Genomic DNA, 57,671 nt, shown 5'->3' with positions numbered 1-57,671 from the left:
TTGGGCTCCAGGATCAGCGCCCGGGCGATGCCGATACGCTGGCACTGACCGCCGGAAAACTCGTGCGGGTAGCGGTTCACCAGGTTGGGCAAGAGGCCCACCTTGGTCATCATGGTGCGCACCTTCTCCTTCACCTGCTCTTTGGAGAGGTTCGGATAGAAGGTGATGAGCGGCTCGGCGATGATGTCGCCTATGGTCATGCGCGGGTTCAGGGAGGCCAGCGGATCCTGGAAGATCATCTGGATCTCCTTGCGTTTCTCCCGCAGCGCCTTCTGGTCGAGCTTGGTCAGATCGTTGCCAAGCCACACCACCTTGCCGTCGGTGGCCGGCACCAGGCCGATCAGGGCACGGGCGAAGGTGGACTTGCCACAGCCGGACTCCCCCACCACACCCAGGGTCTCCCCTTCATACAGACGCAGGGTCACACCGTCTACCGCCTTCAACGCCGAGGGCTTGGCCCAGGGCCAGGCCCTGTCACTCTTGATGCTGAAGTGGACCTTGAGGTCGGACACTTCCAGCAGCAGTTTCTTGTCAGTACCCATTTAATTCGCCCCCTTAATCATGGCATCCGATACCCAATGACAGGCACGCTCACGGCCGTCGTTGAACGGTGTAAGGATCGGCGATTGCTGGCCGCAAATCTCGTGTACCCGGTGGCAGCGCTCCTGGAAGGGGCAGCCGGTGGGCAGACGCAGCAGGTTGGGCGGATTGCCCGGAATGGTGGGCAGCTCTTCCCCTTCGGTGTCGAGGCGGGGAATGGCGCGCAGCAAGCCTTCGGTATAGGGATGGCTCGGGCGATAGAAGATGTCGTTCACCCGGCCGTACTCCATGGTCCGACCGGCGTACATCACCAGCACCTTGTCACAGATGCCAGCCACCACGCCCAAGTCGTGGGTGATCATGATGATGGAGGTGTTGAACTCGCGCTTGAGCTCGTTCATCAGCGTCATGATCTGGGCCTGCACCGTCACGTCCAGCGCAGTGGTCGGCTCATCGGCGATGAGCAGCTGTGGCCGGCACAAGAGGGCCATGGCGATCATCACCCGCTGACGCATGCCACCGGAGAACTCGTGGGGGTACATGTTCATCCGCTTGCGCGACTCGGGGATCTTGACTGCATCCAGCATGCGTACCGACTCTTCGAACGCCTCGGCCTTGCTCACTCCCTTGTGCAGCATCAGCACTTCCATCAGCTGATCCTTCACCTTCATGTAGGGGTTCAGCGACGTCATGGGGTCCTGGAAGATCATGGCGATCTTCTCGGAGCGGATCTTGTTGAGCTTGTGCTCCGGCAGATTCAGGATCTCGTCGCCCTGAAACTTGGCCGAGCCCGTGATGATGCCGTTCTTGGCCAGCAGGCCCATGATGGCAAAGGCCGTCTGGGACTTGCCGGAGCCGGACTCGCCGACGATCCCCAGGGTCTCGCCCGCAGCGAGAGAGAAGTTGAGGTCGTTGACCGCCACCACATTGCCGTCCGGGGTCTTGAACTCGACCCGCAGATCTTTTACATCCAGTAATTTCATAAAAACTCCTTATCGATCCTTAGCCGCTCTTGTTATCGATCCTTCGGATCGAGTGCGTCACGCAGACCATCCCCGAGGAAGTTGAAGCAAAACAGGGTCACCACCATGAAACCGGCGGGGAACAAGAGTTGCCAGATGGCCACTTCCATCGACTTGGAGCCTTCATCCAGCAGGGCACCCCAGCTGGTCATGGGTTCCTGGACGCCGAGGCCCAGAAAACTCAGGAAGGATTCAAACATGATCATGCCCGGCACCAGCAAGGTGGCGTAGACGGCCACGATACCGAGCACGTTCGGTACTATGTGACGGGTGATGATCTTCCACTTGGAGACGCCACAGACGTGGGCCGCCTCGATAAACTCCTTGCTCTTGAGGCTCAGGGTCTGGCCTCGCACGATCCGCGCCATGTCGAGCCAGCTCACCGCACCGATGGCGATGAAGATGAGCGCCAGATTGCGGCCGAAGAAGGTCACCAGCATGATCACGAAGAACATGAAGGGGAAGGCGTTGAGGATCTCCAGCACGCGCATCATCAGGCTGTCGATCCGCCCGCCGATAAAGCCGGAGGCTGCGCCGTAGAGGGTGCCGATGACCACGGCCACCATGGCGCCCATGATGCCGACCATCAGCGAGATGCGGCCCCCCAGCAGGGTGCGCACGAACAGATCGCGCCCCAGACTGTCGGTGCCGAACCAGTGACCGGTCTCCATATCAGGCGCGGCCTGCATGGCACCCCAGTCCGGATCGTCGAAGGTGTATTGGGACAGGTGCGGCCCCACTATCACCGCCAGACCGATAATGGTCAGTATGATGAGGCTGGTCAGCGCCGCCTTGTTGCGCAGGAAACGGCGACGGGCATCCTTCCACAGGGAGCGCCCTTCCACCACTTCCACTTGCTGTGCGAACGCCGCTATGGCTTCGCGCTTTTCAGTTGTGACAACCATGATGTACTCCCGACTTAGTAACGGATCTTGGGATCGATAAAGGCATAGAGAATATCGACCACGGCGTTAAAGGTGATGGTGAGGGCGCCGACCAGAATGGTCAGCCCGAGCACCATGGAGTAATCACGGTTGAGTGCACCGTTGACGAACAGCTGGCCTATCCCCGGCAGGCCGAAGATGGTCTCGATCACCACGGACCCCGTGATGATGCCGACGAAGGCCGGGCCCAGATAGGAGACCACCGGCAGCATGGCCGGGCGCAGCGCGTGCTTGAGAATGATGTGACGCAGCGGCAGGCCCTTGGCGCGGGCGGTACGGATGAAGTTGGAGTTCATGGTCTCGATCATGCTGCCGCGCATGATGCGCGAGATGGCGGAGATGTAGTACATCATCATGCCAAATACCGGCAGTACCATGAATTGCACCCCGCCCCCCTGCCAGCCACCGGCCGGGAACCAGCCCAGATAGATGCTGAAGAAGAGCACCAGCAAGGGTGCCAGCACAAAGCCCGGGATCACCACCCCGGCCATGGCCGACGACATCAAGAGATAGTCGATGAGGGTGTTCTGTTTCAAGGCCGCTATGGTGCCAAAGGTCACCCCCAGCAAGACGGCAAAGACGAAAGCCGCGCTCCCGATCTTGGCGGAAACAGGCAACGCCTGGCTCACCAGATCATTGACGCTGAAGTCCTTGTATTTGAAGGAAGGCCCCAGATCGCCCTGCACCAGGTTGCCAAGATAGGTGAGGTATTGCACGCCTATGGGCTTGTCCAGGCCGTACTTGGCCTCGATGTTGGCCAACACTTCCGGCGGCAGGGAACGTTCGCTGGTGAAGGGGTTACCCGGTGCGAAACGCATCATGAAGAAGGAGACGGTGATCAAGACCAGCAGAGTCGGGATCGCTTCCAGTAGACGTTTAAGAATGAATTTCAACATAGACAATTCCTGTCCTGTACTGCTTCCAAAGGGTCGCGGTTGTAATAAAGGCCCGCCGTCCGGCGGGCCTGCTTGTTATGCGACTTGTTATTTTACTCAGTGAGCAATGATATACATGTCTTTGCTGTAGAGGTTGTCCAGCGGGTTGGCCGGGTAGCCGCCCACGTAGGACTTGACCATGCGGGAGGTCACGTACTGGTAAATGGGGGCAATCGGCATGTCCTTGGCCAGGATCTCTTCGGCCTGGACATAGAGCTTGTTGCGGGAGGCTTCATCCACCTGGTCGCGAGACTCCGTCATCAGCTTGTCAAACACCGGGTTGGAGTACTTGCCGTCGTTGTTGCCGTGAGTGGTCTGCATCAGATCCAGCATGGAAGAGGCTTCGTTGTAGTCGGCGATCCAGCCGGCACGGCCCACGTCAAACTGACCCTGCTTCTTGGTCTCCAGGTAGGTTTTCCACTCCTGGTTCACCAGGCTCACCTGCACGCCCAGCTTCTTCCACATGGAGGCAACGGCGACCGCCACCTTCTTGTGGTTGTCGTCGGTGTTGTAGAGCAGCTCGAATTTCAGCGGCTTGCTGGCATCGAAACCGGCCTCTTCCAGCAGGGCTTTGGCCTTGGTGTCGCGCTCCGCCTGGGTCATCTTGGACCACTCGGGGGCAACCGGCTTGAAACCGTCCACGAAGTCAGGCACGAGCGTGTAGCCCGGGGTCTCACCCTTGCCCATCACCTTCTCGGCGATCACGTTGCGATCGATGGCGTAGGAGAGTGCGGTCCGCACGCGCACGTCATCAAACGGCTTCTTCTTGAAGTTGTACTGGTAGTAGTAGGTACCGACGTAACCACTCACCTTCAGCTCATCGGGCTTCTCTTTCTTCATCTGCTTGAAGCGTTCGATGGGCATGTTGTAGGTGAGATCCACTTCGCCCGCCAGATAGCGGTTCAGCTCGGCGTTGGTTGACTGGATCGGCAGGTAGGTGACGGTATTGATCACCGTCTTGGCGTTGTTCCAGTAGTTGGGGTTGCGCTCGACGTCGACGCGCTCGTTCACCACCCAGTCTTTCAGCTGATAGGCACCGTTGGATACCATGTTGCCGGGCTGGGTCCACTTGTCACCAAACTTCTCTACCACTTTCTTGGGCACAGGGTAGGTGGTGGTGTGGGAGAGCATGCTGACGAAGTAAGGGATCGCTTTTTCCAGCTGCACTTCGAAGGTGTAGTCGTCGACCGCCTTCACACCCAGGGTGTCAGACGGCTTCTTGCCGGCGATGATTTCGCTGGCGTTGACTATGGTCGGTATCTCCAGATACCAGGAGTAGGGCGACGCAGTCTTGGGATCCACGGCCCGCTTGAAGGCGAACTCGAAATCGTGGGCTGTCACGGGATCCCCGTTGGACCACTTGGCATCTTTGCGCAGGTGGAACACGAAGTGTTTGTTGTCCTTGGTTTCCCAGGACTCGGCCACGGCAGGGAGCACTTCCCCCTTGGGACCTGAACTCACGAGACCTTCGAACAGGTCACGCAGAATATTGGATTCAACCGTTCCTTCGGTTTTGTGGGGATCGAGCGTTGCCGGCTCGGAGCCATTGCCTTTCACCAACTGCTGAACATCAGCCAGCTTGGTGCCTGCGGGAACATCAGCGGCTTGCGCCACATTGACACCGCCAAACAGAGCTGCCACCAAGAGGGTATTAATCATTGTTTTTTTATGAGTCATTTCCATACTCCAACAAGAACATTCCATGCATTTGTCCATCAACGAGATAAGTACCCCGCTGCCAGCATAATTCCCTGACATTTCTGATAATGCAATAGATATTGTCAGGCTAGCCTGGGCTTCATGGTTAAAAAAACAGCTTTTAGCCAATTATTCAGCATTTAAATATAGCGTTGCGGACGTTTTTTATACAAACCCGCTCGATTCTAGGAAATGACCAACAAAAAAGAAACAATAAAAAGCCGGTCACGAGGACCGGCTCCGACAAAACAGACCTGAATCACATCAATCCGGGGAAGACCCCCTTGATCCCCGCCACCATGATCTCGATGCCGAGCGACATCATGATGAGACCCATGATCCGGGTGACCACGTTGATGCCGGTGTTGCCCATCAGCTTGAACAGCAAGGGGGCAGCGCGGAAGATGAGCCAGGAGCAGAAGGCAAACACCATCACCACCAGCGACATGCCCAGCATCTGGGACCAGGTGCTCTGGCTGGCGTAGACAATAGAAGAAGAGATGGCTCCCGGGCCGGCCATCAGCGGCAGTGCCAGCGGCACCACAGCGACAGATTCCCGTGCGGCCAGTTCCCCTTTCTCCTGCTTGTTATGCTTCACCTCCCCCAGCTTGCCCTGCAGCATGGACCAGGCGATCAGGGTGATGAGCGAGCCGCCAGCGATGCGAAACGACGCCAGCGAGATGCCAAAACCGTCCAGGATCAGCTGCCCCATGTACATGGAGACCAGCAGGATGATCATCACCGCAATATTGGCTGTGGTGTTGGTCTTCATCCGCTCTTCCGGCGTTTGATGGCCGGTCAGACTGACAAAAACCGGCAGCAATCCCAACGGATTGATGATCGCGAACAAACCGATGAAAAACTTCAGATATAAAGAGACGTCAATTGCTGCCATAGGCGCCATCCAGAAGTAAGCAAGGCCACACGGGCCACCCCGATAAACCGAGCGTAAATTTACACCATGCCCTCAACCTTCACCAATCAAATAATCTCACCCTTTCCGTGGCTTTTCAGTTAGTTCCTCTAATGTATCGCCAAAATTCAACACATTGATTTGTTAATAAACATTGTCGCGATTTAACACTCTGGTAAAATCGATTCGAGTTTTATGCGGCCACGGAGTTTGGGCGCAACATTTCCTCTCAGCAAACAAGGATTTTGTAATGATTGATACGGACATCAAGTTGCAATGGCACCTGGATTCGCTGCCGGCAGGCACGGTCGACCCCCTGCTCGGCTTTTTTGACCGGCTGCCGCTCGATCCCTACATCCAGGGCACCTTTCGGGAGCGTCGCTATGGCCGCGTCGAGAAAGAGGGTTCACGCTTCTTCCCTCTCGACAATGGCGTCTTCTTTCAGGCCGCCGCCATCAACAAGTTCCTCGGGGATGTGCCCAGAACCTATGCCGAGCTGGACCCCGCCTTCGTCGCCCACCCCGCCTTCCAGCTGATGCTGACCCGCTTTGCCCGCCATATCCGGCTGGCGGATGGCAAGGCGATCGGCATTCACCAGATGCGGATCACCACGGGCCAGGGCGAGAGCGTGCCCCCCGCACCGGAAGGCGTCCATCAGGATGGTTTCGACTTCATCGGCGTGTTCTTTTGCGGCAGCGAGGGCGTCAGTGGCGGCGCACTTCAGCTCTATCATGGATTAAAAGAACAACCATTTTTTCAACAAGAATTAAACGCTGGTGGGTATCTGATCCTGGATGATCGCCGTTTCTATCACAATGCGGCCCCCATACTGCCCCTGGCCCCGACCCGGGGACACTGGGACGTGATAGTGCTAACTGCTTGAAAAATGGTGCGTGGCGCCCTGTTCACGCACTATTCAGCCCGCTTTTGCTCCACTCTACATTCGTGTAACATCCGGAAAACATGTATTGTGAAACAAAATTTCTTTTGTTCTTTTGTTACACATGATCCAGATCAAGTTTTTCTGAGTCAGCCCCGCTCTATAATCGACTCAGAAAGCAATTTAGTAAGGCATGTAAATACCCCCTTGTAGTGATTCTCGCCTTGACAGGGCGACTATAATTGCCGGGCATTGCCAAACTCTTACTAAACAGTTTTCAAATCATCAGGAGATAAACATGGCAGTAACCAATTTGGCTGAACTGGATGCACTGGTCGCCCGCGTCAAAGAAGCACAGCGTGAATTCGCCAGCTTCTCGCAAGAGCAGGTAGACAAGGTTTTCCGTGCCGCCGCCCTGGCCGCCAGCAATGCCCGTATCCCCCTGGCCCAGATGGCCGTGGAAGAGTCAGGCATGGGTATCATCGAAGACAAGGTTATCAAGAACCACTTCGCCTCCGAATACATCTACAACGCATACAAAGACGAGAAGACCTGCGGCGTCCTGAGCCAGGATGACGAGATGGGCACCATGATCATCGCCGAGCCGGTTGGTATCATTTGCGGTATCGTTCCGACCACCAACCCGACCGCTACCGCGATCTTCAAATCGTTGATCTCCCTGAAGACCCGCAACGCCATCATCTTCTCCCCGCACCCCCGCGCTAAGAACTCCACCAATACCGCTGCCAAGCTGGTACTGGATGCAGCCGTTGCCGCCGGTGCACCGAAAGACATCATCGGCTGGATCGATCAACCGTCCGTTGAGCTGTCCAACGCGCTGATGAAGCACAACGACATCAACCTGATCCTGGCCACAGGTGGCCCGGGCATGGTGAAAGCCGCTTACTCCTCCGGCAAGCCTGCTATCGGTGTAGGTGCCGGTAACGTGCCTATCGTCATCGACGAAACCGCCGATGTGAAACGTGCCGTTGCCTCCATTCTGATGTCCAAGACCTTCGACAACGGTGTGGTCTGTGCTTCCGAGCAAGCCGTCATCGTCGTTGACGCCATCTACAACCAGGTGAAAGAGCGTTTCTCCAACCACGATGGCTACATCCTGTCCAAAGATGAAGCGGACAAGGTACGTAAAGTGCTGCTGATCAACGGCGCGCTGAATGCAGATATCGTTGGCCAGCCGGCCACCAAGATCGCCGCCATGGCTGGCGTGACTGTGCCTGCCACCACCAAGATCCTGATCGGTGAAGGTCTGGAACTGTGCGCTGAAGATGAGTTCGCTCACGAGAAGCTCTCTCCGACTCTGGGTATGTTCCGCGCCAAGAACTTCGAAGAAGCCGTCGAGATGGCCTGCACCATGGTCAACATCGGTGGTATCGGTCACACCTCTGGTCTGTACACCGACCAGGATCGCAACCAGGACCGTATCAGATACTTCGGCGACAAGATGAAGACCGCCCGTATCCTGATCAACACCCCCTCCACCCAGGGTGGTATCGGTGACCTGTACAACTTCGCTCTTGCTCCTTCCCTGACCCTGGGTTGCGGCTCCTGGAGTGGTAACTCCATCTCCGAGAACGTCGGTCCCAAGCACCTGATCAACAAGAAGACAGTCGCAAAACGGGCAGAAAATATGCTGTGGCACAAACTTCCGAAATCCATCTATTTCCGTCGTGGCTCCCTGCCGATCGCCCTCGGTGATCTGGAAGGCAAAAAGCGTGCAATGGTCGTCACCGACCGCTTCCTGTTCAACAACGGCTATGCCGACGACGTGGTTCGTCTGCTCAAGAAGCTGAACATGGAAGTGGAAGTATTCTACGAAGTAGAAGCTGACCCGACTCTGTCCATCGTCCGCAAGGGCGCCGAGATGGCGAACTCCTTCAAGCCTGATGTCATCATCGCGCTGGGTGGCGGTTCACCCATGGATGCGGCCAAGATCATGTGGGTCATGTACGAGCACCCGGATACTGCGTTCGAAGACCTGGCCATGCGCTTCATGGATATCCGCAAGCGTATCTACAAGTTCCCGAAAATGGGTGTGAAGGCCGAACTGGTCTGTATCACCACCACGTCCGGTACCGGTTCTGAAGTCACCCCGTTTGCGGTCGTGACCGACGATGCCACCGGCATGAAGTACCCGCTGGCCGACTACGAGCTGACCCCGAACATGGCCATCGTCGATGCCAACCTGGTCATGAACATGCCCAAGTCCCTGTGCGCCTTCGGTGGTGTGGATGCGGTCACTCACGCCATGGAAGCCTACGTTTCCGTACTGGCCAACGAGTACTCCGACGGTCAGGCGCTGCAAGCCCTGAAACTGCTGAAAGAGTACCTGCCGTCCAGCTACCAGAACGGTGCCAACGACCCGGTTGCTCGTGAGAAAGTACACAACGCGGCCACCATCGCCGGTATCGCGTTCGCCAACGCCTTCCTGGGTGTGTGCCACTCCATGGCGCACAAACTGGGTGCTGAATTCCACATTCCGCACGGTCTGGCCAACGCCCTGCTGATCAGCAACGTGATCCGCTACAACGCCAACGACAACCCGACCAAGCAGACTGCGTTCTCCCAGTACGACCGTCCGCAAGCTCGCCGTCGTTATGCCGAAGTGGCTGACCACCTGGGCCTGAGCGCTGCCGGTGACCGTACCGCAGCCAAGATCGAGAAGCTGCTGACCTGGCTGGACGAGCTGAAAGCCACTCTGGGCATCCCGGCCTCCATCCGTGAAGCCGGCGTGAACGAAGCCGACTTCCTGGCCAAGGTTGACCAGCTGGCGCTGGAAGCCTTCGATGACCAGTGCACCGGTGCCAACCCGCGCTACCCGCTGATCACCGAGCTCAAAGCCATACTGATGGACACCTACTACGGCCGCCCCTTTACCGAGGAAGCCCGAGTAGCAACCAAGGTGGAAGCCCAGGTTGAGACCAAGGTGGACAACAAGAAAAAATCCAAGGCCTGATAATCGGACTTGAAGTAGAGAGCCCGCGCACATGCGCGGGCTTTTTTGTTTGTCTATCTCTCTAATTTTGCTAGCTTGTTGGTAGGCATTCATGAAATGCGAGTTAGCACATGGCGCTGATACAAGCCTCGATAGAGCAGTTACGGATCGGCCACTACATCCATCTCCCCACGGGATGGACCAGTCACCCTTTTATGTTCAATGCCTTCAAGATCAAGGATCAGCAGCAACTCGACATCATTCGCCATCTCGACCTCAATCTGTTGATGGTGGATCCGGACAAGAGTGATCTGCCCATAGAGCCCATCTTGCGCGGCGATATTCCCTCCGCCGGCCCCGATCTGTCGATCATCGACGAGGTCATAGACACGGGCCCGCCCCCCTTCGACGAGAAAGCCTTCCGCCGCTCCCTACGCGCCGCCGACAAGGCCTTTGGTCAATCCATGTCCGAGCTGCGCGATGCGCTGGGGGCCCTCAACCTCAAGCCTGACGAGGGGCTGGCCAACACAGCGCAGATAGTGCGCAACGCCGCCGCCCGCATCAGTGAACACGAGGGGCCGCTCGGCCTGCATCTTATTCGCAGCCCGCACACCGACATCCTGCTGCAGCACAGCCTGAACGTGGCCTTCATCGCCATGCTGATGGCCCGGGAACTCGGCATGAACCCCATCGAGATCGAGGAGACGGGACTGGCGGGCCTGGTACACGATATCGGAGAGTTGAAGATCCCGAGCCAGATCACCCAGAAACGGGGGGATCTCAACAAGTCAGAGCAGAACTTTCTCAAAATGCATCCCCAGTACGGGCTGGAGATGCTGACCCAGTTGCAGGCATTTGAGCCCAAGATCCGCCAGGTGGCCCATCTGCACCACGAGCGGCTCGATGGCAGCGGTTTTCCCCTCGGCATCAAGGGTGGCGAGATCCCGCCACTGGCACGGATCATCGGACTGGTGGACTACTATGACGAGCTGCTGCACCCGCGCAGCAGCGCCACTCCGGCCGCCCCGAGCCAGGCCATCAGCCAGCTCTACAAGCTGTCCCAGAAGAAGTTCGATCAGGATCTGGTCAAGCTGCTGATCAAGGTCCTGGGTGTCTATCCCCCCGGTTCCCTGGTGCAGCTCTCCGACGATTCCGTGGCGCTGGTGCTCTCCACCGAGCCCACCATGCCCCTCAAACCCAAGGTACTGCCCTACATCAAGGCGCAGCGACCGGAAGGGGTGGCCATGCTGGATCTGCGGGAGGATGAGCGCACCATCAAGTCATTTATCAAGCAAGAAGACCTGGATGAGGGACAAAGGCTGTTTTTCAACCTGACCCGGCGCTTCTGTTACTATTTTGCCTTCTGAGTTATCCCCAGAAGCTGGGGATAACTCATTGGACAAACCTGAATAATTGTCCAATTACCCTCAAAACGGTCCACTGCCGACCATGGATAAAAAACGCCCAGCCAGGGGGCTGGGCGGAGCATGCCACCTCCGTGTGGCGTATCCAGCGGATACATTCATGCTCCATCCAGCAATACCAACCCTTGGGCGATTACACAAATATCAATTTAACATGCTGATTTGATATGGTTTTATGGCGCATTTCTGGCAAACTTCGCCCGCAATCGAGCGCACGTCGCTCACAGAACAAGATCCTGATCACACTTATTCATGCCTGCCGCTTTTTTCGGCTCGGACTCTGAGGAACGTTTTTTATGCAGTTGGTCCTCTCCCTGCTTCAACAGATGAGCGTCAGTCTGGTGATCGCCTATCTCTTCTCCAAGAGTCCGCTGCTGCGCCCCCTGGCCAACTATTCCGTCAGACTTCCTCACAAGATACTGATATACATCATCTTTTCTTGTTTTTGCATCCTGGGTACCTATGTGGGGCTGGATATCGACGATGCCATCGCCAACACCCGGGCCGTCGGGGCCGTGCTGGGGGGACTGCTGGGGGGCCCGCTGGTAGGATTTCTGGTGGGACTGACCGGTGGCGTGCACCGCTACAGCCTGGGGGGATTTACCGATCTGGCCTGCGCCATCTCGACCACCTGCGAGGGGCTGCTGGGGGGGGTGGTGCACTGGCGCCTGATGCGCTCTGGCAGGATGAATGCCCTGTTCGAACCCAGGATCGCCTTCTTCACCACCCTCTACGCCGAGATATTGCAGATGATCATCATACTGCTGGTGGCGACCCCCTTCGATCAGTCCCTGCTGCTGGTGCGCACCATAGCCACCCCCATGATCCTGGCCAACTCCTGCGGCGCGGCCCTGTTCATCAGCATGATCCGCGATCAGCAGCAGATGTATGAGAAGTTCTCCCGGGTCTTCTCCGCCAAGGCGCTCACCATCGCCAATCGCACCGTCGGCATCATGAGCCAGGGCTTCACCCCCGAGGCCAGCAACAAGATTGCCCACATCATTCAGGAAGAGACGGGGGTCGGTGCCGTCGCCATCACGGATACCGACAAGATCCTCGCCTTCATCGGCACCGGAGAAGATCACCACAAGCCGGGTACCCCCATCACCTCGGCCATCACCTTGCAAGCCATCGCCCGCAACAAGGTGCTGTTTGCCGATGGCAACAGCCAGCCCTATCGCTGCAGCATCTCGCCCCAGTGCCAGCTGGGCTCGGTGCTGGTGATCCCGCTGCACGGCGACGAGGGGGTGATCGGCACCATCAAGCTGTATGAACCCAAGAAGCGCTTGTTCCTCAAGATCAACCATACCCTGGGGGAAGGGATAGCCAACCTGCTGTCACAGCAGCTGCTGACCGGCCGGCTGGAACAGCAGCAGCGCCTGCTGGTGCAATCCGAGCTCAAACTCATCCAGGCCCAGATCAACCCCCATTTCCTGTTCAATACCCTCAACACCATCAGCGCCATCACCCGACGGGAGCCCGAGCGGGCACGTCAGCTGCTGCTGCACCTCTCCTTGTTCTTTCGCAAGAACCTCAAGCGCCAGAGCGGGTTGGCCAGCCTGCAGGAGGAGCAGGAGCACTGCCAATCCTATCTCGAGATAGAGCTGGCCCGCTTTGGCGATCGGCTGACCGTGATAAACGAGATCCCGCCCCATCTGGCTGGCCTGACACTGCCGAGTTTTACCCTGCAACCCCTCATCGAGAATGCCATCAAGCACGGCATCTCCACCCTGCTGGAGCAGGGCCGTATCCGTCTTTATGCCGAAGAGGGCCAGGAGAGCGTGACCATCTGCGTGGAGGACAATGCCGGCACCTGGCAAGAGGGACCGGCGGGGGATGGGCTCGGCATGACCATAGTGGATCGGCGCCTCAAGAGCGCCTTCGGCAGCCGGTATGGCATCCACGTCAGCTGCGAGCCCGAGTGCTGGACCCGGGTCACGTTCACCCTGCCCAGGGAGGCGTCATGACCAGAAGCGACCCCTCGCCCCGGATGATCCGCCCGGCCAACCCCTTGCATTCCCATTCCACGCCGTTCACGCACCATCACGATGTTCAGGAGAGCGCATGATCCGCACACTCATAGTCGATGACGAACCCTATGCCCGCGAGGAGCTGGCCCAGCACCTGGCGGGCGATCCCGACATCGAGATCCTGGGGTTGGCGGCCAACGCCATCGAGGCGCTGCCTCTGATCCAGCGGCTCAAACCGGACGTGGTGTTCCTCGATATCCAGATGCCCAAGCTGAGCGGCATGGAACTGGTGGCCATGCTCGATCCCCTGCCCCGCATCGTGTTTGTCACCGCCTTCGACGACTACGCCATTCAGGCATTCGAGGAGAACGCCTTCGACTACCTGCTCAAACCGGTGGAGCCGGCACGCCTCGCCAAGACACTGGCTCGCCTCAAGCAGGATCTCACCCCGCAGCCCATCGCCTCGCTGGCGCCGGCCATCCGCCACATTCCCGGCTATCTGCACAACCGGGTGCGGCTGCTGCCCATCGAGCAGGTGGAGTACGCCTTCTCCGATCTCGGCGGGGTGCACGTTGCCTGCCAGGGCGAGCTGTTTCACACCCAGCTCACCCTGAAATCATTGGAGGAGAAGACGCCCCTGCTGCGCTGCCACCGCCAATATCTGGTGGCGCCGGGGGCCATCTTCGAGATCCAGCTGCTGGAAAACCAGCTGGCGGAGATAGTGACGCCAAGCGATGCCCGGTTGCCGGTCAGCCGCCGCTACCTCAAGGAGCTCAAAGACGAACTGGGGCTCGAATAACGGCGCGGGATTGTGCGCGGGATCACAGCCGGCGACCGCTCGGGTCGCCATGGCGCCGCTCACCACGTTTCACCTACCCTTCGGGGACGCCCCCTCTAGACTCGCTACGCACACCATAAAATAACAATGATGGAGCGTAACAATGATCTGGTTCTTCCTCTGTGTCGGCTTGCTGATCGCCGGCTACTTTATCTACGGCAAGTTCATCGAGCGGATATTCGGCCCGAAACCCGAGCGCGCCACCCCCGCCATCACCATGGCTGACGGGGTGGACTATGTGCCCATGTCGGACAAGAAAGTCTACCTGGTACAACTGCTCAACATCGCCGGCGTCGGCCCCATCTTCGGCCCCATACTGGGTGCCCTCTACGGCCCGGTCGCCATGCTCTGGATCGTGTTCGGCTGCATCTTCGCCGGCGCGGTACACGACTACTTCTCCGGCATGCTGTCGGTGCGCGCCAAGGGCACCTCGGTGCCGACCGTGGTCGGCGAGCACCTGGGCACAGCCGCCAAACACTTCATGAACCTGTTCGCCGTGGTGCTCTTGATGCTGGTGGGCGTGGTGTTCGTGCTGAGCCCGGCGGGCCTCTTGGCTAACCTCACCTCCATCGATCTGGTCTACTGGATAGTGGCCATCTTTGCCTACTACATACTCGCCACCATAGTCCCCATCGACAAGATCATCGGCCGTTTCTACCCCATCTTCGGCGCCCTGCTGGTATTCATGTCGGTCGGCCTCATCATAGGGCTCATCGTCTCCGGCAAGGGCTTCTACAACACGGGGATGGATTTCTCCAACCTGCACCCGACCGAGCTGCCGCTCTGGCCGCTCTTGTTCATCACCATCGCCTGTGGCGCCGTGTCGGGTTTTCACGCCACCCAGTCCCCGCTGATGGCGCGCTGCATGCAAAACGAGAAGTCCGGCCGCTTCATCTTCTACGGCGCCATGATAGGTGAAGGTGTCATCGCCCTCATCTGGTGCACCCTGGGGCTCTCCTTCTACGACAGCACGGAAGCGCTCAACGCCACCATGGCCAACGGTGGGCCGGCGGCCGTGGTGCACGAAGTCTCCACCAGCCTGCTCGGCACGGTCGGCGGCATACTGGCCATTCTCGGCGTGGTGATCCTGCCCATCACCTCCGGTGATACGGCGTTTCGCAGTGCCCGCCTGATCGTGGCCGACTTCCTGCACCTGACCCAGAAACCCATGGCCAAGCGCCTGCTGATTGCCGTGCCCATGTTCATCCTCGGCTTCCTCATCTCCAAGGCGGAATTTGGCATCATCTGGCGCTACTTTGGCTGGGCCAACCAGACCACGGCCGTCATCATGCTGTGGACTGCGGCGGCCTATCTGGCCAAAGAGGGCAAGCTGCACTGGGTCTGCACCATTCCCGCCATCTTCATGACGGCCGTGGTGTTCACCTATCTCGCCAACGCCCCCATAGGTTTCGGGCTGGAGATGGGCATCTCCACCATAATAGGCCTCACCTGCACCCTGGTGACGACGGTGGCCTTCCTGGTGAAATTCAGACCGGCACTGGTGAGCAGCACCAGCGAGAGTTGATCTGCTCAAGAAATTGAAAAAGGGAGCCTCATCGGCTCCCTTTTCTCTGCTCATTTCACGCCAGTGATGCCATACTTCCCCCGTAAGTCCTTGTCATCGATACGACTTTTCGGACTGGTGACGAATGGCATACCATCATTTTTGACGACTTCAGGCTGACTTAAGCTCCGGTACAAGAATATCGCTTAAGATGCCGTGCTAAAAAACGATAAATGTGTGATTCCCAATTGCTTTATAGAAAATTGAACTCAATGATTGGTTGTACATCAAACCGCTGGAGACCCCCATGTTCCTTGATTATTTTGCCCTTGGCCTGCTCTTCTTCGTCGGGCTGGTCATGTTCTACGGGATCATAGTGATCCACGACATTCCTTATGAAATAGCCAAGCACCGCCAGCACCCCCATCAGGACGCCATTCACGTGGCGGGATGGGTCAGTCTGTTTACCCTGCACGTGCTCTGGCCCTTCCTCTGGATCTGGGCCACCCTCTATCGCCCCGAGCGGGGATGGGGCTTCAACCAGCGCCTGCAGCAGGATGAGGACGAGATACAACTGCTCAAGCAGGAACTCGCCGATCTCAAGACGCGCATCAATACCATCGAACAGACTGAACAACAGGGATAACTCATGGACCTGCTACTGATCCTGACCTACACGGCACTGTGCGTGGCCGTGTTCAAGATTTTCCGCATTCCTCTCAACAAATGGACAGTGCCCACGGCGGCACTGGGCGGCGTGCTCATCATAGGTACCCTGATCATATTGATGAACTACAACCACCCCTACTCTGAGATGGCGCGCAACTACTATATCTCCACCCCGATAGTGCCGCTGGTGAAGGGTCGCGTGGTCGAGGTGCCGGTCAAGCCGAACCAGAAGGTGAAACAGGGGGATGTGCTGTTTCGTATCGAGGCAGACCCCTTCGAACAACAGGTTGCCAGCCTGCAGGCACGGCTCCAGTCCAATCAGGATCACGTCAAATCCATCCAGGCCAGGCTGAGATCCGCCAAGCTGGATCTCGGCCGCTCCCAGGAGCTGGTGCGCCGTGGCGTCGGCAAGCAGCGGGATCTCGACGTGAGCCAGGCCAATGTCGACGATCTGGTCTCCCAGCTGGATCAGCAGCAAGCCCTGTTCAACGATGTGCAGGCCCAGCTGAAGAAGGCCCAGTATGACCTGGAGCAGACAGTGGTGCGCGCCCCCTCGGACGGCTTCGTGCTGCAACTGGCGCTGCGTCCCGGCATGATTGCCACCCCCTACCTCTACCGTCCCGTCATGACCTTCGTGCACCAGAGCGAGAACTACTATGTGGGCTGGTTCTGGCAAAACAGCATGCAGCGTCTGGCCATCGGCGATGAGGCCGAGGTGGTGATAGACGGCATTCCGGGCAAGATCTTCAAGGGAGAAGTGACCATAGTGGTGCCCGCCATCGCCGCCGGGAACGTGCAGGCCAACATGGGGCTTCTGGATCAGAGCACGGCCCAGCGCCCGGGCCGCCTGCCGGTCACCATCAAGATCACAGATCCCGAGTGGCCCAAGTATCAGGTGATCGCCGGTGCCAGCGGCCAGGCTGCCATCTATACCCAGCATTTCCACCACGTCTCAGTGATGCGTAAAGTGCTGCTGCGCATGGCGAGCTGGATGAACTACGTCTTCCCCTTCCATTAAGCAACGCAAGAGTCCCAGCGGGCCGGCATCATGCCGGCCCGCTGTTTTTGTAGCCCCAAGATCCCTATAATGGCGCCATCCCGCACCACAGCCGTTCCCCATGTTCGTTCTCAGACCCTATCAAACCGACGCCGTCAATGCCGTGATCAGCCACTTTCGCCAGCACCCGGATCCCGCCGTGGTGGTGCTGCCCACTGGCGCCGGCAAGAGCCTGGTGATCGCCGAGCTGGCCCGCAAGGCCCGTGGCCGCGTGCTGGTGCTGGCTCACGTCAAGGAGCTGGTGGAGCAGAACCACGCCAAGTACGAGGCCTGGGATCTCAAGGCGGACATCTTCGCCGCCGGGCTCGATCGCAAGGAGGCGAGCGCCCAGGTGGTGTTCGGCTCGGTGCAATCGGTGGCCCGCAATCTGGCCGCCTTTGATGGCGCCTTCTCGCTGCTCATCATAGACGAGTGTCATCGAGTGTCGCTTGAGGATGACAGCCAGTACCATCAGGTGATAGCCCACCTCAAGGCCGCCAATCCAGCGCTCAAGATCCTCGGTCTCACCGCCACCCCCTATCGGCTGGGGCTGGGCTGGATCTACCGGCGCCACTACCACGGCATGGTGAAAAGCCATGGCGAACGGCTGTTTGGCGACTGCGTGTTCGAGCTGCCCCTGCGCTTCATGGTGAAAAACGGCTACCTGACGCCACCCCGTCTCGTCGATGCCCCCATAGTCCACTACGACTTCAGCAAGCTGGTGCCACGCGAAAACGGCCTGTTCAGCGAGGCGGATCTCAACGGCGAGCTCAAACGCCAGCAGAGGGTCACCCCCCACATCCTGAGCCAGGTGCTGGAGTACGCCGCCGATCGACAAGGGGTGATGATCTTCGCCGCCACCGTCGAGCATGCCCGCGAGATCCACGGCCTGCTCGGCGCCAAAGGAGAGAAGGCAGCCCTGATCACGGGCGAGACGCCGGGGCCGGAGCGCGATGCCCTTATCAGCGCCTTCAAGGCGCGGGAGCTCAAGTTTCTGGTCAACGTGGCCGTGCTCACCACCGGCTTTGACGCCCCCCACGTGGATCTCATCGTCATGCTGCGTCCCACCGAGTCGGTCTCCCTCTATCAGCAGATCGTCGGCCGCGGCCTGCGCCTCTCGCCGGGCAAGGCCGATTGTCTGGTGCTCGACTATGCGGGCAACAACTTCAATCTGTTTGCTCCCGAGGTGGGGGAGCCCAGACCCCACGCCGGCACAGAACCGGTGCAGGTGCCCTGCCCCGCCTGCGGCTTTGCCAACACCTTCTGGGGCAAGACCGACGAGGATGGCAAGGTGATCGAGCACTACGGTCGCCGCTGTCAGGGCTTGTTTGAAGATGACGAGGGCAACCGCGAGGAGTGCGATTATCGCTTTCGGTCAAAAATCTGCCCCGCCTGCGGCGCCGAAAACGACATCGCCGCCCGCCGCTGCCAGAGCTGCGATCAGCTGCTGGTGGATCCGGACGACAAGCTCAAGGAGGCGCTCAATCTCAAGGATTGTATGGTCATTCGCTGCGCCGGTCTCACCCTGGCTGCGGGTCGTGGCAAACAAGGGGAACGGCTGGAGGTGACCTATCACGACGAGGACGGACTCACCCTGATGGAATACTTCGGCTTTCACTCCCAGGGCGCACGGCGCTTGTTTCAACAGGTCTTTGTGCGTCATCATTGGCCCGCCCCGGGCCTGGAGCCCGAATTTGCCACTCTGGCGAGCGTACTGGCCGCATCAAGCCAGTTTCGTCACCCGGATTTTGTCATCGCCCGCAAGTCGGGTCGCTTTTGGCAGGTGAAAGAGAAAATTTTTGATTATGACGGCCGGTATCGCACCGCCAACGCCTCTGGCTAGAGGCAGGCACTGCGGTCGGCTGGTCAAAGAGAATAGATTGGATTATGACGGCCGGCATCGCACCGCCAACGCCTCTGGCTAGAGGCAGGCCCTGCGGTCGGCTGGTGAAAGAGAACAGATTGGATTATGTCGGCCGGTATCGCACCGCCAACGCCTCTGGCTAGAGGTAGGCCCTGCGGCCGGCTGGTGAAAGAGAGAATGGTTTGTTATCAGGGTCGGTATCGCACTGCCGACACCCTTCGTCAAGTTAGAGGATTCTATGCAGCGGCTGTTGATTGGTTTTTGTGCTCTGTTTTCCATGGTGGCTCAGGCTGCCCCGCTGACCCCACCCAAGGGGGGCCAGTACGCCATCATAGTGCAGGGCAATGGCGGGGTGGAGTTTGCCCGCCACGCCGATGACATGATAGCGCCCGCCTCCACCATGAAGGTGCTGACCGCGCTCGCCGCCCGCCTCGAGCTCGGCGCCGACTTCCGCTTTGCCACCGACATCCAGGCCCAGCCGGGCGCCAAGCAGGGTGACGCCATCAAGGGCGACATCTGGATCAACTTCGTCGGCGACCCCACCCTGTCACGGATGGATCTGCTGGCCCTGTTCAAGCAGCTCGGGGTCAACCGCATCCAGGGCAACGTCTACGTCAACACAGGCGCCTACAACGGCTATGAGCGCGGCAACGGCTGGTCGTGGGGGGATCAGACTCTCTGCTTCGCCGCGCCCGTCTCCTCCGTCATCATCGACAAGAACTGCGCCTATGGCACCATCACGGCCACCCAGATTGGCAAACCCGCCACCGGCAACGTGGCCACAGGCGTGCCCATCGGCATCGGCGCCGACAACGTGGAAGTGATGAGCTATGGCGACATGGCGCGCCAGTTCTGCGCGCTGGAAGTGGACATGGCCAAGGGCAACTTCTACGAGCTCAAGGGCTGCATCACCCCGAACAAGGAGCCGCAGGGTCTGCGTTTTGCCATTCACGACGTGGAAGCCTGGGGCTGGGACAACATTCGCTGGGCCATGGACAGAGCCGGCATCAAGCATGAGGGATTGCTGCGCGTGACCCACAAGGCACCGGAAGGGGCAGAGACCCTGGGCACCCACTATTCGGTCTCATTGCCCATCATGCTCTCCAAGATGCTCAAAAAATCCGACAACCTCTACGCCGACACCTTCCTGAAGACGGTGGGCCGCCACTACTACAACAAGCCGGGCAGCTATCGCAGCGGCACCATGGCGGTGCGCGCCATCCTGACCAAGAACGGTATCGATCTGGGCAACGCCACCCTGGCCGATGGCTCGGGTCTCTCGGCCCACAACCTCATCAGCGCCCGCCAGATGCTGTCTGTGCTCACCTTCATCCAGAAAAATGACGCCGAACTCGGCTTCATCAAGCTGCTGCCCAGCTCTCAGGTGGATGGCACCCTGGCCTGGCGGCGCAGCGTCACCGCCCCCATGATGAAGAACAAGGTGCACGCCAAGACAGGTACCATCACGGGCACCTCCAACCTGGCCGGCTTCATCGATACCGCCGGGGGGCAGCGCAAGGCCTTCGTGATGTTCCAGCGCGGCCTGTCGCAGGATCCCGCCACCCACGAGCGCTACCGTGCCAGCAAGGCTGTCTGGCCCTGGACAGTGTTCGAAAAGGGCGTGCTGGAGAGCATCTACCAGCAACAACCCATCCAGATCATCGAGCAGTAATGTGGGGAGCCACTTTGCCAGCAAGGTGGCTTATCGGATATGGCGAACGGCCGTATCGACAATTTCCACTTTGACTAGCCACGAGGCAGGGCTATGCTGTGCCCTGCTTCATATCAACGGAGAGAGAACATGTTTGCAGTGATTTTTGGTCGTCCCGGTTGCCCCTATTGTGTCCGTGCCAAGCAGATCGCCGAGCAGCTGGTTGAGCAGCGTGACGATTTCAAATTCCGCTACGTGGACATCCACGCCGAAGGCATCACCAAGGAAGATCTGGCCAAGAGCGCCGGCAAGCCGGTCAACACAGTGCCGCAAATCTTCCTGGACGAGCAGCACATCGGTGGCTGCACCGATTTCGAAGCCTATGCCAAAGAGAACCTGGGTCTCTACCAGTAAGCTCCCCCGCATGGAAAAAAGGCGCCTGATGGCGCCTTTTTTTATGGTGCAAACCGCCGCTCAGCCCGCGGTCGGGGTGAAGCGGCTCACCACCTGGCCCTGATGCTCAATCCACTCCATGAACATGGCCACAGGGCGGGCATAGACGGCTCCATCCTGCTCGGATTGATAGATCACCAGCTGTTCCTGGGTTTCGGTGTGCAGGGCCAGGGTGAGCACCTGATAATAGCCTCCCTTGAAGTGGCGATAACGGCCGGGCGCGGGTGCGTGCATGGAGATACCTCGACAGATGATGAAAATGGGCCCGGCGACGATGTGCCAAGGCCCCACAAGGGGGACAGGCCACGATTTTTTACGCAAGCCAATCGTGCCATTGGATGCGAATATTTCAACACAGTCGGGTAGCTTTGTTAATCAGCCCCTCATCTTTCACTGGTGAACCTCGGTTCACACAAACGATCGTGCTGAATTTAACGTTTCAGCAACCCTGTTTTAGGGCTAAAAATCAGGGAATTCTACTAAAAAGAAGATTGTTCTAGCATTCAATTCTGTGAAGAATAGGGGAAAAGAAATTTGATACTAAAAATCGCCTTTTTCGCCAACGCGTCCCCACGGGGAAGGAAGCACACTCACCATGTTCACTATCGACAAGTCGCACAAGCTCGACGATGTCTGCTATGACATCCGCGGCCCGGTGCATAAAGAAGCTCGCCGTCTCGAAGACGAAGGCCACCGCATCATCAAGCTCAACATCGGCAACCCGGCCCCGTTCGGCTTCGATGCGCCGGAAGAGATCATCAAGGATGTGATCCTCAACATGCCGCTGAGCCAGGGCTACTGCGACTCCAAGGGGCTCTTCTCGGCCCGCAAGGCGGTGATGCAGTACTACCAGCAAAAAGGGATGCGCAAGGTCGACATCGACGACATCTACATCGGCAATGGCGCCAGCGAACTGATCGTGATGGCCATGCAGGCGCTGCTCAACAACGGCGACGAGATGCTGGTGCCCTCCCCCGACTATCCGCTGTGGACCGCCGCCGTCACCCTCTCCGGTGGCCATGCGGTGCACTACCGCTGCGACGAAGGGGCCGACTGGTATCCAGACCTGGACGACATCCGCGCCCGCATCACACCGCGCACCCGCGGCCTAGTGCTGATCAACCCCAACAACCCGACCGGCGCCGTCTACGGCAGCGAGTTCCTGCTGGAGGTGATCGAGATAGCCCGCCAGCACAACCTCATCATCTTCGCCGACGAGATCTACGACAAGATCCTCTACGACGACATCTCCCACACCAGCGTCTGCACCCTGTGCGACGATGTGATGGTGGTGACCTTCAACGGCCTCTCCAAGGCCTACCGCGCCTGTGGTTTCCGCCAGGGCTGGATGGTCATCACCGGGCCCAAGGGACGCGCCAAGGGGTACATCGAGGGGCTGGAGATGCTGGCCTCCATGCGACTGTGTGCCAACGTGCCGATGCAGCACGCCATCCAGACCGCCCTCGGTGGCTACCAGAGCATCAACGAGCTGATCCTGCCGGGTGGTCGCCTGCGCAAGCAGCGGGACAAGGCATGGGAGCTCCTGAACGAGATCCCCGGCGTCTCCTGCGTCAAGCCCAAGGGGGCGCTCTACATGTTCCCGCGCCTGGATCCCAAGGTGTACGACATTCGCGACGACCAGAAGATGGTGTTCGACCTGCTGCAGCAAGAGAAACTGCTGCTGGTGCAGGGCACAGGCTTCAACTGGCCGGCGCCGGATCACTTCCGGCTGGTGTTCCTGCCCCGTGAAGAGGAGCTGGAAGAGGCCATAGGCCGTCTCGCCCGCTTCCTCAAGGGCTACAAGCAGTAAGCACGGTTCATGAAAAAGGCTCCCGAGGGAGCCTTTTTGCTGTCTGTCGTTTGGTACTTAAGCCATCAGCCATGCAACAGGGTTCCCGCCACCAGCACCGCCATGGTGATGAGGGCCACCCCGACGATGAAGGGCAGTACCCAGCGCACGAAGCGATCGTAGGGGATCCTGGCCAGCGCCAGCCCCGCCACCAGATGGGCGGCGGTGGGAGCGAACAGGTTGATCCAGCCGGAGGCGGACTGATAGGCGGTGATCACCAGATCCCGGGAGATGCCGGAGAAGTCCGCCAGCGGCCCCATCAGCGGCATGGAGACGGTCGCCAGCCCCGAGGTTGAGGGAATAAAAAAGCTCAGAATGATGTGCACCAGATAGGCCATCAGGATGAAGACCGACGAGGATAGGCCGGTCACCAGCCCTTCGGCCCAGTGCAAGATGGTGTCTATGATGACGCCCTGCTCCATCACCACATAGATGCCGCGCGCCACCGCCACCACCAGCGCCACGCCGATGAGATCCCGCGCCCCGTTGAGGAAGGTCGCGACGTAGTTGGACTCCGGCATGCGGTTGATCAGCGCGATCAGGATGGAGGCGCTGAAGAACAGGGTGGAAAGCTCATCGAACCACCAGCCAAGGGTTGGCAGAAAATCGATCCCCAGATCGGACCAGGGCACCACCGCATAGATCATCAGCAGGAAGGTGCCGAAGAACACCAGCATGGTGAGCTTCTGCTTGCCGGTGAAGGCCGAGTCGCTGCGCTTCATCTGGGAGAATTCATCGTCATAGGCGATGTCGGCCAGCACGGAGCGGGACTTGTCCTGCTGCACCTGCTTGGCATAACGCATCACGAACCAGGAGGCGAAGATCACCAGCAGCAGCCACTGGATGACCCGCAGGCCTATCCCCTCGCCGATGGGAATGCCGGCAAAACCGGAGGCGATACCGGTGGCAAAGGGGTTGACTGTGGAGGCGAGCACACCGACGCCGGAGCCAAGCAGTATGATCCCTGCCGCCACCATGCGATCGAAACCCGCCGCCATCATCACCGGCACGATCAGCGCCCAGAAGGCCACCGTCTCCTCCGCCATGCCGAAGGTGGAGCCGCCGAGGGCAAACAGGGCGATCAGCACGGGGATAAGCAGCCGCTCGCGGCCGGCGAAGGCGCGCACGATTGCCCCCACCCCGGCATCGAGCGCCCCGCTGTGCATGGTCACCGCCAGAAAGCCGCCTATGATGAGCACGAACAGCGCCACGTCGGCCGCCTTGTGGAAGCCCTGGATGGGGGCCTTGAGCACCTCGAACACCCCCTGCGGGTGGGAGGGCAGCTCGGTGTAGCTGCCGGGCACAGGCAGCAATCGCTCATCGCCGCTGTAGTCGGCCACGGCCGCCGCCGCGACAGGCTGCTGGGTCTTGGCTGTCACGTAGTTGTATTTGCCCGCCGGCAGCACCCAGGTGAGGGCCGCCATCAGGGCGATGATGATGAAAAGCAGGGTATAGACAGTGGGGAGTTGGCGCTTCTTGGGCGCCTCGTTTGGAGTGGTCATAGCTTCCGTTCCTCGGCAATGCCGTCTGTGATCCGATCAGCGCAAGACTAGCGGGTTTGATATGGGAAAAAGGTGATCGCGGATAATAAAATTCCGCAACTTGGCGGAGTTTTTGATAAAAAAACAGGGCCCCGCGGGGCCCTGTTTTCACTTGAGTCAGGATCAGAGCTCGACCACGTCGAATTTCACGTCCGGGTTCACATCCGCCTCGTAATCCACCTCGGCCAGGCCGAAACCGAACAGGCGCAGGAACTCCTGCTTGTAGCCGGTGTAGTCGGTCAACTCGGAGAGGTTCTCGGTGGTGATGGAAGGCCAGAGATCGCGGCAGGTCTGCTGCACGTCTTCACGCAGTTCCCAGTCGTCCATGCGGATGCGGGCCTGCTCGTCCAGCGCCAGCTCCTCGCCATAGAGGCGGGTGCGCATCATGCGATAGACCTGCTCCATGCAACCTTCGTGAATCCCCTTCTCCTTCATGATCTTGAAGGCCATGGAGATGTAGAGCGGCATCACGGGGATGGCGCTGGAGGCCTGGGTCACCACGGATTTCAGCACGGCCACGTGAGCGGTGCCGCCCTTGGCGGCCAGATCGCCACGGATGGCGGTAGCGGCGCGATCCAGATCTTCCTTGGCGCGGCCCAGGGTGCCGTGCCAGTAGATGGGCCAGGTCAGGTCGGTGCCGATATAGGAGTAAGCCACGGACTTGGCGCCGTCAGCCAGCACGCCCGCATCACGCAGGGCAGCCATCCACAGTTCCCAATCCTGGCCGCCCATGACGGTGATGGTGTTCTGGATCTCTTCCTCGTTCGCCGGCTCGACGGTGGCTGTGATGATCTGATCCTTGTTGGTATCGATGGCGGTGGTGGTGTAGGTCTCGCCGATGGGTTTCAGGGCCGAGCGCACCACTTCACCTGTCTCCGGCAGCTTGCGTACCGGCGAGGCCAGGGAGTAGACCACCAGATCGATCTGACCCAGATCGGCCTTGATGAGCTCGATGACCTTGGCGCGGCACTCGTTGGAGAAGGCATCGCCGTTGACGCTTTTCGCATACAGACCCGCCTCTTTGGCAGCCTTGTCGAAGGCGGCTGAGTTGTACCAGCCCGCAGTCGCCGTCTTGGTTTCGCTGCCGGCTTTCTCGAAGAAGACACCTATGGTAGCAGCGCCGCTACCGAAGGCAGTGGCAATCCGGGAAGCCAGACCATAACCGGTGGAAGCGCCGATCACCAGCACCCGCTTGGGGCCATTGGCAATCATGCCCTGCTCCTGGGTGTAAGCGATCTGGCGACGAACATTGGCCTCACAGCCAACCGGGTGAGTGGTGGTGCAGATAAAGCCGCGAACCTTGGGTTTGATAATCATATGGGGGTCTCGGATCCGTTAAATGGATGAAATCGGGGCATAAGATACCTCATCTTGCCGCCCTAGGGTGCTCTGATGTGTTGAACTGCGGGGAAAACGAACAGATTCACGGTATCCGCACCGCCAAAATCGGGCCGGCGCCAGGGGAATGACGGTTGGAAAAGCCTGGGCATGAGGCAGGTGCCAGCCGCACACCCGAGTCTGGTCCCCCAGGGGGCAGCCAGAATAAATAAAATAAAAACAGACAATTACCCCCCATATCTTCGCGATTGGCCAAATATTCTGTACTAGTATTCAGCCGGTCTACTATTGTCACGAGAAGTCTCACAAGGGTCTCAAAGAGGAGTTCCACCATGTTTTGGAAACGTGCAAACGACAATGAGAAACGTGAGCAAGAGGCTGCACTGGCGGAACTGGGCGCCTTCGAGCATGCCATTCAGTCCCGGGTGCCCTATATCCAGTTCACGCCGGAGGGCGTGGTCACCTTCGTCAACGATCTCTTCCTGGCGATCATGGGTTACCGCCGGGATGAGGTGCTGGGCCAGCACCACAGCGCGCTCTGCTTCCCCGAGGATGTCAAACGTCGCGAATACGAACAGCTGTGGCATGACTTGCGCAGCGGCGCATTTCGTAACGGGCGTTTCATTCGGCAGGCCAAGTCGGGCAAGGCGGTCTGGCTGGAGGCCACCTATTTCCCCATCCTTGTCGATGGCAAGGTGATCAGGGTGGCCAAGGTGGCCTCCAACGTGACTGAGCAGCAGTCATCGCTGGAGCGGACCCAGGCCCTGCTGGCGGCCCTTGACAAGTCCCTTGCCGTCATCGACTTCCAGCCCGATGGCACCGTCATCACAGCCAACCAGAACTTCCTCAACTGCTTCGGCTACCGGTTGGACGAGGTGGTGGGCAAGTCCCACCGCCTCTTCTGCGATGAAGCCTTCTACCAGAATAATCCCAACTTCTGGCGGGATCTGGGCTCGGGCAGCATCCAGTCCGGCCTCTTCATGCGCCTCGGCCGCCACGGTGAAAAGATCTGGCTGGAGGCCACCTACAACCCCATCTTCAACCACGAAGGCAAGGTGATCAAAATCATCAAGCTGGCGAGCGACATCACTGAACGGGTCGAGAAATCCATCTCGGTGCGCGAGGCGGCGCAAAAGGCCTGCGCCATCGCAGGTGAAACCGTGTCGAGCGCCGCCAAGGGACGCGAGGTGATCGACAAGGTGCTGGAGACCTCGTCCCACATCAACAGCTCGGTCAACGAGGTGACCCGGCAGATTGAAAATCTCAATCAGCAGTCGAAGAACATAGAGTCCATCATCTCCACCATCAGTGGCATAGCGGATCAGACCAATCTGCTGGCGCTCAATGCCGCCATAGAGGCGGCCCGGGCCGGCGAGCAGGGGCGCGGCTTTGCCGTAGTGGCGGACGAAGTGCGGCAACTGGCCGCCAGAACCTCCACCTCCACGGGGGAAATCGTCTCCGTCATCAAGCTCAACTCCGACATCACCTCCAGGATCACCCAGACCGTCTCTGTGGTCTCCGACAAGGCGATGGCGGGACAGGAGCAGGCCAGCATCATAGCCACCGTCATCAAGGAGATCATCGAAGACGCCAACTCGGTCTCCGACACCGTCAAGGGCCTCTCCATCTGACTCGGGGTGAAGGGGCGCGCCAAGGCAACAAGCGACGGCCCAGCCCGTCGCTTGTTTCATTCTGCCCATGTGAAAGCGCGGCCAGCCTTGCAGCCTGCCGTGATGTGAAGGAAATAAATGCGAGGGGCAGAAAGGAGTGGCGGCGGAGATGGCGGGCAGGAAGCTGGGCGTCATCAAGATTGCACGAAGCACGGGCATAGCCCGGCCATCAGGCCTCGCCCATATAGCGGCGAGCCTCCTCATCGGCCAGTACCAGGGCCGTTTCCCACAGCTCGGCGATCAAGAGTCCTTCCTCTCCCACGGCCGCTTCCTCCAAGGCCTCCAGCGCCCTGGCATCGGCCAGGGTAAAGGGATTGTGCGCCAGCAGGGCCTGCGCCCTGGTCAATAACATCATGCTGTTCATCTGTGAGCTCCCGGATCCTGCCTGACCTGTCTGTGCAGACTGTAGCCGATAAGCCGCTCGGCGCCAGCCAGGCTGCCAGCGCTTCCCGGCAGCACAGGACAAATCAGCTGTCGGCGATGACAGGCGCGCGAACCTTGTGCCGCGCGGGCAGTTGTCCCACCACTATGCCGAGCAGCACGGCGCCACAGGCGAGCCACTGCAGCGACGTCAGGGTTTCCCCCAACAGCAGATAAGCCAGCAACAGGGTAAAGACAGGAATGAGGTTCACATAGGCCGCCGCCAGCGTCACCTTGACCTGGGTCACAGACCAGTTGTAGAGCAGGTAAGCCCCGAGCGTCACGAAGGCACCGAGGAAGACGATGACCGCCATGTCCTGCCAGGCCCAGGCCGTCGGCCAGGGCTCGCTGACGGCGAAGGGGGCAAAGAAGAGGGTGCCAACAAAGGCCTGCAGGGCGGTCAGGGTGAGCACGCTGTAGCGACTGGAGAGCTTCTTGAATACCACCGAATAGGTGGCGGCGCACAGCATGGCCGCCATCTCCAGGCTGTTGCCGAGCAGGGCGTTGGGGGCAAACTCGTCCACCCCGCTGCCCAGCCCCAACAGGGCTATGCCGAAGATGGCGATGGCAAACCCGAGCAACTGGCGGCGACTCACCCGCTCCCTGAGCAGCACAAAAGCCACCAGCGCCACTATGAGCGGCAGCAAGGCGCAGACCATGCCCGCCTGACCGGCGCTGGTGTAGCGCAGGGCATTCACCTCCAGCAGGAAGTAGAGGCAGGGCTCCAGTCCCCCCATCAGGGCCAGCCAGCGCCAGTCTCCCTTTTGATAGCAAAAATTGCCCAGGTAGCGGTAGCAGAGCAGCCAGCAGAGCGCGGCCACGCTCATGCGCATGAAGAGCACCTGGCCGAAGCCCCAGATCCCCAGCACGTGCTTGAGCGCGATGAAGGAGCTGGACCAGAGCAGCATCGCCAGGGTGAGGGTAAAGATAGGTAAAGGGCGCACATTTCCTCCATGAAATTGGCCATTTGAATAATAACCATGCGGCCTTGCGGTTGTTTAAAGGCACCTAAAATCAGATAATACCGCCGCCCTCAAACCGGATAACCAACCTTCAATGACTGAGTACCTGCTTTTATTGGTCGGCACAGTGCTGATTAACAACTTCGTGCTGGTGAAGTTTCTCGGCCTGTGCCCCTTCATGGGCGTCTCTGGCAAGCTGGAGACCGCCATCGGCATGGGGCTGGCCACCACCTTCGTGATGACGCTGGCCAGCGCCTGTTCCTATCTGATGGAACACTATATCCTGATCCCGTTGAACATCGCCTACCTGCGCACGCTCGCCTTCATTCTTGTGATCGCCGTCGTGGTTCAGTTCACCGAGATGGTTATCCGCAAGAGCAGCCCGACCCTCTATCGCCTGCTGGGCATCTTCCTGCCGCTCATCACCACCAACTGTGCCGTGCTGGGGGTGGCGTTGCTGAGCATCAACGAGCGCCACAACTTCATCCAGAGCATCATCTATGGCTTCGGGGCGGCCTGTGGCTTCTCGCTGGTGCTGATCCTGTTTGCCGCCATGCGTGAGCGCCTGGTGGCGGCCGACGTCCCCACTCCGTTTCGCGGCGTCTCCATCGCCATGATCACCGCCGGCCTGATGTCGCTGGCCTTTATGGGCTTTACCGGCCTCATCAAGATATAGCGCTATGACTCACATACTCTTTGCCGTTCTGGTGTTGGCTTTGCTGGCCCTGGCCTTCGGCATCATTCTGGGCTTTGCCGCCGTCAAGTTTCATGTGGAAGCCGATCCCATCGTCGATCAGCTCGATGCCCTGCTGCCGCAGACCCAGTGCGGCCAGTGCGGCTACCCGGGGTGCAAGCCTTATGCCGAGGCCCTGGCCAACGGCGATCAGATCAACAAGTGCGTGCCCGGTGGCGAGGCCACCATGCGCAAGATTGCCGACCTCATGGGGGTAGAGCCCCAGCCGCTGGGCGGTGGTGAAGCCGCCGTCCCGGTAAAGAGAGTCGCCTTCATCCATGAAGATCAATGCATCGGCTGCACCAAGTGCATCCAGGCCTGTCCGGTCGATGCCATCGTCGGCGCCACCAAGGCGATGCACACCGTGATCAAAGACGAGTGCACCGGCTGCGATCTCTGTGTCGATCCCTGCCCAACCGACTGTATCGAAATGATCCCTGTGCCGACCACGGTCGACAACTGGAAGTGGGATCTGGCCAGCGTCGCCATTCCGGTCAAGATAGTGGAGTAACCATGCAGTCCTTACTCGAACGCATCAAAGCCGGCACCCTGTGGGATTTTCACGGCGGCATTCATCCTCCCGAGAACAAAGATCAGTCCAGCCTGACCCCTGTGGTGGACGCGGGCCTGCCGCCCCAGCTCATCATACCGGTGCGCCAGCACGCGGGCCCGGCTGGCGATCTGCTGGTGCAGGTCGGCGACAAGGTCAAGAAGGGTCAGCCGCTGACCCACTACGACAAGGGTCGCATAGTGCCGGTGCACGCCTCCACCTCGGGCACCATCACCGCCATCGGCCACCACACGGTGGCCCACCCCTCCGGCCTCGATGATCTCTGCATCACCCTCACCCCGGATGGGGAAGATGCCTGGGGTGAGCGCCAGGGCTGCAGCGACTACTGGAACCTGGAGCGGGGCGAGCTGCTGGAACGCATCCAGCAGGCGGGCATCGCGGGCCTCGGCGGCGCCGTGTTCCCGACCCACAGCAAGCTGGACGGTCGCGGTCAGCTGACCGAGATCCTGATCGTCAACGGACTGGAGTGCGAGCCCTACATCAGCACCGACGATCGGCTGATGCAGGAGTATGCCGACGAGATCATGGACGGCATCCGGGTGCTCAAGCACCTGCTCAAGCCCAAGCTGACCCTGATCGGGGTGGAAGACAACAAACCAGCCGCCATCGGCGAGCTGACCCGTCACGCCACCGACGAAGACGTGCTGGTCAAGATGGTGCCGACCAAGTACCCCTCGGGCGGCGCCAAGCAGACCATAGAGCTGCTCACCGGCCGTCAGGTGCCCAAGGGGGGCCGCGCCGTGGACATGGGCATCATGGTGCTCAACGTGGCCACAGTGTTTGCCATCAAGCGCGCCATCATAGACGGCGAACCGCTCATCTCCCGCATCGTCACCCTCACCGGCGACGCCTTCAAGAAGCCGGGCAACGCCTGGGTACTGCTGGGCACTCCAGTGCGCTGGCTGTTGCAGCGTTTCGAGCTGCAACCCGAGGTGGATCAGCGGGTGATCATGGGCGGCCCCATGATGGGCTTCACCCTGCCCCATGCCATGGTGCCCGTGGTCAAGGCCACCAACTGCCTGCTCTCCCCCACCCGGGCCGAGCTGCCGCCCCCCGGCCCGGAACAGGCCTGCATTCGCTGCAGCGCCTGCGCCGACGCCTGCCCGGCCAACCTGCTGCCCCAGGAGCTCTACTGGTACAGCCGGGCCAAGGAGTACGACAAGGCCGAAGGGTTCAACCTGTTCGATTGCATCGAGTGCGGTGCCTGCGCCTGGGTCTGCCCAAGCGAGATCCCCCTGGTGCAGTACTACAAGATTGCCAAGGATGACATCCGCGAGGCCCGTGCCGAGGCCGAGAAGGCCGAGCGTGCAAAGCAGCGTTTCGAGGCCAAGCAGGCCCGCTTCGAGCGGGAAAAAGCGGCCCGCGAGGCTCGCCACGCCGAGGCTGCGGCCCAGCGCCGTCAGGCCATGACCACCGCCGGTGGCGAAGATCCGGTCGCCGCAGCTCTGGCCCGCATCAAGGCCAAGCAGGACGCTGCGCCGGTCGGCGCCAGCGAGCTCGCGCCGGACAACAGCGCCATGATTGCCGCCCGCGAGGCGCGCAAGCAGGAGGCCATCACCCGCCGCGCCGCCAAGGCGGTCAGCGGTGATGAGCCCGCCGATGTTGCACCCACACCCGCGGCACAGGATCCGAAAAAAGCGGCCATAGCTGCAGCCTTGGCCCGAGCCAAGGCCAAGAAGGCGGCGCAAACCGCCCCTGACGAAGCAACGGCTGACACATCGGCCGCTGCGGCGGCACCTGTGACGGAAGCGGCGCCCAGCGCCGAGGCCGATCCCAAAAAGGCGGCCATTGCCGCCGCCATCGCCCGTGCCAAGGCCAAAAAGGCGGCGCACGCGGCGGATGACAAGGTCGCCGAGCCCGAGACTACCGCTGTCGAAGCCGAGCCGGTCGTCGGATCCGCCCCGGCAGCCGCCGAGGTCGACCCCAAAAAGGCAGCCATTGCCGCCGCCATTGCCCGTGCCAAAGCCAAAAAGGCAGCGCAAGCAACAGCGGATGGAAACATCGCAGAACCTGACGCCGGTGTCGTCGCTGACGCGGATGCCCGGCAGAGCACAGAACCGGTACAAGTCGTTGCCGACGCCGACCCCAAGAAAGCAGCCATTGCCGCCGCCGTGGCCCGTGCCAAGGCCCGGAAACTGGCGGCCGAAGCGGCTGCCCAGGCTTCCCCTTCTCCATCGACTGACAAGAGCCACTGATCCATGTTCAATATCGCGAGTGCGCCGTTTGCCCATAACCGCAAACAGACCCAGACCCTGATGTTGCTGGTGATCCTGGCATGTCTGCCCGGTTTTCTGGCGCAGACCTGGTTCTTCGGCTGGGGCACCCTGATCCAGATCCTGCTGGCGCTGGTGACGGCGCTGGGTGCAGAGGCCTTGGTACTCAAGTTGCGCCACCGTCCCATCAAGCCCGCCCTGATGGATGGCAGCGCGGCGCTGACCGCAGTACTGATCGGCCTCTCCCTGCCGCCCCTGCTGCCCTGGTGGATGCTGGTACTTGGCACCGCCTTTGCCATCATCATCGCCAAACACCTCTACGGCGGGCTGGGTCAGAACCTGTTCAACCCGGCCATGGTGGCCTATGTACTGCTGCTGGTCTCCTTCCCGGTACAGATGACCAGCTGGTTGCCGCCGTCGAGCATAGCCGCCTATGACATCGGCTTTGGCGATGCGGCGTCCGTCATCTTCACCGGCTTCAGCCTCGACGGCTACAGCATGGCGCAGCTCAAGCAGGGGGTGGATGGCCTCACCATGGCCACCCCGCTCGATACCCTGAAAACAGGGCTGACCCAGGGGCTCACCGCCGGCGAGGTGATGACCCACGCCGTGTTCGAGGGCTGGGGCGGCATAGGCTGGAGCTGGGTCAACCTCGGCTACCTGCTGGGCGGCCTGTTCCTGCTGCAACAGAAGGTGATCAACTGGCGCATTCCGGGAGCCATCCTGGGCGCCTTGCTGCTGGCGGCAACCCTGGGTTATCTGATGACGCCGGATGCCACCGCCACCCCCATGTTCCACCTGTTCAGCGGCGCCACCATGCTGGGGGCCTTCTTCATCGCCACCGATCCGGTGAGTGCCAGCACCACCCCCCGTGGCCGTCTGGTCTATGGCGTACTGATCGGCGTGCTGGTCTACCTCATCCGCCGCTTTGGCGGCTACCCGGATGCCTTCGCCTTCGCCGTGCTGCTGGCCAACTTGTGTGTACCGCTGATCGACAGCCTGACACGTCCCAAGGTCTATGGAGCACGCCGCAAATGACCCCGGCGCACACCTCACTCTCAGGAAAGATTCAATGTTAAAGAGCATGCGCAAGAACGGTGTCACCCTGGCGCTGTTTGCCCTGGCCTGCACCGCTGTGGTGGTGCTGACCAATGAGCTGACCCGCGACAGGATCGCCCATCAGCAGCAGCTGGAGAAGCTGCGCACCCTCTCGGCCCTGTTGCCAGAGGGGAGCTATGACAATGATCTGGTGGCCAGCTGCAAGCGGGTGCAGAGCAAGACCTATCTGGGCAGTGATCAGGCTATGCCGCTCTACACAGCGACCCTGCAGGGCGAGACCACAGGCTATGCGCTGGAAACCGTGGCCCCCGACGGCTACAGTGGGGCCATCCGCCTCATCGTCGGCACAGATGCCAAGGGCAACGTCAGTGCGGTGCGGGTGCTGGCCCACAATGAGACGCCGGGCCTGGGTGACAAGATAGAGTTGAAGAAATCAAGCTGGATCGACAGTTTTGTCGGCAAGTTCCTCAACCGCGACAACGAGGCCAACTGGGCGGTAAAGAAGGACGGTGGTGAATTCGATGCCTTCACCGGCGCCACCATCACACCCCGCGCCGTGGTCAAGGCGGTGAAGAACCTGCTGCTGTTGCAGCAGGAACACCCTGAATTGCTGCGGGATGCCCCCTCCTGTGACGCCACCCCATAACGACGGAGCACAAGCCATGGAACAAGTTGATGTGATTGACGGCCAGAGCCTAGCCAACGAAGGCAATGGCCGCCGCGAAGAGCTCAAGGAGCTGATGCTGCAGGGGCTGTGGAAGAACAACCCCTCCCTGGTACAAGTGCTGGGGCTCTGCCCCACCCTGGCGGTCTCCTCCACCTTCACCAATGCGCTGGGGCTGGGATTGGCCACCATGGTGGTGCTGGTCAGCTCCAACCTCGCCATCTCCCTGGTGCGCAACCTGGTGCCCAAGGACATCCGCATCCCGGTCTACGTGATGATCATCGCCGCCCTGGTGACCAGCGTGCAGCTTCTGATGAACGCCTACACCTATGGCCTCTATCAGGCGCTCGGCATCTTCATCGCCCTGATCGTCACCAACTGCGTCATCATAGGCCGGGCCGAGGCCTATGCCTCCAAGAACCCGCCTCTGCTGGCGGCCCTCGACGGCTTCATGATGGGGCTGGGCTTTACCCTGGTGCTGCTGGTGCTGGGGGGGCTGCGGGAGATCATCGGCATGGGCACCCTGTTCGACGGCGCCGACCTGCTGCTGGGGGACTGGGCCAAGTCCCTGCGCATCGAGCTGTTCCACGCCGACGCCAGCCTGCTGCTGGCGATCCTGCCTCCCGGCGGCTTCATCGGTCTGGGTCTGATGATCGCCGGCAAGAACGCCATCAACGACCGACTGGGCCGCAAGCAGGCCGCCGAGAAGGCCCACTGCGCCGTGCCGGCGGCGGGTGCCCGCGCGACCCAGCTCTGAGACAAGAGGGAGCCATGAACAACCAGAAACGCAGGCAGATCCTGGAGCGGCTGCGGGACGACAATCCCCACCCCACCACAGAGCTCAACTTCAAGACACCGTTCGAGCTGCTGATCGCCGTGCTGTTGTCGGCCCAGGCCACAGACGTGAGCGTCAACAAGGCCACCGACAAGCTCTATCCGGTGGCCAACACGCCCCAGGCCATGCTGGATCTGGGGGTAGACGGGCTCAAGTCGTACATCAAGACCATAGGCCTGTTCAACACCAAGGCCGAGAACGTCATCAAGACCTGCGCCATCCTGCTGGAGCGCCACGGTGGCGAGGTGCCGGAGAACCGCGAGGCGCTGGAAGCCCTGCCCGGCGTCGGTCGCAAGACCGCCAACGTGGTGCTCAACACCGCCTTCGGCTGGCCCACCATAGCCGTCGATACCCACATCTTTCGGGTGTCGAATCGCACCGGCTTCGCGGTGGGCAAGAACGTGGATCAGGTGGAAGAGAAACTGCTGAAAGTGGTGCCTGCCGAGTTCAAGCTGGACGTGCACCACTGGTTGATCCTGCACGGCCGTTACACCTGTCTGGCTCGCAAACCCCGCTGTGGTTCCTGTATCATCGAGGACCTTTGCGAGTACAAAGAGAAGATCTACCCGGAGAGCTAGGCAAGCATTGCCTCCTCCTGCCTGATTACAGAATCGTGAATCCCAAGGGGAGAATTAAGCCATGAGAATTCTGCACACCATGCTGCGCGTCGGCGATCTGCAACGCTCCATCGACTTCTACACCCGGGTGCTGGGGATGAAGCTGTTGCGCAAGAGCGAGAACAGCGAATACAAGTACACCTTGGCCTTCGTCGGTTACGGCGACGAGAAGGATGAGGCCGTCATCGAGCTCACCTACAACTGGGGCGTGAGCGAGTATGAGCTGGGATCGGCCTACGGCCACATCGCGCTGGAAGCGGACGACATCTATGGCACCTGCGATGCGCTGCGTGCCGCCGGCGCCAAGATCACCCGCGAGCCGGGCCCGGTCAAGGGTGGCAGGACGGTCATCGCCTTCGTGGAAGATCCGGATGGTTACAAGATTGAACTGATCGCCAAGAAAGATGCAGGCACAGGCCTGGGTGACAGCTTCTAAGACATGGTCAGGACAAGATCCCCATAAAAAAAGAGCGCCACGGCGCTCTTTCTCATTGAATGATATCCGCCCATCAGATGGCGCCATTGCGGCCCATGTTGATCACCACACGCCGGTTCCTGGCGCGGCCATCTTCGGTTTCGTTGGAGGCGACGTGCTGCTTCTCGCCATGCCCCTCGACCGAGACCTTGCCGGGTTCGATGCCCAGATCCACAAACACCTTCTTGATGGCATCGGCCCGTTTCTCGGAGAGTTTCTGGTTCGGCCAGCGACCACCATAGCTGTCGCTGTAGGCGTCGATCACCACCACGTCTATGCTCTTGTCAACCTTCACATACTCGCCGATCATCGCCAGCCGCCGTTTGGAAGCCAGCGACAGCTGGTCGCTGTTCTTGTCATAGGTGAGCACGCTGAAGGCGATGTCGTTGAAGCTGTATGGCAGCAGGCCGTTCAGGCAATCCACGAAAGCCTGATACTTGACCCGGAAGTTGACCGAGGAGAGCGACACCCGCACCGGCCGGTTCTGGCGATACCAGTCGCGGTACTGGAAGGTCGGCATGCGCCCCCCTTCCAGCTCGTCCAGCATGGTCCAGGCGGTCTGCCCCTCCACCAGGCCATCGAACTGCTGGTAGAAACGCAGCTGGCTCACTTCCCGTCCGGCGATGCCGGGGCGCCAGACTGGTGGCATGATCCCCAGACTGACCGTCTGGGTCTGGGCCTGCTGGCGCAGCCCCTTGAGTTCAAAATCCAGATTGATCTTGCGACCGGCCCGGCTGACGAAGGCCCCCGTACCCCAGTTGGGAATAGGGTGTTCGAGGCGACACTCCACTTGCGTGTCCGAGGTCAGGCGCCAGACGGATTGATCCAGGCCGGCACCAAACTCGGTGACGCCCGCCTGTAACTGCATACTCACGGATATGCTGACCAACCCTAACATCCAAGCGTTCAACTGCCTGCCCTCCACACGATCTCACGTTAGGTATCGGCAAGGGCAGGACAAGCTTTAGGGCAAACCACTCAGTGGGGTGCAGGACGCTCCATCAGCTTGAAACTGGCGATGCGGCCCGCCAGCTCGCGAGCCAGCTGATCCAGCTCGGCGCTGTTCTGCTGCAAGGTTTCCGAGTGCAGGCGATGGGCCTCGTACACCTCGCGTATGGTCATCACGTTGTGCTGTATGTCGTCGGTGACGTAGCGCTGCTCCTCGGTGGCCGTCGCCACCTGGGCCGTCATGTCGCTCACCTTGCGCACCTCGTTGACTATGTCGGTCAGCTCGCTGCCCGCCCGCTTGGCCTCGGTCACGCTCAGGCCCGCCTGCTCTGTGCCCAGGTGCATGGCGGTGACCGCCTGATTGGCGCCCTGGCGCAAACGGACCAGCATACGCGCTATGTCATCCGCCGCCTGCTGGGTGCGGGAGGCGAGCGCCCTCACCTCTTCGGCCACCACCGCAAAACCGCGACCTGACTCACCGGCACGGGCCGCTTCGATGGCGGCGTTGAGGGCCAGCAAATTGGTGCGATCCGAGATCTGCTTGATGAGGTTGAGCGCCTCGCCGACCGACTCGGTGTCCTGATGCAGGCTGTCCACCAGTTGCTGGGTATCGATCAGGGTGCCCGCCACCTGCTGGATGGCGTCTATGGTCTGATCCACCTCTTTATCACCCTGACGGGCCCGGCCTATGGCCTGCTGGGTCGCCAGCGAGGTCTGGGTCGCGTTGCGCGCAATCTCGGCCACGGTGGAAGCCATCTCGGTGGCGGCGGTCGCCACCAGATCCACCTGACCAAAGCCCCTTACCACGCCGGCGTTGACCTCGGCTATCACGTCCGCCGACGCGGCGGCGCTGCGAGCCAGCACCTCGCAGGAGCGGCGCACCGCCAGCAGCAACCCCTCGAGATGTGCGAGGAAATGGTTCAGATCCCGTGCCAGCGCCCCCAGCTCGTCACCGGATTGCCAGTTGACCCGCACCGTCAGGTCATTCTCCTGCACCAGCCGTTTGAAGGTCTGGTGCAGGGCCATGAAGCCCAGATGCAGATCCCGCACCACCCGCCAGCAGACGAAGGTGGTCAGCGCCACGCACAGCAAGACACCGATGGCCGCCCACCAGAAGTCGCTGGCACTTTGGGCCCGCATCTGGCTGACCCGCTCGGACAGCTGCTGATAGAGGCGATCCTCACTCTCCTTGAGCAGGCCAATCTTGTCGGTGCTCAAGGCAAACCAGGCTTCGGCATCGACCCCGAAGCCCCCGGTGGCCGCCTTGTCCAGCGCCAGTTTTTCCATGGAGGCCACCTTGGCCACCACAGGAGAGGCCAGGCTGTCGGCCAGCAGCTGACGCTGGGACGGGCTGGCCACCGCCTGGAAACGCTCGAGATAGGTATTCTGGGCCGCCAGCAGGGAGATGAATTGCTGCAACAGCGCGGGGGTAAAGCCGTCACGACCGAACACATTGCTCAGGGTCGCCCGCTCCAGCCCCATGCGCTCCTTGCTCTGCAAGAAGGCGGCATAGGCATTGGTCTGCAGCGCTATGTCGGCATCCTGGCTGTTGAGGCTGACCTGATCCACCACGGCCAGCAGCTGACTGATGAGACGGCTGTAGAAGCTGACCTGCTCCGCCACCTCGACCCCCAGCGCACTGACCCGCTCGCGCATGGCGACAAGCCCGGTCAGTGCCTGTTGCACCTCTCCCAGCGCCAGCAGGGCGGGCTCCTCGTGAAAACGTGCCAGCAGGGTATCGACCAGCTTGCGCTGGGCGGGCAGAGCGTCGCGGAACTTGTTGCCGCCGGAGCCCAAAAAGCCCGCCGACATGCCGCGCTCCTTTTGCAGCTCGTGGGCCAGTTGCGCCGCCTCCCGCACCACCTCGAGCGCGGCCTGCGCCTGCGCCATCTCCTGCTCGACCCGATAACGCTCATACACGTATCGGCCGGAGAAAAACAGCAAGGCCAGCAGCGGCAGGCAGACCACCAGCAACATCTTGTGCGCCAATCCCAGCTTATTCATCGTCGCTCCCCATTCCATTGTTGAAGTGGTCAATTATAAGCCCGAGTGTCGATAATAGAATCAGACACCTGTCTCATGGCTGCGGATGAGGGACAAGGGCCGGCTTTTTTGCCATAATGCCGCCTCATTTCACGCCGACCGAGATACCATGACCGACGCTGTTCACACCCTCAAGGGCCGTTTTCGTGGCTTTTACCCCGTCGTCATCGATGTTGAAACCGCCGGGTTCAATGCCAGAACCGACGCCTTGCTGGAAATCGCCGCCTATACCCTCAAGATGGATGAGGATGGCTGGCTCCTGCCCGACCAGATCTTTCATTTTCACGTCGAGCCATTCGAAGGCGCCAACCTGGAGAAGGCGGCGCTGGAGTTCACCGGCATAGATCCCTTCAATCCGCTGCGTGGTGCCGTCAGCGAGAGAGAAGCGCTGACCGAGATCTTCAAGGGCATTCGCAAGGGGATGAAGGAGCACGACTGCGGCCGCGCCATCATAGTGGCCCACAACGCCACCTTCGATCACGGCTTCGTGATGGCCGCCGCCGAGCGCGCCGGCCTCAAGCGCAATCCGTTCCATCCGTTTGCCACCTTCGATACCGCCGCCCTCTCCGGCCTGGCACTGGGACAAACCGTGCTGGCCAAGGCGTGTCAGAGCGCCCGCATCCCGTTTGACAATAAAGAGGCGCACTCCGCCCTGTATGACACAGAACGCACTACCGAGCTGTTCTGTCATATCGTCAACCGCTGGAAGAGCCTGGGTGGCTGGCCACCGGCCCATCCGGACGAGGCCCCCGCCGACGATGCGAGCGAATAACCGGTTTGAGCAATGAGCAAGAAGGCTGCCCTGGCAGCCTTCTTCTATTGGGTTGGCAGTATCAAGCTGGTTTGACCAGAATGGCGAAATCAGGCCCATACAAGGCCGTTTTTCATCCCCACGCCCGTCTTGATCCCCCAGCCCAGCCGGGAATGCTGCCAACAGGCGTTTTGCCTGATTTTTTACTCGACATTTGTCACGTTTTTCGCAAACTAACGGCCTTTCACACGACAGACAGCAACACAATCTATAAGGAAATCAAATGAATCCTGTTGTTATCGCAGTTGCGCTGATGCTGGTGCTCAGCCTGCTGCGGATCAATGTGGTGGTCTCCCTCTCCATCGGCGCCATCGTTGGCGGCCTGATCGGCGGACTCTCACTGCAGGAGACCCTCAGCACCTTTACCGGTGGTCTGGGTGGCGGCGCCGAAATCGCCCTCTCCTATGCCATGCTGGGGGCCTTTGCGGTCGCCATCTCCCGCTCCGGGATCACCGACCTGCTGGCCCGCAAGGTGATCAGCCAGTTGGGCAAGGATGCCAGCAGCTCTCGCATCCTCTGGGTCAAGAGCCTGCTGCTCACCTCGGTACTGGCGGTCTCCATCTCCTCCCAGAACCTGATCCCGGTGCACATCGCCTTCATTCCCATCCTGATCCCGCCGCTGCTGCACGTCATGGCCCAGATGCAGATCGACCGCCGTCAGGTGGCCTGCGTCATCACCTTCGGCCTGACCGCAACCTATATGCTGTTGCCGGTCGGTTTTGGCGGCATCTTCCTCAACAACATCCTGGCCAAGAACCTGATCGATAACGGCGTGCCGGTCGAGCACGGCCAGTTGCCGCTGGCGATGGCCATTCCTGTGCTGGGCATGTTCGTCGGTCTCTTGATCGCTGTCTTCATCAGCTACCGCAAGCCGCGCCAATATGATCTGGAAAAAATCCTGGCCGCCGAGCCGGAAGCGGTGGAGCTCAACCTCAATCACATCTGGGTGGCCCTGCTGGCCATAGGCGTGGCCCTGGGGCTGCAGCTGATGACCAACAGCATAGTGCTGGGGGCACTGGCCGGTTTCGTCATCTTCACCTGCGGCGGCGTCATCAAGTTTCGCGAGAGCCAGGACGCCTTCACCCAGGGCGTGCGCATGATGTCCCTCATCGGCTTCATCATGATCTCGGCCGCCGGCTTCGCCGCCGTGATGAAGGCCACCCACGGGGTGGAGAGCCTGGTGCAGTCCGTCTCCGCGGTGATCGGGGACCAGAAAGGCCTCGCCGCCTTCCTGATGCTGCTGGTCGGCCTCCTGATCACCATGGGGATAGGCTCCTCCTTCTCCACAGTGCCCATCATAGCCACCATCTATGTGCCGCTGTGCATCCACCTCGGCTTCTCGCCCATGGCCACCATAGCCCTGGTGGGCGCGGCTGGTGCGCTGGGGGATGCGGGCTCCCCCGCCTCCGACTCGACGCTCGGCCCCACCTCCGGCCTCAACGCCGACGGCCAGCACGACCACATCTGGGACAGCGTGGTGCCCACCTTTATCCACTACAACATACCGCTCATCATCTTCGGCTGGATTGCCGCCATGGTGCTCTGAGCCCCCGGACAAGATAGATGCAGACACGCAAAAGGCGACCTCAGGGTCGCCTTTTCGTTGTCCGTCATGTGCGGGCTTGACACGGGAGCCCTGCTGGCAGGCATCACGACGCTGCACGTTTGGCTCGGGATCACTCCTCAGCTTCGACCCTGGCTGTCACCACCACTGCTGGCTTGTCCCAACACTGGTATTACAGACTGGAGGACAGAGGCAGGCGACAGGGCAAAGGTAAAAGGCAGAGGCAGAGGCTATGCTGGCGCTCCCTGGCCAACACAATCCCGGCCTCTTGAGCTGAGCCAGTCCCCAGACCAGCCAAATGACAGGCAACAAAAAGGCCGCTCGATGAGCGGCCTTTTTATCAAGACTATCAGGACTTAGCTGTCGCGGCGCTTGTTGCCACCGAACTTGCGATCCTTGTTGAAGCCACCTTCACGGCGCTCCCCGCTCTTGTTGAACGGACGGTCACCACTGGGGCGGCGATCCTTGTTGAAGGGACGATCGCTGCGCGGAGGACGGGGGGCAGTGTTGCTGCCGGCCGGCACTTCGGTGTAGCGGGTGATCATCAGCGGACGCTGACAAACACGGGCTTTCTTGATCACTTCCAGTACATCGGCGGTCATGCCCTTGGGCAGATCGACGGTGGAGAAGTCATCGGCGATGTCGATGTTGCCGATGAAACGGCTCTCGATGTTCGCTTCGTTGGCGATGGCGCCCACGATCTGGCCCGGCTTGACGCCGTGATGGGCACCCACGTCTACGCGGTAACGCTCCATCTCTACATCAGGATTGTCTTTCAGCGGACGCGGCTCGAGAGACGGCATGCGACGGGCAGGACGATCACCACGGTCGGCGAAGTCACGACCACCGTCACGGCGTTCGAAGTCACGGCCACCACGATCGTTGCTCGGGTTGAACTGCGGCTCAGGGATGGACTCATCCAGCAGCAGCGGTTGGTCACCCTGCACCAACTTGGCCAGTGCGGCAGCCAGCTCCAGCGGATCGGCAGAATCTTCTTCGATCAGCTCGTTCACCAGGTTGTGGTAGATCTCAAGCTCTTCGCCCATCATGGTTTCCCGGATGCGCTCTTTGAACTTGGTCATGCGGTGCTGGTTGATGTCCTCGGTGCTCGGCATCTTCATCGGCTCGATGGCCTGACGAGTGGCGTGCTCGATGGCGCGCAGCATGCGGCGCTCACGGGGAGCAACAAACAGGATGGCCTCACCCTTGCGACCAGCACGGCCGGTACGGCCGATACGGTGTACGTAGGATTCGGTATCGTACGGAATGTCGTAGTTCACCACGTGAGTGATGCGCTCAACGTCCAGACCACGGGCGACAACGTCGGTGGCGATCAGGATGTCCAGCTGGCCTTGACGCAGCTTGTCGACGGTACGCTCACGCAGCTTCTGCGGGATGTCACCGTGCAGCGCTTCACAGGCGTGACCACGGGCGGCCAGTTTGCCAGCCAGCTCTTCGGCCGCGTTCTTGGTGCGCACGAAGACCAGTACGGCTTCGTACGGCTCGACTTCCAGCAGACGGGTCATGGCGTCCAGCTTGTGCAGACCGGTTACCTGCCAGTAACGCTGGCGGATGGTCGGTGCAGTGGACGTCTTGGTGATGATCTTGATCTCTTTCGGCTGCTTCAGGTGCTTCTGGGCAACACGACGGATCTGGTCCGGCATGGTGGCAGAGAAGAGCGCGACCTGACGAGTGCTCGGGCACTGTTCCATGATCCAGTCCACGTCGTCGATGAAGCCCATACGCAGCATTTCATCGGCTTCGTCCAGCACCAGGGCTTTCAGGCCGGAGAGGTCCAGGTTCTTGCGACGGATCAGGTCCATCACACGGCCAGGGGTACCCACGACAACCTGGGCACCACGGCGCAGGGCGCGGGTCTGGGTTTCGTAAGAGGAACCACCGTAGATGGGCAGGACATGGAAGTCCGGCATGTGCTTGGCGTAACGTTGGCACGCCTCGGCAACCTGCAGCGCCAGTTCACGGGTCGGTGCCAGCACCAAAACCTGGGTATTGCGGTTACCAGCTTCCAGACGAGACAACAGAGGCAAGGCAAAAGCAGCGGTCTTCCCTGTACCGGTTTGCGCCTGCCCCAGCAGATCGTGTCCCGCCATCAGGTGGGGAATTGCTGCGGCCTGGATCGGTGACGGGCGCTCATAGCCCACGTCCTGCAGCGCTTTCAATACAGGCGCGGCCAGTCCAAGCTCACTAAAAAGGGGCAGTTGTTCGGTATCAGACATAGATTCTTCCAGATTAAGGCAGGCGGCTAAGCACCGCGGAATAGCAAAAAGGCGGCGATTATAGCGCCACTTTGTTCTGCTGTCTTGAAAAATGTGATAAGCCTCTCAAGACGTTGGCAATTATAGAGGGATCTTGCGACTATGGCTTGCTTATTTTGCACTCATGGTGCGTTATTGCAGATCACTCCTCGCTGGAGTCCTTGCCCCGCTTGTGTTTGAGCACCGCCATGGTCAATCGACTGGTGCACAATAAACGCTCACGTTCGTCCCGAATTTCAATCTGCCACACCTGGGTCGTTGCCCCCAGATGCAGTGGCGAGCAACGCCCCGTCACCACCCCTTCCCGCTTGGCCCGCAGATGGTTGGCATTCACTTCCAGTCCCACGCAGTAGCTGTCCGCGCCCACCGCCATGTTGGCGGCCAGGGAGCCCAGCGTCTCCGCCAGCACAACGGAAGCACCGCCGTGCAGCATGCCAAGGGGCTGATGAGTGCGGTGATCCACCGGCATGGTGGCCGCCAGCCAGTCAGGGCCAAAATCGGTGTAGACGATGTCCAGGTGGGCCATCAGGGTGTTGCGGGAACTGGCATTGAGCCCCTCCAGGCTCATGGGCTTGCGCCAGATGGCGCCGTTCTCTTGACTCATGGCGAGCAGACTCCTTGTGTGATCAACAGGTATACATGAGCAGTGTCGGCGAAAAAGGGCTGGAAAAGAAGATGCCCCTATCAGGGGGCATCTTGCCAAGCCAGCTCCTGATGCCGGACTCTCACCAGGGATAGGTCACGCCGGGCCACTCGGCCCAGGGCTGCTCCCGCCCCGGCAGGCAGGGTTCGGGCCAATGCCACACCTTGCCAAGCCAGAGCCGCAGCTCGGCTTCCAGCTCGGCATCGGTGAGGGGGGCCTCGGCCAGCTTCCAGAAGAAGAGCTCCACCGCCACCTCCGGCAGCACCGAGGGGTAGAGATAGACCCCGCCCCAAAATTGCGGCTCACGCTCCGGGCTCCAGAGACCATAGGCGAACGAGCGCTTGGCCAGAAACTCGGAACGCTGCCACTCCAGATCCCCCTCGTGCTGGCCCAGACTGAACTGGGCTGAGGGCCAGACGTCATCCGGGCGAAACAACTGGTGCAGCTGCTCGCGCTCACGCTGCATGGCCACAAACTCCACCACAGCCTGACTCTGGGCGACAGGCAACAGCAGGAAGTGCGGGTGCCGAAAGGCTTGCGGCACCCGAAACCGCTTGGGCAGCGTCAGCATCAGAGCAGTTCCAGCAGGGCCTGCAGCGGATGCTTGAGTTTCTCCCCCTCCATCCGCTTGACCTGGCTGCGGCACGAGTAACCTGTGGCCAGACAGCGCTCTTTGGGCAGGCGGGAGAGCGGCTCTGCCCAGCTAAGCCCGTAGATCCCCTTGGAATTTTCCACCTGTTTGGCGTCGTGGCCATAGGTGCCGGCCATGCCGCAGCAGCCCACAGACACAGGCTGCAAGCGGGCCCCAAAACGCTGGAACAAGGTACCCCAGTCGCCGTGGGTCGAGGGCTTGGCGGTCTTCTCGGTGCAGTGGGCAAACAGATACCAGGGCTCGGCCTGCTCACCCTCGCTCACCCTGCTCTCGGGAGCGGGTAAAGAGAGCAGCCACTCCTGGGGCAGCAGCACCTGGAAATCGCCACGGGCCGAACCCAGGGCCTTGGCATACTCGTCGCGATAGCAAAGCACCAGTGAAGGATCGACCCCCACCATGGGAATGCCGAGCGCCGCTATCTTGTTGAGGAACTGGGCACTGTTGGCCGCGGTGCGGGCAAAGGCACGCAGGAACCCCTTCACGTGCTGGGGCTTGCCGTTGGGCTTGAACGGCAGCAGATAAGGTTGCAGCCCAAGCTTGCTGGCAAGCTTCACCAAGTCCCGCACCACGGGGGCGTCGTAATAACTGGTGAAGGGATCCTGCACTATGAGCACCACTTTGGCACGCTGCTCCGGGCTCATGGCCTCGAGGCCCGGCAGGTCGAAATAGCGCGCCTTGTTGTCGTGCAGGGATTCGGCCAGGGTCGGCACGCTCAATAGTGGCACGTCCACCATGCCGATGCTCTTCTCGGTCGCCTTCTGGGCCCACTCTTTCTCGAGGAAGAAGTTGACCAGTTTCGGCGCCCTGGCCAGCAGGGGCGCGTAAACTTCGACCGTGCCGACGAAGTAATCCTTGGGGCCCCGCAGGTAGCGGCTGTGATAAAGCTGCATGAAGCGGGCGCGGAAGGTGGGCACATCCACCTTGATGGGGCACTGGCTGGTGCAGGCCTTGCACGCCAGGCACCCTTCCATCGCCTCCATCACCTCGTGGGAAAAATCATACTGGCCGCGAGCGCGGGCCAGGGTGTTGCGAAACTTGTCGACAATCTGCTTGAAGCGCAGACCGCCACTTTGCAGCGCCACCTCCTCACTCAGCGGATCGAAGCCCTGCTGTGCCAGCTGGCGCAACCATTCGCGCATCAGCCCGGCCCGGCCTTTCGGCGAGTGGCGACGGTCGCGGCTGATCTTGACCGAGGGGCACATGGGGGAGTCGGTCTCGAAGGTGAAACAGAGGCCGTTGCCGTTGCAATCCATGGCGCGGGTATAGCTTTCCCGCACCGCAATCGGGATCTGGCGGTCGAACTTGCCGCGCTTGGGTCCGTCCACCGACACCAGTTCGGCCCCGCTGCCATAAGGCATGCAGATCTTGCCCGGGTTGATGCGGTTGGCCGGGTCGAAGGCGCCCTTGACCCGTTGCAGCTCTTCCCACAACTCGCCGAAGAAGGCGGGGCTGTATTCGGAGCGAAAACCCTTGCCGTGCTCGCCCCACATCAGGCCGCCATATTTGGCGGTGAGCGCCACCACCTGATCCGAGATGCGTCGCAGCAGCACCTCCTGCTCGGGATCGCACAAATCCAGCGCCGGGCGCACGTGCAGCACGCCCGCATCGACGTGACCGAACATGCCGTAGTCGAGGCCGTGACCATCGAGCAGGGCGCGAAATTCCATGATGAAATCGGCCAGGGATTCCGGCGGCACGGCAGTATCTTCGGTGAAGGCCACCGGCTTCTTGCGTCCCTCGGCGTTGCCAAGCAGCCCTACCGACTTCTTGCGCATGGCGTAGATGGTCTCGATGCTGGCCAGGTGGTTGCACACCTGATAGCCGATGATGCCCGCCTCGCCACGCGCCAACAGATCGTCGATACGGCGGCACAGCTCGGCCACCTTGGCTTGGTGCTCATCCTCGTCGGTGTCGGCAAACTCGACGATGTTGAGCCCCTGCAGATCCTTGCCGGGCACGTCCTCAATGAAGGCCTTGACCGAATGCCAGATGATGTCGGCGCGAGCCAGCCCCAGCACCCGTGAGTCCACCGTCTCCACCGACAGGGCCTGGGCCTGCACCATAAAGGGGGCATTGCGCAGAGCCGACGGGAAGCTGTCGTACTTGACGTTGACGAGCGTTCGGTAGCGCGGGATGGCCGTGATGTTGAGTCTGGCCTCGGTGATAAAGCCCAGGGATCCTTCCGAGCCGCACAGCACCCGGCTTATATCCAGAGTGTCGGTATCGGGGGCATAAAGATGCTTGAGATCGTAACCGGTCAGAAAACGGTTGAGCTTGGGGAAGGTCGCCTCTATGTCAGCGCGCCGTTCCTTGCCGATGCGATAGAGGGTGCGATAGATCTCCCCTTCCCGATTCTCCAGCGCCAGCTTGTCGGCGAGATGCGCGCCATTGACCGGCTCGGTCGCCATGATGTCGCCATTCTCCAGCACTGCTTTCAGGCCAAGCACGTGATCCGAGGTCTTGCCGTAGACCAGCGACCCCTGCCCAGAGGCATCTGTGTTGACCATGCCGCCTAAGGTGGCGCGGTTGGAGGTGGAGAGATCCGGCGAGAAGAAGTAACCGTGGGGTTTGAGATAGGCGTTGAGCTGGTCTTTCACCACCCCGGCCTGGGCCCGCACCCAGCCCTCTTCCAGATTAATTTCCATGATCTGGTTCATATGGCGCGAGAGATCGACGATAATGCCGCCGCCCAAGGATTGACCATTGGTGCCGGTACCGCCGCCGCGAGGGAAGAAACTCAAGGTCGCGTACTCGGGCCCCTGGGCCAGCTTGAGCATCACCGCAATATCGTCCGCACTGCGCGGATAGAGAACCGCCTGAGGTACAACCTGATAGACGCTGTTATCCGTCGCCATCGCCAACCGGCTTGCATAAGACTTTTCGATATCACCACGAAATGCGCTGCGCTCTAGCAACTCAAGAAACTGCAGGGTTGCGGGTGACAAACTGTCCTGGTAATCGAGTCTCGGGATCATGAATCCTTGTTCCCATCCTTTGCTTGATGCCGGTACTCCGGCGACAACGACCGTTCGGGCCAGCCTCTTCGCGGGCCCCCGAACCAGTCCGCTCACATGTGAGCGGGCAGTATATCAGCTAGAAAACCGCTTGCGCGCGCAATCTTCACCATTTGAAAGGAGGACTTTTATGGCTCATTACAGCCATGTTATCAGTACGCTGATCCGCACCGAAAAACAGGCGCTGACCCTGTCGCTGTTCGGTTGCATCACCTTTGCCATCTTCGGCATCGGCTATGGCCTGTTCGTCGGCTCCAACGCCATCATGCTCGATGGCATCTTCACCCTGTTCAGCATGGGCATGACGGGGCTCGGGCTCATCACCGCCTACCTGGTTACCCGCCCCTCAGATGATCGCTTCCAGTACGGCTACGCCCACTTCGAGCCCATCACCAACGTCATCAACGGCGCCATCATTCTGCTGCTCTGCCTCGGCGCCTTCTACAGCGGTATCACCTCCCTGCTGGCAGGAGGCCGGGAGATCGATCTCGGCCACGCCCTCGTCTACGCCGCCGTCTGCACCTTCTTCTGCGCCATCATCTATCGCATCGAAGCCCGGGTCGCCGAGCAGATTGACTCCGAGCTGGTGCGGGTCGACTCCAAGGAGTGGCTGGTGGATACCCTGCTCAGCGCCACCCTGCTGATCGGTTTCGTGGTGGCCATCGGGCTCGATGCTCTCGGCTACGGCCACTACAACCGCTACATAGATCCCGTGCTGGTCACCCTGCTGGCCCTGTGCGCCACCCTGATCCCCATCAAGGTGCTGGGTCGCAACCTGCGGGAGGTGCTGAAGATTGCCCCCAAGGGCGATGTGCCCCGGCAAGTTGAGCAGGAGATCGAGGCCCTGCGCCTGCGCCATGGCATCGAGTGCTACAGCCATCTGGCGAAAAGCGGCCGCCGCTTCGATCTGGAATTGAACATTCTGGTGGCGCCGGGGCAGGAGTGGCCCATAGAGCGCCAGGATGCCCTGCGCCAGGAGCTCTGGTCCCGCCTCGGCGATACCCTGGGGGATGCCTGGCTCTCGGTCTGCTTCACCCGAGAGAAGCGCTGGTTATAAAGACCGGTCGGGGGAGTGCGACCCGGTCGCCTCCCCCTGCGCCCTCACATCTTGAGCGCCCTGCGCTTGTCAAATTAATCGCCCTGCGCTTGCCAACGCGCCGATTCCCGCTATCATCAGGGCTCATTTTTAACCCGAGGTTTTATTGCCCATCATGGACAATCCCCGAAGTTGCCCTTCGTTTCTCCCTGTCAAAATGTATCTGTTATTGCTCCACCAGCGCCTCTGAAAACACCCAAGCTTCGTGCTCCCACGGCCATAGTTCGCCGTCACTGACACCCGCTCTGTCTGTTTTTTATTGAGGTCATTACATGGAATTGCTGCTGGATCCCCACATCTGGGTGGGTCTGTTTACCCTGATCATTCTGGAAATCGTGCTGGGGATCGACAACCTGGTCTTCATCGCCATCCTGGTGAAAAAACTGCCCCCCGCCCAGCGGGACAAGGCCCGCATCATAGGCCTGTCGCTGGCCCTGCTGATGCGTCTGGGCCTGCTGGCGGTGATGTCGTGGCTGGTGACCCTGACCGCCCCCATTCTTCAGCTCGGCGAGCTCGTCTTCTCCGGTCGGGATCTCATCCTGATGGGCGGCGGCTTGTTCCTGCTGTTCAAGGCCACCACAGAGCTGCACGAGCGGCTTGAGGCCAACCCCGAGTCCGGCGGCCACAGCGGCGTCTACGCCAGTTTCGGTGTTGTGGTGGCGCAGATCCTGGTGCTGGATGCCGTCTTCTCGCTGGATTCCATCATCACTGCGGTGGGCATGGTGGAACACCTGGGCGTCATGATGGCGGCCGTGACCATCGCCATGCTGGTGATGGTGCTCGCCTCCAAGCCCCTGACCCAGTTCGTCAACGCCCACCCGACCGTGGTGGTGCTCTGCCTGAGCTTCCTGTTGATGATCGGCTTCAGCTTGGTGGCGGAAGGGTTTGGCTTCCATATTCCGAAGGGCTACCTCTACGCGGCCATCGGCTTCTCGGTGCTGATCGAGTTTTTCAACCAGCTCTCCCAGCGCAGCGCCGAGCGCCACGAGGCCAAGCAGCCCCTGCGCGAGCGCACCACGGCTGCCATCTTCAAGCTGATGGGCAGCAAGGCATATCAGGACAGACCGGACGATGATCTGGATGCGTCGGCGCCTGCGCCGCTGAGCTTTGGCGAGGAGGAGCGTTACATGGTGACCGGGGTCTTGTCGCTGGCCGAGCGCTCCATCCGCACCATAATGACGCCGCGCTCCGACATGGCCTGGATCGATGTCAACGACTCGCCCGAGGAGATCCGCGCCCTGCTGCAACAGGAGCCCCACAGCCTGTTCCCGGTCTGTGACGGCGATCTGGACGAGATCATAGGCGTGGTCAAGGCGCGGGATCTGCTGTTTGCCCTCAACGAGGGGCAACCGTTGAGCGAGCTGGCCAAGCAGAACGACCCCATCATAGTGCCGCAGACCATCAACGTGATCCGGCTGCTGGCGGAGCTGCGCCAGGCCAAGGGCAGCCTGATCCTGGTCTCCGACGAGTTTGGCGTCATCCAGGGACTGGTCACCACCCACGATCTGCTGGAGGCCATCGTCGGCGAACTGCCGGACGAGGACGAAACCCCGGACATGGTGCGCGACGGGGAAGGCTGGCTCATCAACGGCAGCACCAACATCCACCATGTGGAACAGGTGCTGGAACACGAGGGGCTGGTGAGCGAGAGCGACGAATACGTGACCCTGGCGGGCATGCTGCTCTCCCACTTCGGCTCCTTGCCCACCCCGGGCCAGCAACTGCAACTGCAGCAGCTCTGCTTCGAGGTGGTCGAGGTGAGCGAGCGCCGCATCGAACGGGTACGGGTCATGCCGCTGGGGACCTGAGCCCAGGTCGCGTGAACAGGGAGGGCCGAGCAGGCCCTCTTTTTATTGCGCTGTTTGTTGCACTTTTTATTGCACGACACCTCACAGTCCCTCCGCTGCCCGCTGGCGAGCCAGCGAGCGCCATCCAGCCCCCGTGCCGATGGATTGATGCCATCACTGCAATTCTTTTCTGCAATTACCCCTCTTTTTCACAGCAAGCCGCAGGGCTAGAGTGGCCTCACTCCCACCATGAGGAACTCAAGATGAGCCACGATCACCTGTTCTGCCCGCTGCGTCTGGGCCAGTTGCACCTTAACAACCGTATCGTCATGCCCCCCATGACCCGCTCCCGTGCCAGCCAGCCCGGTGATGTGGCCAATGTCATGATGGCCACCTATTACGCCCAGCGCGCCGAGGCGGGCCTCATCATCAGCGAAGGCACCCAGGTAGACCCCATGGGCAAGGGCTATGCCTGGACCCCGGGGATCCACAGCGCCGAGCAAGTGGCCGGCTGGAAGGGGGTGACAGACGCGGTACACGCCAAGGGCGGCACCATTTTCGCCCAGCTCTGGCACGTGGGCCGGGTCACCCACCCTGACAACATCGGCGGCGCCCAGCCTATCTCCTCGTCGGCCATCAAGGCCGTGGGTGTCAAGGTGTTCGTCGATAACGGCAGCGATGCCCCCGGCTTTGTGGAGACGGTCACCCCGCGCGCCATGACCCAGCAAGACATAGATGCAGTGGTGGGCCAGTTCCGCCAGGCGGCCCGCAACGCCATGCTGGCCGGCTTCGACGGCATAGAGCTGCACGCCGCCAACGGCTACCTCATCAACCAGTTCCTCGACTCCGAGTCCAACACCCGCACCGACAACTACGGCGGCTCGCTGGAAAATCGCCTGCGCTTCCTGAAAGAGGTGACAGAGGCGGTCAGTGCCGAAATCGGAGCAGACCGCGTCGGGGTGCGCCTCGCGCCGCTCACCACCCTCAACGGCACAGTCGATGCCAACCCGCAGCAGACCTATCTGGCCGCCGCCCGCTTGCTGGGGGAGCTTGATGTCGTCTACCTGCACATCGCCGAGGCGGACTGGGACGATGCCCCCCTGATGCCGGAAAACTTCAAGCAGGGGCTGCGGGACGCCTTCCCCAACCCCCTCATCTATGCGGGCAAATATGATGGCGAGCGAGCACGGGCCGCCCTCCAGGCCGGTTGGGCCGACATGATTGGCTTTGGTCGCCCCTTCGTGGCCAACCCGGATCTGCCGAGCCGGCTGCGCCACGGCTACCCGTTCGCCCCCCACGATCCGGCCACCCTGTTTGGTGGTGGCGAACAGGGGCTGACCGACTACCCAACCTATCAAGAGGCCACCGAGCCGCAATCGGCCTGATACCGGCCAGCGGCCCCTGTCGGCGCATCAGCCCGTCGAAACGCAGCAGGCCCGCCATCACTGGCGGGCCTGCTGTTTTGTGTCGCAGACGCAACCGGCCGCACGAGACTAGTAGAGGGCGACCCCGTAACAGGCGGCATAGCTCCTGATCTCCCGGGTGAGCCGTGCCTTGTCCGCCAGGCTCAGCCAGCTCGCCTCGACGGCATTGAGCGACAAGCGGCAGAGCTGATTCATGCTGGCGCCAAGGTCATGGGCCAGAGCGTGGAAGTTCGCCGCCATGTAACCGCCGAAGTAGGCGGGATCGTCGGAGTTGATGGTGACGCAGAGCCCCTGCTCCAGCAGGGTGAGCACATTGTGATGGGCCATGCGGTCAAACACCTTGAGCCGGGTATTGGAGAGGGGGCAGACGGTGAGCGGCAGCCGGGTATCGGCCAGATAGCGCAGCAGTTCGGGATCCTCTGCCGAGCGCACCCCGTGATCGATGCGGCGCACCTGCAACTCATTGATGGCCTGCCAGATGTACTCGGCAGGCCCCTCTTCACCCGCGTGAGCCACCACCGGCAGCCCCAGCTCGCGGCAGCGAGCAAACACCCGGGCAAACTTGCTGGGCGGATTGCCCTTCTCCCCCGAGTCGAGGCCGATACCGTGAATGCGGGTGAGGAACGGCATCGCCTCAGCCAGGGTGGCAAAGGCGGCCTCTTCACTCAGGTGGCGCAGAAAGCTCATGATAAGGCGCCAGCTGATGCCCAACTCCCGCTCCCCCGCCTGCAGCGCGCGTTCGATCCCGCCCAGCACGGAGGCGAAGGGCACGCCGCGGGCGGTATGGGTCTGGGGGTCGAAGAAGATCTCCACGTGCACCACCTTGTCGGCGGCGCAACGTTCCAGATAGGCCCAGGTGAGGTCGAAGAAATCCTGCTCGGTGGCGAGCACGCTGGCGCCCAGGTAGTAGAGATCGAGGAAGGTTTGCAGGCAGTCAAAATCATAGGCGGCGCGCACGCTCTCCACATCGGGCCAGGGCAGGGCCACCCCGTTGCGTTTGGCCAGGGCAAACATCAGCTCAGGCTCGAGCGTTCCTTCGATATGCAGGTGCAACTCCAGCTTGGGCAAACCGGCAATAAAGTTATCCATGATGACGGCTCCATCAACACACAGACCGCGGGATCTGCCACTCGCAGAGCGGATCCCTCCCCTCTTCTGCTCATTGTGCACCTATCTCTGATTGTGGGGGAGACTTGTCATCAAACAGACTTATAATGGCGTCACAAAAACAACATAACTGATTGAAGATATTAAGAGTTGGCGCAACTTTCCGCCGCCTCTTGCGCCTACACAAGGAGTCCCCATGAAGAAAAGTGTCATCTGTGACATCGACGGCGTCATACTGCACAACAACGATCTGGTGCCCGGTGCCGACCGCTTCGTCCATCGCCTGCTGGAGCAGGGCAGCAAGCTGTTGTTCCTCACCAACTACCCGGCCCAGACCCAGAAAGATCTGCAAAACCGCTTCCGCTCCGCCGGGATCGAGGTGCCGGAAGAGTGCTTCTACACCTCCGCCATGGGCACCGCCGATTTTCTCAAACGCCAGGATGGCAAGAAGGCCTATGTGATTGGCGAGGGGGCCCTGACCCACGAGCTCTACAAGGCAGGCTTCACCATCACCGACATAGACCCCGACTTCGTGGTGGTGGGCGAGACCCGCAACTACAACTGGACCATGATGCAGCTGGGCGCCAAGTTCGTCGATCAGGGGGCCCGCTTCATCGCCACCAACCCGGATACCCACGGCCCCATGATGCACCCGGCCTGCGGCGCACTCTGCGCTCCCATAGAGCGGATGACCGGCAAGAAGCCCTTCTATGTGGGCAAGCCGAGCGCCTGGATCATTCGCGCGGCGCTCAACCGGATGGAGGCCCACTCCGATGACACCGTCATCATAGGCGACAACCTGCGCACCGATATTCTGGCGGGCTTCCAGGCCGGTCTCGAAACCGTGCTGGTGCTCTCCGGGGTGAGCAAGGTGGCGGATATCGATCGCATGCCGTTTCGCCCGAACCACATCTTCGACTCGGTCGTGGACATAGACATCGTCTGATCGCCGGCCCGGGCATGGCGCCGCCATGCCCGTCGTCAGGCCGTCACCAGCATCTAGCCGGGGCTGACCCGCAGCCCCCGAAGGACGCGAAATGGAACCAATGATGATCGCCGTAGCCTTTGGGTGCGGCATGCTGGTCAACCTCATAGGGTTGCCACCCCTGCTGGGCTTTCTGGCCGCCGGATTCCTCCTCAACGGCATGGGCTATCACAATACCCTGGCACTGAACGAGGTCGCCGATCTCGGGGTCACCCTGCTGCTGTTCACCATAGGTCTCAAGCTCAACGTCAAGACCCTGATGCGGCGCGATGTGTGGGGCACCACCAGCGTCCATCTGCTCTGCTCCACCCTGCTGTTTACCGTGGTTCTGCTGGTGTGCAAGGGGCTGGGGCTCGCGCTGGCCCTGTCGCTGGACTGGAAGCTGGCGCTGCTGCTCGGCTTTGCCCTCTCCTTCTCCAGCACCGTCTTTGCGGTCAAGGTGCTGGAGGATCGCAGCGACATGAATGCCCTCTACGCCCGGCTCGCTATCGGGGTGCTGGTCATGCAGGATGTGTTCGCGGTGGCCTTTCTGGCGTTTTCCAGCGGCCAGTGGCCCAGCATCTGGGCACTCTGGGTGCTCGGTTTGCCGCTGCTGCGCCCCTTGCTGTTCAAACTCCTGGAGCGGGCCGGCCACGGCGAGCTGCAGGTGCTGTTCGGGATCTTCCTGGCGCTGGTGGTGGGCGCCGCCGGTTTTGAGGTAGTGGGACTCAAGCCCGATCTGGGGGCGCTCATCATCGGCATGATGCTGGCCTCCCACCCGGCCGCCGCCGGGCTGGCCAAGGCGCTGTTCAACCTCAAAGATCTTTTCCTCGTCTGCTTCTTCCTGACCATAGGTCTCAACGGCCTGCCGACCCACGATACCATGCTGCTGGCGCTGGCACTGGTGCTGGCGCTGCCGCTCAAGAGCGCGCTCTACTACCTGGTCTACAGCGGAGCCCACCTGCGGGTGCGTACCGCCCTGCTCTCCACCCTGGCGCTCACCAACTTCTCGGAGTTTGGCCTGATCGTGGCCGCCATCGCCGCCAAGGCGGGGTGGATCTCCCACGAGTGGCTGGTCGCCCTTTCACTGGCGCTGGCGGCAAGCTTCATGATCTCGGCACCGCTCAACAGCCAGAGCGAGCGGATCTACCACAAACTCGGCAGCTGGCTGCGCGGGATCCAGGCCAACACCCTGCACCCGGAGGACAGGCCCATCGAACTCGGCGATGCCGAGGTGATCATCCTCGGCATGGGCCGCATCGGCCAGGGCGCCTACTTCGAGCTGGAGAACAAGTACGGCACAGTGATCCTCGGGGTGGAGAACGACAGCGAGAAGCTGCCCACCCTGCGCGCCCAGGGGATGAACGTCATCGAAGGAGACGCCACAGATACCGACTTCTGGGACAAGGTGCTGCTCTCCAACCAGGTCAACCTGGTGCTGCTGGCCATGCCCCACCACTCGGGCAATCTCTACGCCATCGAGAAGCTGCGCAGCCACGGCTTTGCCGGCAAGATAGCGGCCATAGTCCGCTTCGAGGATGACATAGCCTCCCTGCGCGAACAGGGGGTGGATGCTGTGTTCAACGTCTACGACGAGGCGGGCAGCGGCTTCGCCCGCCATGTCATCAAGCGGTTGCAGCCACGCTGACGGCGCTTGGCAAGGTGAGACACATCGTTTACGTTATGCACGACTGTGTTTAATAAAACGAACAGACGCGGGGCCAGTATGGTCCCGCTTTTATATCCTTGCCAAGGAGGCACCATGAAGACCCTCAACGACTGGATCCTGCTCAGCAGCCACCAGGCCGCCCCCATCCCGCTGATGCCCGCCCCCGAGCGCATTAAAGCAGGCAACCCGGCGCAAACTGTCTGGAACCACTACTCGGATCCGAGCCAGCAGTTTCACGTGGGCTTCTGGGCCTGCGAGCCCGGCCGCTGGGCCATCCACTACACGGAGCACGAGTATTGCCAGCTGCTGGAAGGGGATGTGGTGATCCACGACAGTCAGGGCAGCCAGCTTGCCCTCAAACCGGGGGATCAGTTCATTATTCCGGCAGGCTTTGTCGGGCAGTGGGAGACGCTCACCCCCTGTCGCAAGCTCTATGTGATCTTCGAGCCCGCCACCGCTTGACGCGCACGTCAAGTCGCCCCTAGGTACCCGCCGCTTGATGCCCCCGTCGGCTTGACGTTTGCGGCATGATTTTGTGCGGTTTTCCCGCTTGCAAAAGGTTTTTGCGCTAGGCATTGTGATTGGCGAGGAATGTAAATGGAATTTCGAGCCCGTTCGTGGGGGGCTCCTATAAAAATCAAGAGGATTACCGCCAATGTGTTCTATTTTCGGCATTCTGGACATCAAATCCGATGCAGCAGCCTTGCGCAAATCGGCCCTGGAGATGTCCAAGCGATTGCGTCACCGCGGTCCTGACTGGTCCGGCGTCTACAGCACAGACAAAGCCATACTGGTGCACGAGCGCCTGGCCATCGTCGATCCGGGCAATGGCGCCCAGCCGCTCTACAACCCGGAGCGCACTCACGTATTGGCCGTCAACGGCGAGATCTACAACCACAAGGAACTCGAGAAGAACCTCAAGGTCGACTTCCAGTTCCAGACCCACTCCGATTGCGAGGTGCTGCTGGCCCTCTACAAGGAGAAGGGCCCCGCCTTTTTGGACGATCTCAACGGCATCTTCGCCTTCATCCTCTATGACGCCGAGCAGGATGCCTACCTGATTGGTCGTGACCACATGGGGATCATCCCCCTCTATACCGGTCGCGACGAGCACGGCAACTTCTATGTCGCCTCCGAGATGAAAGCCCTGGTGCCCGTGTGCAAGAGCGTCGAAACCTTCCCGCCGGGACATTACCTGTGGAGCAAGGATGGCGAGCTCAAACAGTGGTACAAGCGTGACTGGATGGAGTACGGTGCGGTCGAGCACAAGGTCAGCGACCGGGCTGAGCTGAAAGCCGCGCTGGAAGCGGCGGTCAAGCGCCAGCTGATGTGCGACGTGCCCTATGGCGTGCTGCTCTCCGGCGGGCTGGATTCGTCCGTCATCTCCGCCATCACCAAGATCTATGCCGCCCGCCGGGTGGAAGATGATGGC

The 57,671-nt window shown here is 60.8% G+C and carries 49 protein-coding genes (2 of these 49 cut by a window edge); 31 read left to right on the top strand and 18 right to left on the bottom strand.

What is annotated here, in order from left to right; translation table 11 throughout:
• The 6 genes from oppF to AACW87_RS21410 all read right to left on the bottom strand — a co-directional run.
• On the bottom strand, positions 1-542 hold the 5' portion of the coding sequence (gene oppF, locus AACW87_RS21435; protein WP_043141223.1) for a murein tripeptide/oligopeptide ABC transporter ATP binding protein OppF. 454 nt of this gene lie to the left of the window's left edge; 542 of the gene's 996 nt are visible here — the first part of the coding sequence; its start codon is at positions 540-542; its stop codon lies off the left edge, out of view.
• Complete coding sequence (locus AACW87_RS21430) at positions 543-1,523, bottom strand: ABC transporter ATP-binding protein (RefSeq protein ID WP_043141225.1); 981 nt, start codon at positions 1,521-1,523, stop codon at positions 543-545.
• Between the two features lie 32 nt (positions 1,524-1,555).
• Positions 1,556-2,467, bottom strand: a complete 912-nt coding sequence (gene oppC, locus AACW87_RS21425; protein WP_043141227.1) for an oligopeptide ABC transporter permease OppC — start codon at positions 2,465-2,467, stop codon at positions 1,556-1,558.
• Between the two features lie 14 nt (positions 2,468-2,481).
• Positions 2,482-3,402: an oligopeptide ABC transporter permease OppB gene (gene oppB / locus AACW87_RS21420; protein ID WP_043141229.1), complete on the bottom strand. Its 921-nt coding sequence runs from the start codon at positions 3,400-3,402 to the stop codon at positions 2,482-2,484.
• A gap of 96 nt (positions 3,403-3,498) precedes the next feature.
• Positions 3,499-5,118 (bottom strand): ABC transporter substrate-binding protein, encoded by a 1,620-nt coding sequence (locus AACW87_RS21415; protein ID WP_098983808.1) that lies wholly within the window; start codon positions 5,116-5,118, stop codon positions 3,499-3,501.
• A 280-nt stretch (positions 5,119-5,398) separates the two neighbouring features.
• Positions 5,399-6,034, bottom strand: coding sequence for a YchE family NAAT transporter (locus AACW87_RS21410; RefSeq protein ID WP_005314822.1), 636 nt, complete (start codon positions 6,032-6,034; stop codon positions 5,399-5,401).
• A 268-nt stretch (positions 6,035-6,302) separates the two neighbouring features.
• On the opposite strand from AACW87_RS21410, the gene AACW87_RS21405 reads away from it, so the two are divergent.
• The 11 genes from AACW87_RS21405 to AACW87_RS21355 all read left to right on the top strand — a co-directional run bounded on the left by AACW87_RS21405 (position 6,303) and on the right by AACW87_RS21355 (position 21,255).
• Positions 6,303-6,935 (top strand): 2OG-Fe dioxygenase family protein, encoded by a 633-nt coding sequence (locus AACW87_RS21405; RefSeq protein ID WP_241326104.1) that lies wholly within the window; start codon positions 6,303-6,305, stop codon positions 6,933-6,935.
• Between the two features lie 295 nt (positions 6,936-7,230).
• Positions 7,231-9,906 carry a bifunctional acetaldehyde-CoA/alcohol dehydrogenase gene (gene adhE / locus AACW87_RS21400; RefSeq protein WP_241326103.1) on the top strand — a complete coding sequence of 892 codons (2,676 nt, stop codon included), beginning with the start codon at positions 7,231-7,233 and terminating at the stop codon, positions 9,904-9,906.
• A gap of 110 nt (positions 9,907-10,016) precedes the next feature.
• Positions 10,017-11,252, top strand: a complete 1,236-nt coding sequence (locus tag AACW87_RS21395) for an HD-GYP domain-containing protein (RefSeq protein WP_043141236.1) — start codon at positions 10,017-10,019, stop codon at positions 11,250-11,252.
• Positions 11,253-11,605: 353 nt separating this feature from the next.
• Positions 11,606-13,276 (top strand): sensor histidine kinase, encoded by a 1,671-nt coding sequence (locus AACW87_RS21390; RefSeq protein ID WP_241326102.1) that lies wholly within the window; start codon positions 11,606-11,608, stop codon positions 13,274-13,276.
• 97 nt (positions 13,277-13,373) lie between these two features.
• Entirely contained in the window at positions 13,374-14,078 is a 705-nt protein-coding gene (btsR, locus tag AACW87_RS21385; RefSeq protein WP_241326101.1) for a two-component system response regulator BtsR, read from the top strand.
• Positions 14,079-14,220: 142 nt separating this feature from the next.
• Positions 14,221-15,642: a carbon starvation CstA family protein gene (locus AACW87_RS21380; RefSeq protein WP_241326100.1), complete on the top strand. Its 1,422-nt coding sequence runs from the start codon at positions 14,221-14,223 to the stop codon at positions 15,640-15,642.
• Between the two features lie 286 nt (positions 15,643-15,928).
• Entirely contained in the window at positions 15,929-16,267 is a 339-nt protein-coding gene (locus AACW87_RS21375) for a DUF3302 domain-containing protein (protein WP_042869880.1), read from the top strand.
• Positions 16,268-16,270: 3 nt separating this feature from the next.
• Positions 16,271-17,308, top strand: a complete 1,038-nt coding sequence (locus AACW87_RS21370) for an HlyD family secretion protein (RefSeq protein WP_098983802.1) — start codon at positions 16,271-16,273, stop codon at positions 17,306-17,308.
• Between the two features lie 100 nt (positions 17,309-17,408).
• Positions 17,409-19,169: a DEAD/DEAH box helicase gene (locus tag AACW87_RS21365; RefSeq protein ID WP_241326099.1), complete on the top strand. Its 1,761-nt coding sequence runs from the start codon at positions 17,409-17,411 to the stop codon at positions 19,167-19,169.
• 259 nt (positions 19,170-19,428) lie between these two features.
• A complete protein-coding gene (gene dacB / locus AACW87_RS21360) occupies positions 19,429-20,862 on the top strand; it encodes a D-alanyl-D-alanine carboxypeptidase/D-alanyl-D-alanine endopeptidase (RefSeq protein WP_043141249.1) in 1,434 nt (477 codons plus the stop codon).
• A gap of 129 nt (positions 20,863-20,991) precedes the next feature.
• Positions 20,992-21,255 (top strand): GrxA family glutaredoxin, encoded by a 264-nt coding sequence (locus tag AACW87_RS21355; RefSeq protein WP_010633640.1) that lies wholly within the window; start codon positions 20,992-20,994, stop codon positions 21,253-21,255.
• Between the two features lie 60 nt (positions 21,256-21,315).
• On the opposite strand, the gene AACW87_RS21350 is transcribed toward AACW87_RS21355, so the two are convergent.
• Positions 21,316-21,528, bottom strand: coding sequence for a DUF1653 domain-containing protein (locus AACW87_RS21350; protein WP_043556427.1), 213 nt, complete (start codon positions 21,526-21,528; stop codon positions 21,316-21,318).
• Positions 21,529-21,889: 361 nt separating this feature from the next.
• Between AACW87_RS21350 and AACW87_RS21345 the strand changes: the two genes are divergently transcribed.
• Complete coding sequence (locus tag AACW87_RS21345) at positions 21,890-23,104, top strand: pyridoxal phosphate-dependent aminotransferase (protein ID WP_005314784.1); 1,215 nt, start codon at positions 21,890-21,892, stop codon at positions 23,102-23,104.
• Positions 23,105-23,169: 65 nt separating this feature from the next.
• On the opposite strand, the gene AACW87_RS21340 is transcribed toward AACW87_RS21345, so the two are convergent.
• Entirely contained in the window at positions 23,170-24,645 is a 1,476-nt protein-coding gene (locus tag AACW87_RS21340) for a YfcC family protein (protein ID WP_241326098.1), read from the bottom strand.
• Between the two features lie 162 nt (positions 24,646-24,807).
• Entirely contained in the window at positions 24,808-26,001 is a 1,194-nt protein-coding gene (gene fabV / locus AACW87_RS21335; RefSeq protein WP_043141257.1) for an enoyl-ACP reductase FabV, read from the bottom strand.
• Positions 26,002-26,354: 353 nt separating this feature from the next.
• Here fabV and AACW87_RS21330 point away from each other — a divergent pair, with 353 nt between their 5' ends.
• A complete protein-coding gene (locus AACW87_RS21330; protein ID WP_277606847.1) occupies positions 26,355-27,653 on the top strand; it encodes a methyl-accepting chemotaxis protein in 1,299 nt (432 codons plus the stop codon).
• A gap of 208 nt (positions 27,654-27,861) precedes the next feature.
• On the opposite strand, the gene AACW87_RS21325 is transcribed toward AACW87_RS21330, so the two are convergent.
• Together AACW87_RS21325 and AACW87_RS21320 are read right to left on the bottom strand one after the other, a co-directional pair.
• Positions 27,862-28,056, bottom strand: coding sequence for a hypothetical protein (locus AACW87_RS21325; protein WP_241326097.1), 195 nt, complete (start codon positions 28,054-28,056; stop codon positions 27,862-27,864).
• 103 nt (positions 28,057-28,159) lie between these two features.
• Positions 28,160-29,056 (bottom strand): DMT family transporter, encoded by an 897-nt coding sequence (locus AACW87_RS21320; protein WP_169045914.1) that lies wholly within the window; start codon positions 29,054-29,056, stop codon positions 28,160-28,162.
• 112 nt (positions 29,057-29,168) lie between these two features.
• On the opposite strand from AACW87_RS21320, the gene rsxA reads away from it, so the two are divergent.
• From rsxA to gloA, 8 genes are all read left to right on the top strand, one after another.
• Entirely contained in the window at positions 29,169-29,750 is a 582-nt protein-coding gene (rsxA, locus tag AACW87_RS21315; protein WP_042869638.1) for an electron transport complex subunit RsxA, read from the top strand.
• 4 nt (positions 29,751-29,754) lie between these two features.
• Positions 29,755-30,318: an electron transport complex subunit RsxB gene (gene rsxB / locus AACW87_RS21310; protein WP_241326096.1), complete on the top strand. Its 564-nt coding sequence runs from the start codon at positions 29,755-29,757 to the stop codon at positions 30,316-30,318.
• A 2-nt stretch (positions 30,319-30,320) separates the two neighbouring features.
• Positions 30,321-32,573 (top strand): electron transport complex subunit RsxC, encoded by a 2,253-nt coding sequence (gene rsxC, locus AACW87_RS21305; RefSeq protein ID WP_241326095.1) that lies wholly within the window; start codon positions 30,321-30,323, stop codon positions 32,571-32,573.
• Positions 32,574-32,576: 3 nt separating this feature from the next.
• Positions 32,577-33,629 (top strand): electron transport complex subunit RsxD, encoded by a 1,053-nt coding sequence (gene rsxD, locus AACW87_RS21300; RefSeq protein WP_043556435.1) that lies wholly within the window; start codon positions 32,577-32,579, stop codon positions 33,627-33,629.
• Positions 33,630-33,663: 34 nt separating this feature from the next.
• Positions 33,664-34,296, top strand: a complete 633-nt coding sequence (gene rsxG / locus AACW87_RS21295) for an electron transport complex subunit RsxG (RefSeq protein ID WP_241326094.1) — start codon at positions 33,664-33,666, stop codon at positions 34,294-34,296.
• Between the two features lie 16 nt (positions 34,297-34,312).
• Complete coding sequence (locus AACW87_RS21290; protein WP_172955321.1) at positions 34,313-35,071, top strand: electron transport complex subunit E; 759 nt, start codon at positions 34,313-34,315, stop codon at positions 35,069-35,071.
• 14 nt (positions 35,072-35,085) lie between these two features.
• Positions 35,086-35,727, top strand: coding sequence for an endonuclease III (nth, locus tag AACW87_RS21285; RefSeq protein ID WP_043556437.1), 642 nt, complete (start codon positions 35,086-35,088; stop codon positions 35,725-35,727).
• Between the two features lie 61 nt (positions 35,728-35,788).
• Complete coding sequence (gene gloA, locus AACW87_RS21280; protein WP_241326093.1) at positions 35,789-36,202, top strand: lactoylglutathione lyase; 414 nt, start codon at positions 35,789-35,791, stop codon at positions 36,200-36,202.
• A gap of 73 nt (positions 36,203-36,275) precedes the next feature.
• Here gloA and AACW87_RS21275 read toward each other — a convergent pair whose 3' ends face one another.
• A complete protein-coding gene (locus tag AACW87_RS21275; RefSeq protein WP_043141282.1) occupies positions 36,276-37,151 on the bottom strand; it encodes a flagellar protein MotY in 876 nt (291 codons plus the stop codon).
• A 68-nt stretch (positions 37,152-37,219) separates the two neighbouring features.
• Positions 37,220-39,193 (bottom strand): methyl-accepting chemotaxis protein, encoded by a 1,974-nt coding sequence (locus AACW87_RS21270; RefSeq protein WP_241326092.1) that lies wholly within the window; start codon positions 39,191-39,193, stop codon positions 37,220-37,222.
• A 148-nt stretch (positions 39,194-39,341) separates the two neighbouring features.
• Between AACW87_RS21270 and rnt the strand changes: the two genes are divergently transcribed.
• Genes rnt through AACW87_RS21255 form a run of 3 tightly spaced genes read left to right on the top strand, consistent with a single transcriptional unit; the run spans position 39,342 to position 41,589 of the window.
• On the top strand, positions 39,342-40,004 hold the full coding sequence (gene rnt, locus AACW87_RS21265; protein WP_172955319.1) for a ribonuclease T: 663 nt from the start codon (positions 39,342-39,344) through the stop codon (positions 40,002-40,004).
• Between the two features lie 5 nt (positions 40,005-40,009).
• Complete coding sequence (locus AACW87_RS21260; RefSeq protein WP_241326091.1) at positions 40,010-40,270, top strand: hypothetical protein; 261 nt, start codon at positions 40,010-40,012, stop codon at positions 40,268-40,270.
• Positions 40,267-41,589, top strand: a complete 1,323-nt coding sequence (locus AACW87_RS21255) for a Na+/H+ antiporter family protein (RefSeq protein WP_043141290.1) — start codon at positions 40,267-40,269, stop codon at positions 41,587-41,589. Before AACW87_RS21260 ends, AACW87_RS21255 begins: the two co-directional genes overlap by 4 nt.
• A 374-nt stretch (positions 41,590-41,963) precedes the next feature.
• Here AACW87_RS21255 and AACW87_RS21250 read toward each other — a convergent pair whose 3' ends face one another.
• The 4 genes from AACW87_RS21250 to ydiJ form a co-directional block, all read right to left on the bottom strand.
• Entirely contained in the window at positions 41,964-43,844 is a 1,881-nt protein-coding gene (locus AACW87_RS21250; RefSeq protein WP_043139456.1) for a DEAD/DEAH box helicase, read from the bottom strand.
• Positions 43,845-44,025: 181 nt separating this feature from the next.
• Complete coding sequence (locus tag AACW87_RS21245; RefSeq protein WP_098983757.1) at positions 44,026-44,487, bottom strand: hotdog fold thioesterase; 462 nt, start codon at positions 44,485-44,487, stop codon at positions 44,026-44,028.
• Positions 44,488-44,608: 121 nt separating this feature from the next.
• Positions 44,609-45,097, bottom strand: a complete 489-nt coding sequence (locus AACW87_RS21240; protein ID WP_241326090.1) for a hypothetical protein — start codon at positions 45,095-45,097, stop codon at positions 44,609-44,611.
• Positions 45,097-48,153: a D-2-hydroxyglutarate dehydrogenase YdiJ gene (ydiJ, locus tag AACW87_RS21235; RefSeq protein WP_241326089.1), complete on the bottom strand. Its 3,057-nt coding sequence runs from the start codon at positions 48,151-48,153 to the stop codon at positions 45,097-45,099. The genes AACW87_RS21240 and ydiJ overlap by 1 nt, the downstream gene beginning before the upstream one ends.
• A gap of 169 nt (positions 48,154-48,322) precedes the next feature.
• Between ydiJ and AACW87_RS21230 the strand changes: the two genes are divergently transcribed.
• The 3 genes from AACW87_RS21230 to AACW87_RS21220 all read left to right on the top strand — a co-directional run bounded on the left by AACW87_RS21230 (position 48,323) and on the right by AACW87_RS21220 (position 52,460).
• Complete coding sequence (locus AACW87_RS21230; protein WP_043139443.1) at positions 48,323-49,249, top strand: cation diffusion facilitator family transporter; 927 nt, start codon at positions 48,323-48,325, stop codon at positions 49,247-49,249.
• A gap of 311 nt (positions 49,250-49,560) precedes the next feature.
• A complete protein-coding gene (locus tag AACW87_RS21225; protein WP_241326088.1) occupies positions 49,561-51,096 on the top strand; it encodes a TerC family protein in 1,536 nt (511 codons plus the stop codon).
• Positions 51,097-51,338: 242 nt separating this feature from the next.
• Positions 51,339-52,460, top strand: a complete 1,122-nt coding sequence (locus tag AACW87_RS21220) for an alkene reductase (RefSeq protein ID WP_241326087.1) — start codon at positions 51,339-51,341, stop codon at positions 52,458-52,460.
• A gap of 108 nt (positions 52,461-52,568) precedes the next feature.
• Here the strand turns inward: AACW87_RS21220 and AACW87_RS21215 are convergent, their stop codons facing one another.
• Positions 52,569-53,588 carry an adenosine deaminase gene (locus AACW87_RS21215; protein WP_241326086.1) on the bottom strand — a complete coding sequence of 340 codons (1,020 nt, stop codon included), beginning with the start codon at positions 53,586-53,588 and terminating at the stop codon, positions 52,569-52,571.
• A gap of 214 nt (positions 53,589-53,802) precedes the next feature.
• Between AACW87_RS21215 and AACW87_RS21210 the strand changes: the two genes are divergently transcribed.
• From AACW87_RS21210 to asnB, 4 genes are all read left to right on the top strand, one after another.
• The gene (locus tag AACW87_RS21210; RefSeq protein ID WP_043139434.1) at positions 53,803-54,552 is read left to right on the top strand and encodes an HAD-IIA family hydrolase; all 750 of its coding nucleotides are present in this window, start codon (positions 53,803-53,805) and stop codon (positions 54,550-54,552) included.
• A gap of 91 nt (positions 54,553-54,643) precedes the next feature.
• A complete protein-coding gene (locus AACW87_RS21205; protein WP_241326085.1) occupies positions 54,644-56,218 on the top strand; it encodes a cation:proton antiporter family protein in 1,575 nt (524 codons plus the stop codon).
• Positions 56,219-56,332: 114 nt separating this feature from the next.
• Positions 56,333-56,701: a cupin domain-containing protein gene (locus AACW87_RS21200; protein WP_043556456.1), complete on the top strand. Its 369-nt coding sequence runs from the start codon at positions 56,333-56,335 to the stop codon at positions 56,699-56,701.
• Positions 56,702-56,894: 193 nt separating this feature from the next.
• Positions 56,895-57,671, top strand: partial view of an asparagine synthase B gene (gene asnB / locus AACW87_RS21195; protein ID WP_241326084.1) — the start only. It continues 888 nt past the right edge of the window; 777 of the gene's 1,665 nt are visible here — the first part of the coding sequence; the start codon lies at positions 56,895-56,897; its stop codon lies beyond the right edge, outside the window.

Source organism: Aeromonas sp. MR7 (assembly GCF_963899385.1).
GTDB lineage: Bacteria > Pseudomonadota > Gammaproteobacteria > Enterobacterales > Aeromonadaceae > Aeromonas > Aeromonas bestiarum.
The sequence above is the reverse complement of the archived record's forward strand: the minus strand, read 5'-3'. Positions and strand labels throughout refer to the sequence as shown.

Bases quoted from the DNA above. Each gene is read 5' to 3' on its own strand.
- AACW87_RS21430 (WP_043141225.1), bottom strand. From the start codon at position 1,523: ATGAAATTACTGGATGTAAAAGATCTGCGGGTCGAGTTCAAGACCCCG.
- oppC (WP_043141227.1), bottom strand. From the start codon at position 2,467: ATGGTTGTCACAACTGAAAAGCGCGAAGCCATAGCGGCGTTCGCACAG.
- oppB (WP_043141229.1), bottom strand. From the start codon at position 3,402: ATGTTGAAATTCATTCTTAAACGTCTACTGGAAGCGATCCCGACTCTG.
- AACW87_RS21415 (WP_098983808.1), bottom strand. From the start codon at position 5,118: ATGACTCATAAAAAAACAATGATTAATACCCTCTTGGTGGCAGCTCTG.
- AACW87_RS21410 (WP_005314822.1), bottom strand. From the start codon at position 6,034: ATGGCAGCAATTGACGTCTCTTTATATCTGAAGTTTTTCATCGGTTTG.
- AACW87_RS21405 (WP_241326104.1), top strand. From the start codon at position 6,303: ATGATTGATACGGACATCAAGTTGCAATGGCACCTGGATTCGCTGCCG.
- adhE (WP_241326103.1), top strand. From the start codon at position 7,231: ATGGCAGTAACCAATTTGGCTGAACTGGATGCACTGGTCGCCCGCGTC.
- AACW87_RS21395 (WP_043141236.1), top strand. From the start codon at position 10,017: ATGGCGCTGATACAAGCCTCGATAGAGCAGTTACGGATCGGCCACTAC.
- AACW87_RS21390 (WP_241326102.1), top strand. From the start codon at position 11,606: ATGCAGTTGGTCCTCTCCCTGCTTCAACAGATGAGCGTCAGTCTGGTG.
- btsR (WP_241326101.1), top strand. From the start codon at position 13,374: ATGATCCGCACACTCATAGTCGATGACGAACCCTATGCCCGCGAGGAG.
- AACW87_RS21380 (WP_241326100.1), top strand. From the start codon at position 14,221: ATGATCTGGTTCTTCCTCTGTGTCGGCTTGCTGATCGCCGGCTACTTT.
- AACW87_RS21375 (WP_042869880.1), top strand. From the start codon at position 15,929: ATGTTCCTTGATTATTTTGCCCTTGGCCTGCTCTTCTTCGTCGGGCTG.
- AACW87_RS21370 (WP_098983802.1), top strand. From the start codon at position 16,271: ATGGACCTGCTACTGATCCTGACCTACACGGCACTGTGCGTGGCCGTG.
- AACW87_RS21365 (WP_241326099.1), top strand. From the start codon at position 17,409: ATGTTCGTTCTCAGACCCTATCAAACCGACGCCGTCAATGCCGTGATC.
- dacB (WP_043141249.1), top strand. From the start codon at position 19,429: ATGCAGCGGCTGTTGATTGGTTTTTGTGCTCTGTTTTCCATGGTGGCT.
- AACW87_RS21355 (WP_010633640.1), top strand. From the start codon at position 20,992: ATGTTTGCAGTGATTTTTGGTCGTCCCGGTTGCCCCTATTGTGTCCGT.
- AACW87_RS21350 (WP_043556427.1), bottom strand. From the start codon at position 21,528: ATGCACGCACCCGCGCCCGGCCGTTATCGCCACTTCAAGGGAGGCTAT.
- AACW87_RS21345 (WP_005314784.1), top strand. From the start codon at position 21,890: ATGTTCACTATCGACAAGTCGCACAAGCTCGACGATGTCTGCTATGAC.
- AACW87_RS21340 (WP_241326098.1), bottom strand. From the start codon at position 24,645: ATGACCACTCCAAACGAGGCGCCCAAGAAGCGCCAACTCCCCACTGTC.
- fabV (WP_043141257.1), bottom strand. From the start codon at position 26,001: ATGATTATCAAACCCAAGGTTCGCGGCTTTATCTGCACCACCACTCAC.
- AACW87_RS21330 (WP_277606847.1), top strand. From the start codon at position 26,355: ATGTTTTGGAAACGTGCAAACGACAATGAGAAACGTGAGCAAGAGGCT.
- AACW87_RS21325 (WP_241326097.1), bottom strand. From the start codon at position 28,056: ATGAACAGCATGATGTTATTGACCAGGGCGCAGGCCCTGCTGGCGCAC.
- rsxA (WP_042869638.1), top strand. From the start codon at position 29,169: ATGACTGAGTACCTGCTTTTATTGGTCGGCACAGTGCTGATTAACAAC.
- rsxB (WP_241326096.1), top strand. From the start codon at position 29,755: ATGACTCACATACTCTTTGCCGTTCTGGTGTTGGCTTTGCTGGCCCTG.
- rsxC (WP_241326095.1), top strand. From the start codon at position 30,321: ATGCAGTCCTTACTCGAACGCATCAAAGCCGGCACCCTGTGGGATTTT.
- rsxD (WP_043556435.1), top strand. From the start codon at position 32,577: ATGTTCAATATCGCGAGTGCGCCGTTTGCCCATAACCGCAAACAGACC.
- rsxG (WP_241326094.1), top strand. From the start codon at position 33,664: ATGTTAAAGAGCATGCGCAAGAACGGTGTCACCCTGGCGCTGTTTGCC.
- AACW87_RS21290 (WP_172955321.1), top strand. From the start codon at position 34,313: ATGGAACAAGTTGATGTGATTGACGGCCAGAGCCTAGCCAACGAAGGC.
- nth (WP_043556437.1), top strand. From the start codon at position 35,086: ATGAACAACCAGAAACGCAGGCAGATCCTGGAGCGGCTGCGGGACGAC.
- gloA (WP_241326093.1), top strand. From the start codon at position 35,789: ATGAGAATTCTGCACACCATGCTGCGCGTCGGCGATCTGCAACGCTCC.
- AACW87_RS21270 (WP_241326092.1), bottom strand. From the start codon at position 39,193: ATGAATAAGCTGGGATTGGCGCACAAGATGTTGCTGGTGGTCTGCCTG.
- rnt (WP_172955319.1), top strand. From the start codon at position 39,342: ATGACCGACGCTGTTCACACCCTCAAGGGCCGTTTTCGTGGCTTTTAC.
- AACW87_RS21255 (WP_043141290.1), top strand. From the start codon at position 40,267: ATGAATCCTGTTGTTATCGCAGTTGCGCTGATGCTGGTGCTCAGCCTG.
- AACW87_RS21250 (WP_043139456.1), bottom strand. From the start codon at position 43,844: ATGTCTGATACCGAACAACTGCCCCTTTTTAGTGAGCTTGGACTGGCC.
- AACW87_RS21245 (WP_098983757.1), bottom strand. From the start codon at position 44,487: ATGAGTCAAGAGAACGGCGCCATCTGGCGCAAGCCCATGAGCCTGGAG.
- AACW87_RS21240 (WP_241326090.1), bottom strand. From the start codon at position 45,097: ATGCTGACGCTGCCCAAGCGGTTTCGGGTGCCGCAAGCCTTTCGGCAC.
- ydiJ (WP_241326089.1), bottom strand. From the start codon at position 48,153: ATGATCCCGAGACTCGATTACCAGGACAGTTTGTCACCCGCAACCCTG.
- AACW87_RS21230 (WP_043139443.1), top strand. From the start codon at position 48,323: ATGGCTCATTACAGCCATGTTATCAGTACGCTGATCCGCACCGAAAAA.
- AACW87_RS21225 (WP_241326088.1), top strand. From the start codon at position 49,561: ATGGAATTGCTGCTGGATCCCCACATCTGGGTGGGTCTGTTTACCCTG.
- AACW87_RS21220 (WP_241326087.1), top strand. From the start codon at position 51,339: ATGAGCCACGATCACCTGTTCTGCCCGCTGCGTCTGGGCCAGTTGCAC.
- AACW87_RS21215 (WP_241326086.1), bottom strand. From the start codon at position 53,588: ATGGATAACTTTATTGCCGGTTTGCCCAAGCTGGAGTTGCACCTGCAT.
- AACW87_RS21210 (WP_043139434.1), top strand. From the start codon at position 53,803: ATGAAGAAAAGTGTCATCTGTGACATCGACGGCGTCATACTGCACAAC.
- AACW87_RS21205 (WP_241326085.1), top strand. From the start codon at position 54,644: ATGGAACCAATGATGATCGCCGTAGCCTTTGGGTGCGGCATGCTGGTC.
- AACW87_RS21200 (WP_043556456.1), top strand. From the start codon at position 56,333: ATGAAGACCCTCAACGACTGGATCCTGCTCAGCAGCCACCAGGCCGCC.